At 55.6% G+C, this 54338-nt stretch carries 62 protein-coding genes and 6 pseudogenes (2 of these 68 only partly in view); 32 read left to right on the top strand and 36 right to left on the bottom strand.

The window, feature by feature from the left end; all coding sequences use genetic code 11:
- A protein-coding gene (locus ACA051_RS18550) for a transporter substrate-binding domain-containing protein (protein WP_497303792.1) crosses the window boundary here: on the top strand, positions 1–46 show its end. The gene continues 752 nt to the left of window position 1, outside the view; the window shows 46 of its 798 coding nt (coding positions 753–798); its start codon lies off the left edge, out of view; its stop codon occupies positions 44–46.
- Positions 47–83: 37 nt separating this feature from the next.
- Here the strand turns inward: ACA051_RS18550 and ACA051_RS18545 are convergent, their stop codons facing one another.
- The 4 genes from ACA051_RS18545 to ACA051_RS18530 form a co-directional block, all read right to left on the bottom strand.
- The gene (locus ACA051_RS18545; protein ID WP_497303790.1) at positions 84–659 is read right to left on the bottom strand and encodes an SCO family protein; all 576 of its coding nucleotides are present in this window, start codon (positions 657–659) and stop codon (positions 84–86) included.
- Positions 660–662: 3 nt separating this feature from the next.
- Positions 663–1799 (bottom strand): hypothetical protein, encoded by a 1137-nt coding sequence (locus tag ACA051_RS18540; protein ID WP_497371329.1) that lies wholly within the window; start codon positions 1797–1799, stop codon positions 663–665.
- 13 nt (positions 1800–1812) lie between these two features.
- Positions 1813–3345, bottom strand: coding sequence for a multicopper oxidase family protein (locus tag ACA051_RS18535; RefSeq protein WP_497371327.1), 1533 nt, complete (start codon positions 3343–3345; stop codon positions 1813–1815).
- Positions 3346–3569: 224 nt separating this feature from the next.
- Entirely contained in the window at positions 3570–3806 is a 237-nt protein-coding gene (locus tag ACA051_RS18530; RefSeq protein ID WP_497371325.1) for a hypothetical protein, read from the bottom strand.
- Between the two features lie 123 nt (positions 3807–3929).
- Between ACA051_RS18530 and ACA051_RS18525 the strand changes: the two genes are divergently transcribed.
- On the top strand, positions 3930–4322 hold the full coding sequence (locus tag ACA051_RS18525; protein ID WP_497371323.1) for a GFA family protein: 393 nt from the start codon (positions 3930–3932) through the stop codon (positions 4320–4322).
- Between the two features lie 18 nt (positions 4323–4340).
- Here the strand turns inward: ACA051_RS18525 and phnE are convergent, their stop codons facing one another.
- Genes phnE through ACA051_RS18505 form a run of 4 tightly spaced genes read right to left on the bottom strand, consistent with a single transcriptional unit; the run spans position 4341 to position 7571 of the window.
- Positions 4341–5108: a phosphonate ABC transporter, permease protein PhnE gene (gene phnE / locus ACA051_RS18520; RefSeq protein WP_497371321.1), complete on the bottom strand. Its 768-nt coding sequence runs from the start codon at positions 5106–5108 to the stop codon at positions 4341–4343.
- Entirely contained in the window at positions 5105–5932 is an 828-nt protein-coding gene (locus tag ACA051_RS18515) for a PhnE/PtxC family ABC transporter permease (RefSeq protein ID WP_497371319.1), read from the bottom strand. Before ACA051_RS18515 ends, phnE begins: the two co-directional genes overlap by 4 nt.
- Complete coding sequence (locus tag ACA051_RS18510; protein ID WP_497303777.1) at positions 5926–6723, bottom strand: phosphonate ABC transporter ATP-binding protein; 798 nt, start codon at positions 6721–6723, stop codon at positions 5926–5928. The genes ACA051_RS18515 and ACA051_RS18510 overlap by 7 nt, the downstream gene beginning before the upstream one ends.
- Positions 6720–7571 carry a putative selenate ABC transporter substrate-binding protein gene (locus ACA051_RS18505; RefSeq protein WP_497303776.1) on the bottom strand — a complete coding sequence of 284 codons (852 nt, stop codon included), beginning with the start codon at positions 7569–7571 and terminating at the stop codon, positions 6720–6722. The genes ACA051_RS18510 and ACA051_RS18505 overlap by 4 nt, the downstream gene beginning before the upstream one ends.
- Positions 7572–8211: 640 nt before the next feature.
- On the opposite strand from ACA051_RS18505, the gene ACA051_RS18500 reads away from it, so the two are divergent.
- Positions 8212–8574 carry a DUF6124 family protein gene (locus ACA051_RS18500; protein ID WP_497303774.1) on the top strand — a complete coding sequence of 121 codons (363 nt, stop codon included), beginning with the start codon at positions 8212–8214 and terminating at the stop codon, positions 8572–8574.
- A 304-nt stretch (positions 8575–8878) separates the two neighbouring features.
- On the opposite strand, the pseudogene ACA051_RS18495 reads toward ACA051_RS18500, so the two are convergent.
- The 4 genes and pseudogenes from ACA051_RS18495 to ACA051_RS18480 all read right to left on the bottom strand — a co-directional run.
- Positions 8879–8968 (bottom strand): annotated as a pseudogene (locus ACA051_RS18495) (transposase domain-containing protein); the annotation flags it as partial.
- On the bottom strand, positions 8969–9979 hold the full coding sequence (locus ACA051_RS18490; RefSeq protein WP_497303772.1) for a zinc-dependent alcohol dehydrogenase family protein: 1011 nt from the start codon (positions 9977–9979) through the stop codon (positions 8969–8971). It lies immediately after the preceding pseudogene.
- Positions 9980–10034: 55 nt separating this feature from the next.
- On the bottom strand, positions 10035–10331 hold the full coding sequence (locus tag ACA051_RS18485; RefSeq protein ID WP_072405141.1) for an ArsR/SmtB family transcription factor: 297 nt from the start codon (positions 10329–10331) through the stop codon (positions 10035–10037).
- Between the two features lie 475 nt (positions 10332–10806).
- Positions 10807–11607 carry a GNAT family N-acetyltransferase gene (locus ACA051_RS18480; RefSeq protein ID WP_497371317.1) on the bottom strand — a complete coding sequence of 267 codons (801 nt, stop codon included), beginning with the start codon at positions 11605–11607 and terminating at the stop codon, positions 10807–10809.
- A 551-nt stretch (positions 11608–12158) separates the two neighbouring features.
- Between ACA051_RS18480 and rimA the strand changes: the two genes are divergently transcribed.
- From rimA to ACA051_RS18455, 5 genes are all read left to right on the top strand, one after another.
- The gene (gene rimA, locus ACA051_RS18475; RefSeq protein ID WP_497303769.1) at positions 12159–12938 is read left to right on the top strand and encodes a S6 modification regulatory phosphodiesterase RimA; all 780 of its coding nucleotides are present in this window, start codon (positions 12159–12161) and stop codon (positions 12936–12938) included.
- Positions 12939–13326: 388 nt separating this feature from the next.
- Entirely contained in the window at positions 13327–13686 is a 360-nt protein-coding gene (locus ACA051_RS18470) for a hypothetical protein (protein ID WP_497371315.1), read from the top strand.
- Between the two features lie 2 nt (positions 13687–13688).
- The gene (locus ACA051_RS18465; protein WP_497371313.1) at positions 13689–14978 is read left to right on the top strand and encodes a sensor domain-containing diguanylate cyclase; all 1290 of its coding nucleotides are present in this window, start codon (positions 13689–13691) and stop codon (positions 14976–14978) included.
- A gap of 64 nt (positions 14979–15042) precedes the next feature.
- Complete coding sequence (locus tag ACA051_RS18460; protein ID WP_497371311.1) at positions 15043–15204, top strand: ATP-binding cassette domain-containing protein; 162 nt, start codon at positions 15043–15045, stop codon at positions 15202–15204.
- On the top strand, positions 15170–15391 hold the full coding sequence (locus ACA051_RS18455; RefSeq protein ID WP_497310689.1) for a hypothetical protein: 222 nt from the start codon (positions 15170–15172) through the stop codon (positions 15389–15391). The genes ACA051_RS18460 and ACA051_RS18455 overlap by 35 nt, the downstream gene beginning before the upstream one ends.
- A gap of 595 nt (positions 15392–15986) precedes the next feature.
- Here the strand turns inward: ACA051_RS18455 and ACA051_RS18450 are convergent.
- Positions 15987–16241 carry a response regulator gene (locus tag ACA051_RS18450; protein ID WP_497371309.1) on the bottom strand — a complete coding sequence of 85 codons (255 nt, stop codon included), beginning with the start codon at positions 16239–16241 and terminating at the stop codon, positions 15987–15989.
- A 653-nt stretch (positions 16242–16894) separates the two neighbouring features.
- On the opposite strand from ACA051_RS18450, the gene ACA051_RS18445 reads away from it, so the two are divergent.
- Positions 16895–17017, top strand: a complete 123-nt coding sequence (locus tag ACA051_RS18445; protein WP_497371307.1) for a hypothetical protein — start codon at positions 16895–16897, stop codon at positions 17015–17017.
- Positions 17018–17246: 229 nt separating this feature from the next.
- Here ACA051_RS18445 and ACA051_RS18440 read toward each other — a convergent pair whose 3' ends face one another.
- Positions 17247–17972 carry a Crp/Fnr family transcriptional regulator gene (locus tag ACA051_RS18440; RefSeq protein ID WP_497303762.1) on the bottom strand — a complete coding sequence of 242 codons (726 nt, stop codon included), beginning with the start codon at positions 17970–17972 and terminating at the stop codon, positions 17247–17249.
- A 75-nt stretch (positions 17973–18047) separates the two neighbouring features.
- Positions 18048–20276: pseudogene (locus tag ACA051_RS18435) on the bottom strand (glycoside hydrolase family 94 protein); the annotation flags it as partial.
- Here ACA051_RS18435 and ACA051_RS18430 point away from each other — a divergent pair.
- Positions 20226–20672 carry a phage baseplate assembly protein V gene (locus ACA051_RS18430; protein ID WP_497371305.1) on the top strand — a complete coding sequence of 149 codons (447 nt, stop codon included), beginning with the start codon at positions 20226–20228 and terminating at the stop codon, positions 20670–20672. The pseudogene ACA051_RS18435 and the gene ACA051_RS18430 sit on opposite strands and share 51 nt — an antisense overlap.
- 340 nt (positions 20673–21012) lie before the next feature.
- Here the strand turns inward: ACA051_RS18430 and ACA051_RS18425 are convergent, their stop codons facing one another.
- Positions 21013–21630: a DUF6338 family protein gene (locus ACA051_RS18425; RefSeq protein WP_497371303.1), complete on the bottom strand. Its 618-nt coding sequence runs from the start codon at positions 21628–21630 to the stop codon at positions 21013–21015.
- An 88-nt stretch (positions 21631–21718) separates the two neighbouring features.
- Between ACA051_RS18425 and ACA051_RS18420 the strand changes: the two genes are divergently transcribed.
- The 7 genes from ACA051_RS18420 to ACA051_RS18390 all read left to right on the top strand — a co-directional run bounded on the left by ACA051_RS18420 (position 21719) and on the right by ACA051_RS18390 (position 26274).
- Positions 21719–22096, top strand: coding sequence for a GPW/gp25 family protein (locus ACA051_RS18420; RefSeq protein ID WP_497371301.1), 378 nt, complete (start codon positions 21719–21721; stop codon positions 22094–22096).
- Positions 22080–23201 carry a baseplate assembly protein gene (locus ACA051_RS18415; protein WP_497371299.1) on the top strand — a complete coding sequence of 374 codons (1122 nt, stop codon included), beginning with the start codon at positions 22080–22082 and terminating at the stop codon, positions 23199–23201. Before ACA051_RS18420 ends, ACA051_RS18415 begins: the two co-directional genes overlap by 17 nt.
- Complete coding sequence (locus tag ACA051_RS18410; RefSeq protein ID WP_497371297.1) at positions 23194–23775, top strand: phage tail protein; 582 nt, start codon at positions 23194–23196, stop codon at positions 23773–23775. The genes ACA051_RS18415 and ACA051_RS18410 overlap by 8 nt, the downstream gene beginning before the upstream one ends.
- Positions 23775–24713 (top strand): gp53-like domain-containing protein, encoded by a 939-nt coding sequence (locus tag ACA051_RS18405; RefSeq protein WP_497371295.1) that lies wholly within the window; start codon positions 23775–23777, stop codon positions 24711–24713. Before ACA051_RS18410 ends, ACA051_RS18405 begins: the two co-directional genes overlap by 1 nt.
- Before the next feature lie 8 nt (positions 24714–24721).
- Positions 24722–25153: a phage tail assembly chaperone gene (locus ACA051_RS18400; protein WP_129442746.1), complete on the top strand. Its 432-nt coding sequence runs from the start codon at positions 24722–24724 to the stop codon at positions 25151–25153.
- Positions 25154–25315: 162 nt separating this feature from the next.
- The gene (locus tag ACA051_RS18395; protein WP_165353270.1) at positions 25316–25510 is read left to right on the top strand and encodes a Com family DNA-binding transcriptional regulator; all 195 of its coding nucleotides are present in this window, start codon (positions 25316–25318) and stop codon (positions 25508–25510) included.
- The gene (locus ACA051_RS18390) at positions 25480–26274 is read left to right on the top strand and encodes a DNA adenine methylase (protein ID WP_497371292.1); all 795 of its coding nucleotides are present in this window, start codon (positions 25480–25482) and stop codon (positions 26272–26274) included. Before ACA051_RS18395 ends, ACA051_RS18390 begins: the two co-directional genes overlap by 31 nt.
- A 76-nt stretch (positions 26275–26350) precedes the next feature.
- On the opposite strand, the gene ACA051_RS18385 is transcribed toward ACA051_RS18390, so the two are convergent.
- A complete protein-coding gene (locus tag ACA051_RS18385; protein WP_497371290.1) occupies positions 26351–30061 on the bottom strand; it encodes a glycosyltransferase family protein in 3711 nt (1236 codons plus the stop codon).
- 746 nt (positions 30062–30807) lie between these two features.
- On the opposite strand from ACA051_RS18385, the gene ACA051_RS18380 reads away from it, so the two are divergent.
- Positions 30808–31140 (top strand): hypothetical protein, encoded by a 333-nt coding sequence (locus tag ACA051_RS18380; protein WP_497371288.1) that lies wholly within the window; start codon positions 30808–30810, stop codon positions 31138–31140.
- Positions 31141–31452: 312 nt separating this feature from the next.
- On the opposite strand, the gene ACA051_RS18375 is transcribed toward ACA051_RS18380, so the two are convergent.
- The gene (locus ACA051_RS18375) at positions 31453–32364 is read right to left on the bottom strand and encodes a LysR family transcriptional regulator (protein ID WP_497303754.1); all 912 of its coding nucleotides are present in this window, start codon (positions 32362–32364) and stop codon (positions 31453–31455) included.
- A gap of 107 nt (positions 32365–32471) precedes the next feature.
- Here ACA051_RS18375 and ACA051_RS18370 point away from each other — a divergent pair, with 107 nt between their 5' ends.
- The 3 genes from ACA051_RS18370 (at position 32472) to ACA051_RS18360 (ending at position 36665) form a co-directional block, all read left to right on the top strand.
- Positions 32472–34211, top strand: a complete 1740-nt coding sequence (locus ACA051_RS18370; protein ID WP_497303752.1) for an amidohydrolase — start codon at positions 32472–32474, stop codon at positions 34209–34211.
- An 87-nt stretch (positions 34212–34298) separates the two neighbouring features.
- Complete coding sequence (locus ACA051_RS18365; protein ID WP_497303750.1) at positions 34299–35039, top strand: TorF family putative porin; 741 nt, start codon at positions 34299–34301, stop codon at positions 35037–35039.
- Between the two features lie 57 nt (positions 35040–35096).
- Positions 35097–36665 carry a long-chain-fatty-acid--CoA ligase gene (locus ACA051_RS18360; protein ID WP_497371286.1) on the top strand — a complete coding sequence of 523 codons (1569 nt, stop codon included), beginning with the start codon at positions 35097–35099 and terminating at the stop codon, positions 36663–36665.
- Positions 36666–37316: 651 nt separating this feature from the next.
- On the opposite strand, the gene ACA051_RS18355 is transcribed toward ACA051_RS18360, so the two are convergent.
- The 5 genes from ACA051_RS18355 to ACA051_RS18335 all read right to left on the bottom strand — a co-directional run bounded on the left by ACA051_RS18355 (position 37317) and on the right by ACA051_RS18335 (position 39850).
- Entirely contained in the window at positions 37317–37652 is a 336-nt protein-coding gene (locus ACA051_RS18355) for a hypothetical protein (RefSeq protein WP_497371284.1), read from the bottom strand.
- A 285-nt stretch (positions 37653–37937) separates the two neighbouring features.
- A complete protein-coding gene (locus ACA051_RS18350; RefSeq protein WP_497371282.1) occupies positions 37938–38339 on the bottom strand; it encodes a hypothetical protein in 402 nt (133 codons plus the stop codon).
- A gap of 389 nt (positions 38340–38728) precedes the next feature.
- Entirely contained in the window at positions 38729–38962 is a 234-nt protein-coding gene (locus ACA051_RS18345; RefSeq protein WP_497371280.1) for a hypothetical protein, read from the bottom strand.
- Between the two features lie 2 nt (positions 38963–38964).
- On the bottom strand, positions 38965–39360 hold the full coding sequence (locus tag ACA051_RS18340) for a hypothetical protein (RefSeq protein ID WP_497371278.1): 396 nt from the start codon (positions 39358–39360) through the stop codon (positions 38965–38967).
- Positions 39361–39538: 178 nt separating this feature from the next.
- Positions 39539–39850, bottom strand: a complete 312-nt coding sequence (locus tag ACA051_RS18335) for a hypothetical protein (protein ID WP_497371276.1) — start codon at positions 39848–39850, stop codon at positions 39539–39541.
- Between the two features lie 123 nt (positions 39851–39973).
- Here ACA051_RS18335 and ACA051_RS18330 point away from each other — a divergent pair, with 123 nt between their 5' ends.
- Complete coding sequence (locus tag ACA051_RS18330) at positions 39974–40183, top strand: hypothetical protein (RefSeq protein ID WP_497371274.1); 210 nt, start codon at positions 39974–39976, stop codon at positions 40181–40183.
- A 128-nt stretch (positions 40184–40311) separates the two neighbouring features.
- Here ACA051_RS18330 and tnpB read toward each other — a convergent pair whose 3' ends face one another.
- The 4 genes from tnpB to ACA051_RS18310 form a co-directional block, all read right to left on the bottom strand.
- Positions 40312–40419, bottom strand: coding sequence for an IS66 family insertion sequence element accessory protein TnpB (gene tnpB / locus ACA051_RS18325; protein ID WP_497294333.1), 108 nt, complete (start codon positions 40417–40419; stop codon positions 40312–40314).
- 63 nt (positions 40420–40482) lie between these two features.
- Complete coding sequence (locus ACA051_RS18320) at positions 40483–40794, bottom strand: hypothetical protein (protein ID WP_497294331.1); 312 nt, start codon at positions 40792–40794, stop codon at positions 40483–40485.
- The gene (locus tag ACA051_RS18315; RefSeq protein ID WP_497371272.1) at positions 40794–41198 is read right to left on the bottom strand and encodes a hypothetical protein; all 405 of its coding nucleotides are present in this window, start codon (positions 41196–41198) and stop codon (positions 40794–40796) included. Before ACA051_RS18315 ends, ACA051_RS18320 begins: the two co-directional genes overlap by 1 nt.
- Positions 41199–41861, bottom strand: a complete 663-nt coding sequence (locus ACA051_RS18310) for a hypothetical protein (protein ID WP_497371270.1) — start codon at positions 41859–41861, stop codon at positions 41199–41201.
- A 395-nt stretch (positions 41862–42256) separates the two neighbouring features.
- Here ACA051_RS18310 and ACA051_RS18305 point away from each other — a divergent pair, with 395 nt between their 5' ends.
- A complete protein-coding gene (locus ACA051_RS18305) occupies positions 42257–42589 on the top strand; it encodes a hypothetical protein (protein WP_497371268.1) in 333 nt (110 codons plus the stop codon).
- A gap of 284 nt (positions 42590–42873) precedes the next feature.
- Here ACA051_RS18305 and ACA051_RS18300 read toward each other — a convergent pair whose 3' ends face one another.
- From ACA051_RS18300 to ACA051_RS18285, 4 genes and pseudogenes are all read right to left on the bottom strand, one after another.
- On the bottom strand, positions 42874–43221 hold the full coding sequence (locus tag ACA051_RS18300) for a hypothetical protein (RefSeq protein ID WP_497371266.1): 348 nt from the start codon (positions 43219–43221) through the stop codon (positions 42874–42876).
- A 386-nt stretch (positions 43222–43607) separates the two neighbouring features.
- Positions 43608–44549 (bottom strand): annotated as a pseudogene (locus ACA051_RS18295) (RHS repeat domain-containing protein); the annotation flags it as partial.
- Positions 44543–45179: pseudogene (locus ACA051_RS18290) on the bottom strand (IS110 family RNA-guided transposase); the annotation flags it as partial. The pseudogenes ACA051_RS18295 and ACA051_RS18290, both read right to left, overlap by 7 nt.
- 173 nt (positions 45180–45352) lie before the next feature.
- Positions 45353–45835 (bottom strand): HIT family protein, encoded by a 483-nt coding sequence (locus tag ACA051_RS18285; RefSeq protein WP_497303740.1) that lies wholly within the window; start codon positions 45833–45835, stop codon positions 45353–45355.
- A 196-nt stretch (positions 45836–46031) separates the two neighbouring features.
- Between ACA051_RS18285 and ACA051_RS18280 the strand changes: the two genes are divergently transcribed.
- Positions 46032–46415 carry a VOC family protein gene (locus tag ACA051_RS18280; RefSeq protein ID WP_497294572.1) on the top strand — a complete coding sequence of 128 codons (384 nt, stop codon included), beginning with the start codon at positions 46032–46034 and terminating at the stop codon, positions 46413–46415.
- Between the two features lie 147 nt (positions 46416–46562).
- Here ACA051_RS18280 and ACA051_RS18275 read toward each other — a convergent pair.
- Positions 46563–46744, bottom strand: a pseudogene (locus ACA051_RS18275) (hypothetical protein); the annotation flags it as partial.
- Positions 46717–47001: a hypothetical protein gene (locus ACA051_RS18270; protein WP_497303738.1), complete on the bottom strand. Its 285-nt coding sequence runs from the start codon at positions 46999–47001 to the stop codon at positions 46717–46719. The pseudogene ACA051_RS18275 and the gene ACA051_RS18270, both read right to left, overlap by 28 nt.
- A gap of 207 nt (positions 47002–47208) precedes the next feature.
- Here ACA051_RS18270 and ACA051_RS18265 point away from each other — a divergent pair, with 207 nt between their 5' ends.
- The 6 genes from ACA051_RS18265 to ACA051_RS18240 all read left to right on the top strand — a co-directional run bounded on the left by ACA051_RS18265 (position 47209) and on the right by ACA051_RS18240 (position 50785).
- Positions 47209–47550, top strand: coding sequence for a hypothetical protein (locus tag ACA051_RS18265; protein WP_497371264.1), 342 nt, complete (start codon positions 47209–47211; stop codon positions 47548–47550).
- A 227-nt stretch (positions 47551–47777) separates the two neighbouring features.
- Positions 47778–48776: an acyltransferase family protein gene (locus tag ACA051_RS18260; protein WP_497371262.1), complete on the top strand. Its 999-nt coding sequence runs from the start codon at positions 47778–47780 to the stop codon at positions 48774–48776.
- A gap of 137 nt (positions 48777–48913) precedes the next feature.
- A complete protein-coding gene (locus ACA051_RS18255; protein ID WP_497371260.1) occupies positions 48914–49228 on the top strand; it encodes an oxidoreductase in 315 nt (104 codons plus the stop codon).
- Positions 49229–49405: 177 nt separating this feature from the next.
- Positions 49406–49570, top strand: coding sequence for a DUF2986 domain-containing protein (locus ACA051_RS18250; RefSeq protein ID WP_094467945.1), 165 nt, complete (start codon positions 49406–49408; stop codon positions 49568–49570).
- Between the two features lie 90 nt (positions 49571–49660).
- Complete coding sequence (locus ACA051_RS18245) at positions 49661–50269, top strand: eCIS core domain-containing protein (RefSeq protein WP_497371258.1); 609 nt, start codon at positions 49661–49663, stop codon at positions 50267–50269.
- Between the two features lie 57 nt (positions 50270–50326).
- Positions 50327–50785, top strand: coding sequence for a metallophosphoesterase family protein (locus ACA051_RS18240; protein WP_497303730.1), 459 nt, complete (start codon positions 50327–50329; stop codon positions 50783–50785).
- Between the two features lie 95 nt (positions 50786–50880).
- On the opposite strand, the gene ACA051_RS18235 is transcribed toward ACA051_RS18240, so the two are convergent.
- The 3 genes from ACA051_RS18235 to ACA051_RS18225 all read right to left on the bottom strand — a co-directional run bounded on the left by ACA051_RS18235 (position 50881) and on the right by ACA051_RS18225 (position 52990).
- Positions 50881–51945 (bottom strand): alpha/beta fold hydrolase, encoded by a 1065-nt coding sequence (locus ACA051_RS18235; protein WP_497371256.1) that lies wholly within the window; start codon positions 51943–51945, stop codon positions 50881–50883.
- Between the two features lie 227 nt (positions 51946–52172).
- The gene (locus tag ACA051_RS18230) at positions 52173–52541 is read right to left on the bottom strand and encodes a DoxX-like family protein (protein ID WP_497303726.1); all 369 of its coding nucleotides are present in this window, start codon (positions 52539–52541) and stop codon (positions 52173–52175) included.
- Positions 52538–52990, bottom strand: a complete 453-nt coding sequence (locus ACA051_RS18225; protein WP_497303724.1) for a thiol-disulfide oxidoreductase DCC family protein — start codon at positions 52988–52990, stop codon at positions 52538–52540. The genes ACA051_RS18230 and ACA051_RS18225 overlap by 4 nt, the downstream gene beginning before the upstream one ends.
- Before the next feature lie 217 nt (positions 52991–53207).
- Here ACA051_RS18225 and ACA051_RS18220 point away from each other — a divergent pair, with 217 nt between their 5' ends.
- On the top strand, positions 53208–54143 hold the full coding sequence (locus ACA051_RS18220; protein ID WP_497371254.1) for a Ppx/GppA phosphatase family protein: 936 nt from the start codon (positions 53208–53210) through the stop codon (positions 54141–54143).
- 120 nt (positions 54144–54263) lie between these two features.
- A pseudogene (locus ACA051_RS18215) lies at positions 54264–54338 on the top strand (DUF1801 domain-containing protein) (it continues 279 nt past the right edge of the window).

Below are 54338 nucleotides of genomic sequence, written 5' to 3'. Positions count from 1 at the left end.
GCAAATTTCGCAGAAGTACTTTCCGGTGGATCTCTGGCCACACTGAAACCTGATCAGCGGAAAGCAACTTGGGGGGATTTGATTCAACGTCCGGCCGCTGCATCGGCCAGTGCAGCGACCACCTGTTTCTCGATTTCCTGCTCATCCATCCCGCGACCGAAATGCTTGAGGTAGCGGCCCTGGCTGTCGAGCAGAAACAGGATTGTCGAGTGGTCCATCATGTACTGGTCCGGCTTATCCCCGGACGGCACTTTCTTGTAATACACGTGATAAGCGTCGGTGATGCGCACGATGTCTTGCGCCGAGCCGGTCAGGCCGACGAAGTCGCTGGCGAAGTAGCCCACGTACTCCTTGAGTTTTTTCGGCGTGTCACGTTCCGGGTCGATGGTGACGAAAACCGGTCGCACCGTGATGCCTTTGTCTTTTTGCAGTTGCCGACTGATACGGGCCATTTTCGCCAGGTCAGTAGGGCAAATGGCCGGGCAGGTCATGAACCCGAAGTACAGTAAAGCCGGTTGGCCAAAGCTGCGTTCGGTGACCCGCTGGCCATTCTGGTTGGTCAGTTGGAACGGCCCGCCGATGTCGGTACGGGTCGCCGCCGTGACGCCGCTCGCCAATCCCATCAGCAGCAGAAGGCCTGCCACGCGCAGCCTGTTCATCGCTCAATACCCTCCCGAATAGGTCAGCGCCAGACCAATCAGCTCCGACATTTGGCCGTCCTCTTTCTGGGTGCCGGCGGACAGCCCCAGCTTGATCTGGCCGGTGATGTTGTAGGTCAGGCTCAGTTCGTTGAGGTAATCCTGGTGATCCGCGCCCCCGGTCGATTCGCGATGCTTGTCGGTGCGGGTCGCGCCAAGGGCCCAGTCGCCGAAATCGAACGTCAGCGAGGTGGTCAGGTAACGGGTGTCATTGCCTTTGATGCCATCTTCATTGTCGACATCGGCGAATTCGATGAAGGGCACGATATCGAAGTAACGCCCCGCCAGCGTCGGCTCCAGGTCAGTGCTTGGCGCGTAGGCCCAGATATAGCGGGCGGAGGCGATCTTGATGGTTTCATCATCTTCACCAGGTGGATTGGCTTGCGTCTCGTCCTCGGCCTTTTTGTTGAACATGTAGCCGAACTGCGTTTCCAGATAAGGCACCGCCGGAATTGCCAGCCAGTTCACGGTCAGCGCATAGGAGTCGAGCTTCCCGGTGTTCGACGGACCGCCGTCGCTGCGCTGGAGCTTTTCGCCATGGCGCAGGTAAGGCCGGCCGAGAAACGAATTGTCGGCGGTGTAGAAACTGACGTTGGGTTCGATCATGCCCAGGCGCTGATCGAAAAACCGATACGCCACCGTGCCGCCGAGCATGCCGTCCAGGTCGTAGGTGCTGACGAAATCTTCGGTGTAGAGCCCGGGCGCCTGGTCCTGCGCACGACCGAACGGCACGTGGTACTTGCCGACACTGAAGGCCGAGTTGGCGTTGTTCTGGTAATAGTTGAGGTCGTTGATCACCAGTCCCACGTCTTCAAAAAAACGTTTCTGCCCAGGTTCCGGCCCCGCTATGGGGTTGATCTCGGTGGAAAACCGGATCTGCTGGTCGTGGGTGAAACGGAAGTAAAACGTGGTGTTGATGTCCGGGTAGGCATCCGTGCTGTTGCGATTGCCGCCCTGGGGCGAATCGGCATGCACGTGGTCATATTGAAAAGTCGCGTCGTAATCCATGCCGACGTTGGGGTATTGCCCGTCATCGGCCAGCGTCGCCTCAACGCCGCATACCGATCCCAGCAACAACATAGCCAAGCGATAGTTGCTCATGGCATCGCCCCTTTTACTTGATCAGCGGGCTGGACGCTTTCGGGTCCTGTCCGGTGTTGCGCAGGTAGGAGCACAACTGATTGTTTTCACCGTACAGCCCGCCCAGGGGTTCGAGCTTGACCGCCTGCTCGTAGTCCTCGGGCTTGACCACCTGGATCGCCTGCATCATGCCGCCGTCCTCGTGTTCGAGGATGTGGCAGTGATAAACGAACTTGCCAAGAATCACCGGATCGCGAAACGGAATTCGCACGGTGATCGAGCCCGTAGCGGGGATGAATACGTTGTCCCGATAGCCGCTGAACTGCACCGGTTTGCCATTGATCTCGGTGACCTGGAAGTCCACCTGGTGAATATGAAACTGGTGCAATTCCTGGGACGGGTTGAACAGGCGCCACTCTTCCACGTCGCCGAGCTTGACCGTGGTGTTGACCCGGTCCAGCTCGAAGCGGGTGCCGTTGATCAAGAACGCGTTGGGGTCGGTGTCCGAATCCTGGAAGGCGAACTGACGTGTCTTGTTCACCGCGATCTTGCTGAAGTCTTCTGCCGGCGGATAGGCGCTGGTGATCTGCCGGGTCGCGACCCGCTCACCGCTGGATCGCAACACCGCGAGTTTGGCCGCCGGGTAGTCATCGCCGGCCGGGCCGGTGTTGCCGGAGCCTGTTTCGATTTCGTAGGAGCCTGCCGGTGGCCCGACCACCAACACACTGAACCGCGCCGATGGCCCGATCAGCACCTGATCGGCGTCGACCCGGCGCGTAACGGTATTGCCATCGCGCGACAACACCTGCACCGACTGACCGTTGATGCGAATCCGGAAATACTGGTTCGCCGCAATATTGATGAAATGCCAGAGCTGGGTTTCGCCGGGCTTGATGTCGATAATCGGGACTTCCTGGCCGTTGACCGTGCGAATCGACGGCGCGCTGGTGATGATCTCGCTGGCGACTTTGCCCGTCAGGGTTTTCTGAAAGTTACGCAAGACCAGGACCTGTTCCTTGATGCCCTTGAGTTCGGGAAACGGATCGAGCATGCCGTCGACGAGGATCGGTCCGGCGATCCCGGCGGACACCTGACGCTGAGAGCCACCATGGAAATGGCTGTGATACCAGTAGGCCCCTGGGCTGTGATTGAGGGGCAACTTGACGGTGTATTCGCCGACCTGATGGGGTTGGGTCACGCGAAAAATATTGTCACCCTGATCCAGGGGCGATACCTGCATGCCGTGGAAATGCAGGTTGGTGATTTCGTCCATGCGGTTATCCAGGCGTATCGCCATGGTGCCGCCCGGTCGCGTGCGAATCAGCGGCGAATCGTAATCGCCGTTGAACACCAGCGAAACATAACGCTCGTTCCCTACGTTGACCTGCTGTTCGGCCGCCGTCAGCGTGGCGTGCGTCACGCCGCTGGCATCGTAGGTGAACTCGGGATTCTGGCGCAGCGGTTGTGACGCAGGCTCAGCGGACTGCTGTGTCGCACAACCGGTCAATGAAAGCGCCAATACGCTCGCGCAGAATGCAAAGGGGCGGACGCTGAAAGCTCTGGGCATGATCGCGACCTTCGGTGGCTTGGCGAGGAACTGCGTGGCGCAGTGCGCCTGTGCGTTGCCGAAGGGTGATCAGAAGACACCGCGAAAATGCTCAAGGCCACGTCCTGCATGGCGTTGAGAGGTTTGCGCGCAACTTTTCGCAGTTTAGAACAGTTCTCGTTACGCGCAAGTTTCGGGATCCAAGAAGCAGCCTCCAGATGATGAGCAGCACATTTCTATCAGCATCAAAGGTCTTTTTTCGCCTCCTCATCGAGATGATGACCATCCTTATGTCGTTCTTTATCCAGTTTCTTCGCTTCTTTATCGATGTCTTTTCCGTCTCGGTCGACATCTTTGTCCACATCACGAACATCTTCTCTGACGTCTTTCGCAACGTCGCCTTCGGCGGTCGCGATGCCCATATGAGCAATCAATCCCGTGGATAACAGGGCTATGATAAAAATCGCTTTGAGGGTTCGCATTGGATGGCTCCTTTTCTTCAACTTTGCTGAGTCGTCGGGAGTTGAAAAATTAGGTGGGATAGCCGGTTATTTCCAACCCGCTGGTCGAGACGTCCGACCGTTTGATATCAGAGGAGACGCAGCATGAAGCGATTCACCGGCGGCTGCCTGTGCGGCAATGTTCGAATCAAAGCGTCAGGACGGCCCTACCGGGTCGGCCTTTGTCACTGTCTCGACTGCCGCAAGCATCATGGGGCTCTTTTCAATGCCAGCGCGATCTTCCCTCAGGAGGCAGTGACGATCGAGGGCGAAACCCGCGACTACGCCGGGCGGCATTTTTGTCCGCGTTGCGGTTCGTCCGTTTTTGCACGTACTGCCGACGAAATCGAAGTGAACCTGGGGTCACTCGATGCCCCTGATCAACTGACGCCAACTTACGAGAGCTGGATCGTGCGTCGCGAGTTCTGGTTGCCGGCGTTTGCGCTCATCAGGCACTACGAACACGACCGTGAGGGGACAGGGCGTTTGGAGGAGTAGGGCGTTCTGCGAAAGCAGTCAGGCCTTGACCCAGCGTTGACGGCTCCAGCTGCTCAATGAATCGACGGCGAACACCAATAGCAACATGGCCAGGATCACCGTGCTGGCTTGAGCTTCCTGGAACAGGCTGAGGCTGACATAGAGCATTTGTCCCAGACCACCGGCGCCGACGAAGCCGAGCACACTGGCCATGCGGATATTGTTTTCCCAGCGGTACAGGATGTAGGCCAGCAGCTGCGGCAACAGGTTGGGCAGTGTGCCGTAACAGAATGCCCATACGGCATTGCCACCCTGCAGGCGGATGGCGTCTGCCGGTTCGGGCGGGGTGTTTTCCAAGGCTTCGGCAAACAGCCGGCCGAGTACGCCAGTGGTGTGCAGGGCCAAGGCGAGGGTGCCGGCATTGGGGCCGAGTCCGGCGGCCAGCACCATCAGCGCCGCCCATACCAGTTCCGGTACCGCGCGCAAGGCATTGAGGACCAGACGCGACGCACTCTGAAACGGCCATCCGAAACGCCCGGCCGCGGGCAATGCCAACAGCAGGCCGAATACCGCCGCGAGCAGGGTGCCCAGGGCAGACATGGCAATGGTTTCCAAGGCGCCATGAGCGATGGCTTGCAGATGGCTTGCGCTCAGGTCCGGGCTGAGGAAACGCTGAACATAGGCAGCCATCTGCTTCAGATTGCCGGCACCGCCGAGTTCGCCGAGGTCGATGCCCAGGTAGATGAACGAGGCGACTACCGCGGCGCCAATGCCCAGGACCAGCGCCAGGTTGATCAGACGATTCATGTCAGCCTCCAGCGCAGCAGGCGGCTGAGTTGATCGGCGAGCAGCACCAGAACGAGGAAGGTGAGTAACAAACTGGCCACTTCACCCCCGGCGAACATGCGTAACGACAGATCCATTTGCTGGCCCAGACCGCCGGCGCCGACGAAGCCCATCACCACCGAGGCGCGGATGGCGCACTCCCAACGGTACACCGTGTACGACATCAGCTCCGCCGCGACATTGGGCAGGATTCCGTAGCAAAACGCTGCGAGCCGCCCGCTGCCTGAACGCAGTAATGCATGGGCCGGGCGCTGGTCGACCGACTCGAAAATTTCCGCGTAGACCTTGCCCAACATGCCGCTGTAGGTAATCGCAATGGCCAGAACCCCCGCGGTCGGGCCGAGGCCGACGGCGCGCACGAACAGCAGGGCCCAGACGATTTCCGGCACACTGCGCAGGAAGATCAGCAAACCGCGTACCGGCCAACGCAGCAGCTGGCCGCCGAAGCTTGGGCGACCGGCACGGGAGGCCGCCGACAGCGACAGGGCGCGGCTGGCCAGCAGGCTGGCGGGGACGGCCAATAGCAACGCCAGGGCCATGCCGGCCGTGGCGATGGCCAGGGTCTGCAGAGTGGCCTGCAACAGCAGCTCGATGAACTCCGCGTCATGGGCCGGTGGCCAGAAGGCGGAGACAAACCGGCCCATCTCTCTCTGACTGTCACTCGATACTAAAACGCTGAGGTCCAACTCGCTGAAGTGGATGCCCGGCCAAAACAGGGCGATCGCCAGCAGGCTGAGGAGCAAGCGGGGCAGGGCGGCGGGATCGCGCGAGGCAGACGTCAGCATCGGGGAATCTGCACACTCAAGGACACGGGAGGCACCGGCGAGGCGTGCAACTGCTCATTGGCGTAGAGCTTGTCGAGCAGCTCGCGGTCGACGGCGCCGGCCGCAAGGTCGAACAGGATCTGCCCGTCACGCAGGCCGATGATCCGCGAAAAGTGCGCGAGGGCCAGCTCCACCGCATGCAGGCTGGCGACCAGGGTGACGTTGTGCTCCCGGGCGTGGCGGCAGAGCACCGAAAGCGTGTGTTCGGCCAGCACCGGGTCCATCGCTGAAACCGGCTCATCAGCCAGTAACACCTCGGGCGCTTGATACAACACGCGGGCAATGCCCACACGCTGGAGCTGGCCGCCGGACAGTTGCTGGCATTGCGCAAACAACTTGTCGCTCAGGTCCAGCCTGGCCAGCGCCGCACGTGCGCCCGGAACATCTAGCGGATGCACCAGGTTCAGCAGGCTCTTGCCCAGACCCCACTGTCCCAGCTTTCCGGCCAGCACCGCGGTGACCACACGCTGGCGCGGTGGCAGGGGCGGCGATTGATGGATCAGACCGATGCGTGCGCGTAAACGCTGGCGCTGACGGGCAGACAGCAGCCACGCTCGCTCGCCGAGCACCTGCAACTCGCCGTTGTCCGGTCGCAACGCGGTGGCCAGCACGTTGAGCAGGCTCGACTTGCCGGCCCCGGACGGGCCGATGATCGCAACCTGTTCGCCTGCACCGATGTGCAGGTTCACGTCACGCAACGCCTGAACACCGTTGGCGTGAGTCAGGCTGGTCTGGGTCAGGCGCAATGTCATTTCAGCAGTTCGGCGGCGCGTGCGGCTTCCTCGATGCCTTTGTAATTGTCAGGGCTGGTTTCGATGAACCGGCTGGCCGCCTGCAAATCGAGAATTTCCTTGTCCTTCGGGTTCGCTGGATCAAGCGCGAGGAAGGCTGCCTTGATCTTTGCCGCCAGCGCCGGGTCGAGGGTCCCGCGCACCGTCCAGTTGTAGTCGAAGTAGGCCGGGGTGGTCGCAAACACTTTGACTTTGGCAGTGTCGACCTTGCCGGCAGCCACGAGTTTTTCCCACACGCTGGCGTTCAGCACCCCGGCGTCCACCTTGCCGGCCTGGACCCAGGCGACGGTGGCGTCATGGGCGCCGGAGTAGCCGACGCGGCTGAAGTAGGTTTCAGGCTTGATGCCGTCCTTGAGCATGAAATAACGCGGCATGAGACTGCCCGATGTCGAGGACACCGAGCCGAACGCGAAGGTCTTGCCCTTGAGGTCGGCGAGGGATTTGACGTTCGGGTCAGCGGTGATGAATTTGCTGGTGAACTGGGCGTCCTGTTCGCGCTGCACCAGTGGAATGGCATTACCGGTTTTCAGGCGCGCCTGCACAAACGTGAAACCGCCCAGCCAGGCCAGATCGATACGGTCAGTAGCCAGCGCCTCGACCACCGCCGGATAGTCGCTCACGGGCACGAACTCGACCTTCATCCCGAGTTTTTGCTCCAGATAAGCGCCCAGCGGCTTGAACTTGCGCAGCAGTTCGGTAGGGGCTTCATCGGGAATCGCGCTGACTTTCAAGGTGTCGGCGGCCTGCGCCAACAGGCTGCCAAATGTCAGGGTCAGGCCGACGGCCAATGCCAGGGTACGCTTGAGCATGGAAGCTCTCCGGTGAATGAACAGAAAAATATCGATGCGCCAGGCACAAGCTGAATCGTCCTTGGCGCTTTGTGAGGGTAGACGAAGCGGGGGCATATTAACCGCTTTTGACCTCGTCAATAGGTGTCGCGAAGGACTGCACAACCATTGCTCGAACTGAACCTTGATCGCACTTTTGGCATTCAACCGGCATTTTAATCTCTCTCATTGTTTTCTGACGCAAACAGGCCGGCGTGTACGCTTTTGGGCGAGCGCTACGCGTCCCTGTTTTTTTAATGTCTTAAACATGTTTGAGGGCGCGCGTTTAAAGACACTCGGCGTTACGTCCTAACGGCTACAGTGCCTTGCGTCGTTACCTACGCGTGCGCCAGAATCCGCCGGCTTGTGCGTCTAGGGCATGGGTTCTATCGTGGTCTCGTCACTAAAAACAGTGATGGGTTTGGTAGACCCTCAGCATCGACGCATAGCGTCACCTTCAGCGGTCCTTTCTCAGGACTGCGATTTTATGGTGGCCATGCGTAGGGCTCCTTCGGGGGCGCCGGTTCCGATGCCCGGTCTACCAACCTCCGTATGGCCGCCACCCTCCGTTTGGTAGCGAGAGGGCGATGGCTCCTTTTTAAGCAGCATCGGAGTGTCATCTATGATCAAACCAACTCCCAACCCACCGGACACCGATCCGGCATCCCCGTACGAATCCCTCGATTCGAAAAAACTCAACGAAGCCGCCGAACGCGCCCTCGACCATTACCTCAATCCGGGCGCCCACATCATGGCCTGCAACCACGAACCCGAACCCATGTTCCTCGCCAACCCCAAGTACGACACCGAATCCCTGCTGGCCAACGCCAGCGAATCATTGGGCTCGGCCACCACCATGCTCAGCAATTTCGCGGCGTTGCTGGATAACTCGCATCGCAAGACGCTGTTGGGGATTACCCAAGTGGTGATGTTGGGGGAATTGGCGGTGAATCAGGCGTTGGATAAGGTTGAGGTGAAGGAGTAAGAGCGAACCCTCTGTGGCGGTGGGTTAACCCGTTGCCACAGAGGGGAGGTGACTGCATCAGAATCAAAGGTCCGAACCGGAGGGCATTCGGTTATGAAAGATTTGCACGAAGTAGCCCAGCCCATTGCTCAGGTGTGTTCGTCCCTCTTCCTGATAACCTTCCCGTTCGAAGAACCGTTGCACTGGCGGGATGAGCGGGGCTGCATCGCCCCCTGACGCGAGGCCCCTGCAAAAAAGTAACGACGAATTTACCTCGACACGCACCCTGCGCTTTGGGTCGACTACGGCTCTTCGTGACTGACTGCAGTCGGCCAATCTCTCTCGCCCGCTGCGTCGGCAGCCGTGTCAGCATCTCTTTGAGATAGGCATATGGATCATGCCCATTCATGCTGGCTTAAATATCCAGGCAAATTTTGCCGAAATGCTGGTTGGTTTCCTGATACTTGAACGCTTCGACAATCTCGCTCAAAGGGAAATGACGATCAATAATCGGGCGCATGCCATTAGCATTGATGGCTCGGATCATGTCTTGCTGCTGGCTGCGGCTACCCACCAACACACCCTGCAGACGCACTTGCTTGATCAGTGCCGGTACAAAATTCATTGCACCGCTTACGCCACTCAATATCCCGATAACGGAAATGTGACCAGCAACCCGAATTGCAATCATCGATTGCTCAAGCGTCGCAGGGCCGCCGACTTCGATGATGTGGTCAACACCACGGCCACCCGTTAGAGCGCGTGCAGTTTCGCCCCAGTTAAGGTCTTTGCGGTAATTGATTACATGATCAGCGCCTAGGGCTTTCAGACGTTCAAGTTTTTCGTCGCTTGAAGAGGTAGCAATGACGGTAGCACCGGCCATTTTAGCGAACTGCAGGGCGAAAATTGAAACGCCACCAGTGCCTTGGACGAGCACGATGTCGCCCGGCTTGAGTGAGTCATCGGCCATCAGGGCGCGCCATGCAGTAAGGCCTGCGGTGGTAAGCGTCGACGCTTCAGCATGGCTGTAGCCAGTAGGCGCGAGGGTAAACGATGTGGCTTTGGCCGTCACTTGCTCACGAGCGTAGCCGTCAATGCCATCACCTGGCACGCTGACAAAGCCTTCAACCAGTGGCACACCGTTGATCCACTCCGGGAAGAAGGTGCTGACGACCGAGTCACCCACCTTGAATTCAGTGACATCGGGGCCGACTGTAATGACTTCACCTGCACCATCGGCCATGGGGATGCGTTTTTCGCTAGGGCCCCACATACCGCTGACCACCGCGAAGTCGTGGTAGTTGAGCGAGTTGGCGTGAAGGCGTACGGTGATTTCGCCACGCGCAGCGGCTTGGACTTCGCTGCTGCCAACCACAACGTTTTCATAGCCGCCACCGGGTTGGACGAAGATAGTTTTGCTGCTCATAGGGAGTTCCTTATGTTTTCTAATTACGCGAAATAACGAAATGAAAGCTTAAAAATTACAATTCGATGATCAACCTAGCCGCAAAGTCGTCAATCGCCTGCTCATTGCGTCGGTAGTAGGTCCACTTTCCGATGCGGGTGGTTAGCACGAAGCCTGCGCGCTGCAAGATAGCTAAGTGTGCAGACGCGGTAGAAGGTGAAAGCCCTGCCTTGTGCTGCAAATGGGTTACGCACACTCCTATCGCAGGATCGCCATGATCCTGAGGTGGGAAATTACTAAGTGGGTCTTTGAGCCACTCCATCATTTGCATGCGAGTGTCATTGCCCAGGGCTTTGAGCTGTTCGAGTATCATGGTCGGCAATGCTACGCTTTTTTCCGAAATGTTCAATAAGTAATCTATTACCCTTCGCAAGGGTTTGAAATCAAAAAAACTCATCCAGCCGATTCGGCCCTACTTTTGTAGATGCATTGAATGACTGCTTGGACTAACCCTCTCTGGTAGACATCCCCGGTCTATGTTTGAACGTCCTGGCCCCCCATCAACATCTTGCAACCCTTTCCTCTTTCCGGAGGAAACATCATGCCAAACTCAAATCTTCAATGATGATGGCTCTGGAGTGCCTGCAACCGGCCCAGAGTGTGTAAAAACGCTTCGCCAAATTTGAAGTGTGCGCGTCTACGTTAAATCTGAAATTTATCGGCACGTCAGCAGATGTGGATTTCGCGTAGAAGCGCGATTTTCAGTCCGGTTTTGAGTACCTGTCGCGCTCAAAAACGTTTTTACACAGCCTCGGCCAGAAGCGGACGATCGTGTTCAGCCATTTATCTTAGTTATCTGCGAGGCGGTACAGTGCTTGGGCATGAGATGTCGTCAACCCGGCACGTTGCAGATTTCGCCGACTTTGGGAGCTGGCAAGCGCGGTAGCGGCGATCAAGTGGCAGCCATGCGTCTTGGCTTGCTCAATTCGATGAGATATCAGTGCCCCATGGTAGCCAAGGCCCCGGGCATGCTTTCGGGTGGCAGCCGTTCCAAGGTAGGCAATGCCATTACTGGCCAAATACATTGAGGCTCCTGCCACGACTTTCCCATCAGCTTTCAGGACGCAGATTTTCAAACGTCCGCTCGACGTCTGCTCTGCGAAGGATGCTTGATTCAGCAATCGGTACTCTGGTTTGGTATGAAAACCGCCAGCATGCACATCTGCGAACTGAGCAAGAGTTTTTGACGTGACTTCCTCGATTTCGAATGAGTGACGACTCAAGACCACTTTCTCGATGGCACATGCGAATTGCAAGTGAGTCCAGCCCCTCAAACGCTCAAGCTGCGCGTCGCCTACGAGTGAGTACTGCCCCAACGCGGAAAGTTTCCCGATAAGGGGAGTTACGGCCGAATGTTCCGCTGAATCTTTGAGCAACTTCAATACTGCCTGGGGATCACGGGCGCTGTCGCCGTAGATGCGGTTGAGCATTGGGCTAGGTGTTGCGCTCACCTGAAAACACGGAAAGTCTCCGTTGGAAAAAACACGTGCGCCATAAGGATTTCCGCTTACCCCTGCCAAGTTATGGACACGCGAACGCAAATACTCGCTTTCTGCGGCCTCAATCTGATGGGCCAGTTCAACATCCATGTAAGTCGTCCTTTTTTGAAGATTTCCAAGGGAGGTAAATTGCATCGAACAATACGCTTGCGTCCAAGTACGTGCCAGTAACTCGCTCTGCTTCACCGTCAGCTTTGGGTCGATTACTGCCTGTCGTGAAGGGCCGTATTCGCCTCATAGCTATCCGCTGAAGAGTCCAAGCCGCTGGGAGCGACTCACACAGCACGTTACTCAAAATCCCTTCATCTGAAGCTCTCCGTCTGATTATTTTAGTCTTTAATTTTGCCGCATAGCCCTGCAATCAGCGAATGACAGTTCCCTATGTCAAAAAAGTCCAGCTGTGTGAAATTAGGTTAAGTGTCTAAGCTATAACCGTTTTTGACCTCGTCGTGTTATTTCGAAGGCTAAAAATCGTTCATTTCTCAGTCGGCGAGAAGTAATATAAGAATAAACTGCTACAATCAAAACGCCCACCCCAGTCATTAAAGTCCTTCCAAAGTTGATTTGTTGTTTATTCAGATGCTCAGGCATTAATTGGAATGGCTATCATATAAATAGTAATTGATTTTTTGGAGTGCGACGTGACAGTTTTTCCAAGCTCATTGACTTCGTCCAATGGTTGCCAAGGTTGCAAAAACACTCTTGAGCTGGATATAGATTTTACATTCGCTTTTCAACCAATTGTGGACGTGCGTGATCAATCAATTTTTGCACATGAGGCGCTGGTGAGAGGCATTAATGGTGACGGGGCGCTGTCAGTGCTGGAAAAAGTAACCGATCAGAACCGTTATCGATTCGATCAGCTCTGCCGCGTGCGTGCTATTTCCACTGCTGCGCAACTTGGAATGACTCAACACCTATCAATTAACTTTCTACCCAACGCCGTTTACCGTCCAGAGTTGTGCATTAGAAGCACGTTGGAAGCCGCCCGAGTTCATAACTTTCCGCTAGATCGGTTGATTTTCGAAACAGTCGAAAGCGAATGCGTTGATAATAATCACCACCTGACCAACATTCTGCGTGAATACCGGGAATTCGGCTTCAAAACAGCAATTGATGACTTTGGGGCAGGATATTCAGGGTTGACACTGTTGGCAGACTTTCAACCGGATCTTATAAAACTTGATATAGCGCTAGTGCGTAATATCCATCGTGATCGCTCCCGTCAGGCTATCGTTCGTGGTGTTGTCATAATATGTGCAGAGCTGGGTATTAAAATCATTGCAGAAGGAGTCGAACACGCCGAGGAACGGGATTTTCTTACCGACTGCGGAGTTTATCTGATGCAGGGGTTTTGGTTCGCCAAGCCTGCGTTTGAAGCAATGGCTCTGGTCGCACCCAACGCGTGGAATAAAGCATAGATTGCCTTAAATGCGCCATGGCCAAGGCGCTAATGATAAAGCTCTTGCCCTGCATCTGAGTATCAATATCAAAATATCCTCCGTAAGGGATCGATAGCTATCCAGGGTGACAGATCAGGGGGCTGCTAAAATACAGTTAGAGGACGGCGCAATAAAAAAATGAGTAGCTATGCTTGGTTTGATACTAGACTCTTTTCGCAACGTTCCGAAGGTAGGCGCTTGAGATGCGAGACATTGGAACAGGGGATAAGGTTAAATTGGCAGGTAGCCATCCGCTCTTCATATTGAATGCTGAAAGGGTAGAGAACTTATTGCTATATGGTAGGGTGAATACAGCCCGACTGGGGTGTTTAAAAATTAATATTGTACTTTGCGAGTGAGTAGGGAAATGAATCTTACGTTCGAAGAAGCATCGATACAAGCATTGTTGGGCGCGCTAGATCAGCTGGATACTCTCGACTTCGGAATAATTGGCTTTAATGACGCTTCAGAAGTGGTAATCTACAATATTTTTGAAGCTAAAAGTGCAGCCTTGCGACAGGCACGTGTTTTAGGTAAGAATTTATTTTTGGAAATTGCTCCCTGCATGAATAACGCCATGGTCGCCCACAGATTTGAGAATGAACCTGAGTTAGACGTGATCATTTCTTACGTTCTGGCGCTTAGAATGCGGCCAATCCCCGTCAGATTAAGACTACTTAAAAAAATTGATAGTAATACCCGCTTCCTACTGGTTGAATGGGCATAAAAATGAGTAGCATTGAGCAGGACAATGACTCAATCGAGTCAGAGTACGAAGCATTACTTTCATTCATGTATCTATCGCCAGTAGGACTGGTAAGAACCGACCCCCGCGGAAAAATTGATATGCTTAACCCCATGGCAACACAATTGTTGATGCCATTGGTTAAGTCTATCGGCCTTGAAAATCTGTTTGAAACACTTTCTTCCGTGGCACCTGAATTACGTAACCTTGTAACGAGTTTTAGAGAATCTTGCGGGTCAATATGTGTAAATCATAGAGTTCACGTGTCGTCCGCAGCCGACGGAGGTATTGTTCTCGCATGTACAATTGTAAAGGTCAACGACGAGGTTCTGATAACTGTTCTGACTGATGTCTCTTGCCAAGTTGCAACTGAAAGGAGACTAAGGCAGACAGACTCATGGCTGGACGCCATCTATACGATTGTTAACGATTTCGCAGTCCTCGGTTTGACTAAACAGGGAATAATTAATAGCTGGAGCCCTTCGGCAGAGCGTTTAACTGGTTACACGGAATCCGAGGCTATTGGTGAGACGTTGCGCCGGTTCTGTAATTTATCCGCCTTGGAAGTTGATGTTTTGGATGAGCATCTCACATTCGCACGTGAAGAAGGTTGGCATTCACGAGACTATCTTTGCCAACACAAATCAGGACAGAATTTTTTTGCTCAAACAATGATTGCCGTTCTGCGTGAAGAAGATGACGAGTTTTCTGGCTATACCGTTGTGTTTCGAGATATCACCGAGCGAAAGGTGTCGAGTGATAATCTGGCCAATTTGCTCACTAAAGACCACCTCACAGGCGCAGTTAATCGCGCTCACTTTTTTAACTTGGCAGAGAAAGAGTTTGCTCGGGCAAATCGATACGAGCACTCAATATCGATAATCATGCTAGATGCCGATCACTTCAAGCATGTTAATGATAGCTGGGGGCATCCCATTGGCGACGAAGTTCTTAAGTCTATAGTGAAAATTGCTGAGGGAGTTCTTCGTCCCGGAGATACTATAGCTAGGTTTGGGGGCGAAGAGTTTGTCGTTATGTTGCCTAAGATCAACAGCCTCGAAGCGTCAGTTATTGCGGAGCGACTCAGGAGCAGCATTGAGGCATCTAGTGTCGATGCTGGTGGTGAGGAAATAAAAATCACAGTCAGTATTGGGTGTGCCTCGATGAATGAATCGCGATCCACTCTCAAACAGTTGTTAATCTCCGCAGACAGTGCGCTCTATCACGCAAAATCCAAGGGTAGGAACTGTATAGTTGATATTGATGACTTCTAATTGACGGTACCTCGTCGGTTAACAGGAGATAGGTCGCAAAGCCATTACTGAAGATATCGAGGATATGTATCAGCTATTCCCGGAGCTGAAGGAAAGACGCAAGCAGCAAACGGGCACCATGTCCGGCGGCGAGCAGCAAATTGTGTCCATTGCCCGGGCGATTATGTCCCGTCCGGAGTTGTTTATTTTGGATGATCCGCCAATGGACTTTCACCGAAAATGTTGAGGTTTTGCTGGATACCCTTCGAGAGATCCGCTCGCGTAAAACGCCAATCCTGCTAGTCGAACAGAAAATAGTGGAAGCCATCCAGATGGCGACCCGGGTGTATGCGATTTGCGTCGGGGAGATCGTTTCCGTGTTGGCGGGGAAAAGCGTGACCGAAGAATCTTTGAAAGGCATCTATCTAAGCTAGTTCAGGAGTTTCGAAAGGCACGGATCTCTTTACGCTTCACCGGGCTTTGAGTTTTCTCCTGTCCAAGTAGGGGCGGGCCGCTCATCAGGAGGCCCCGTTGCCTTACTGGCCACCTTCAATCCAAGCCGCAAGTTCGAGCTGTTTGTCGATGTAAGTCTTTCATGTATGAATCTAATTTTGGTAATTTGAATGGCTGCTTCTGGCCGCAAGCGGAGTGAGATCGAGCTAGCACAAACGATCAGATTCCACGAAAAATCTGTTGAAAAAGCACTTACCCCCATCCCGCCGACGGGCTTTGTGTCCGTTTTTTATGCAAATCCAGATGTTGTGCAAAAGATCCTGTAGCCCAGGCGGGCCATGGGACTCCGCTGGCGATCGGTCGTTTCATTTTTGTGCAAAGTTTGGCAACGAAATGCGGCGTGATTGCACGGCGCTCTATGAGTAGTCAGCGTGGATAGGAGCGCTAGAGCCGGGGTTTAGAGGGGCGCGCCTTGGAAACGTCCATGGCCCAAGGCTTCTGTAGATAGATTGTTGAACAAGGCACCGTAGCGGGTTCAAGCTCAAGGCTAGATGTCAGAATCGCAGAGGTCGACGGTCATCTGGCCTTTACCATCTCGATGAACTCCCCACCTTGAAGTCGGCCTGGCGACCCTTGGTCCACGATCACCAGCGGACAACCACCGTGCGTCTGCAGTAGAAAAATAAAAGCAGCATCAGCCGTTCCGAAGTCCAAGGACTGAAGGCCGATTTCTGCCAAGATTTCCACCGTCAACATGTGCAGGGTTGGGTCGTCATCAACAAAAATTACCCACCCCGTAAGCGATGGTAGATTGCATCTTTTAACTTCCACGCTCGTTCCTTAATTAGCTCAATTCCACCACAAGGCAGAGAAGTTCAATGTAGGCGCCTGCTTGCTAATCCGCGAAAGTGACAGTGCCATTTTCAGCTGGTCGAGCTCCCAGAATGAAAAAGGCCTTAAAGCGTTAGATATATAAATAGGTACGCTACCATGCTTTTTCCTCGCCCTCGACTATACTAGTCTTCGCCATTAGGAGGACTTACATGAAGTGTTTGATATGCAACGCTGAGGCGCCCTCGCAACTTAGGCCTGGGCTCTGGATTGAAACTCGCTGCGTGGCCGGGTGTGGTCATTTTCGGATATCAGCCGAATTAATGGGCAGGCTGTTCTCATCGAAATCTGGTTTTGATATCTCGCGCACTCGAGCCTGGCTTGAACAGGCTCGCGTGAACTACTCGGTGCCGCAAATATCTGGTTATGACTACAGTGTTTCATTACTTGGAAACAGCTAGCGTTAAATCTCTTCTTTGAACTCTGATGCTGCGCCAGATAGAAGCGTGCAATCTCAAGCGGCTGAGGTGATGGATGCTGTCACGGGCTTGCGTAACTTATCCAGTCGAGACCATTCGTCGAGGCTTTCACGATAGAAGCGCCAGAGATCGAACAAGCCGTAAATTGCAGATGCACTTGAGCGCTGGAATGTTATGCGTTTCGCAAACATCCACCACCTTGTTGCAGCCTTTCGCTTGCATCGCATGCCAGAGCTTGAGATGAGCGTCGACGGAGAGGGCCGTGCCGAAGAGCTGCCGCGCGCGCATATCTACTAAAGCGGGGGGGGGGGGGGGCGCCGGAAAGGTGGTCTGTCGCTGCCTGCGACATCTTGGTGGCGCGGAGTTGGGGGACTTCGCATAAAGCTATACGGGTCATCGATCAATTGTGGCCCACTGTTCGCGTTGCATCCGTCCCTGGAGCGCTTACTCGCCCTAGTCTTATGCGAGGTTAGCGGGAGCAATATCCGCTCGCTGACAGGTTTAAGGGACAGCAGGTATTGCCGCATCACTCGTCCTGACGACGGGTGTAATGCAACAGCCGATCGGTTTCGGTCTTGACCACCAGGTAGCACTCGCAGCTGAGCCGTTCAAGGCGCGCTCTGTCCAGAACCGTGATTTGGCCCCGGCTGTACTCGATGACGCCTTGACGCTGCAGTTTTCCCGCCGCTTCCGTGACGCCTTCGCGGCGCACGCCCAGCATGTTGGCGATTAGCTCCTGGGTCATGTTTAGGCGATTGCCGTGCAGGCGATCCAGCGACAACAGCAGCCATCGACACAATTGCTGATCGATCGAATGGTGGCGATTGCACAAGGCGGTCTGTGACATCTGCGTGATCAGCGCCTGGGTGTAACGCAGCATCAGCAGGAGCAGATCGCCATGACGGTTGAACTCTTTCTTGAGTTTTTGCCCCGGCAGGCGAAATGCACCACCGGCACTTTGCACCACAGCCCGACTGGAGGTGCTTTCGCCGCCCATGAACAGTGCAATGCCGATCAAACCCTCGTTACCGACCACGGCGATTTCTGCTGACGAGCCGTTTTCCGTGACATGCAGCAGGGAAACGATGGCGTCGGTCGGGAAGTAAACGTGCCGCAAGGTGTCCCCCGGTTCATACAGCACATCTCCCAGCGCCAGACTGACCTGCTCCAGGTGAGGAACAAGGCGCTGAAGGTCGACGGCCGGTAGCGCCGCCAGTAAATGATTGGGGCTTGGATCGGGGGAGGCATGCATGACAGAGCATCCGTGGCGGAACAGGGCGTGCCCGCTCAGGGTACTCCCATGCATGCCATGGCTGGTGATCAATGTCTATTCATCGGCGGCATGCTCGAATTCCAGCGCTTGGGGCCTAGGTGACCGCGCGCGACAATCTACCCGGACCCAATGCTCCAGTCCGCCGTCATCCAGTGGCAGCGCAGCGTCATTCAATGGCTGGCCGTCGAGGGTCATCGAGGTGAAGGTCGAACTGCCCTGACGCACATCAAAGTGGTAGAGGGTTTTGCCGAAGCGGTAGTGCAAGACAAAGCCCGGCCAGTCGACGGGTATCAGTGGTTCGATCCTGAGCGTGCGGCCACTGCGTTGTACGCCCAACAACGACTCGACAATCAGCCGGTACATCCAGCCCGCAGAACCGGTGTACCAAGTCCAGCCCCCTCGGCCGGCATGGGGCGCGGCGCCGTAGACATCCGCGGCCATGACATAGGGCTCAACTTTATAGGTGTCGATTTGAGCGTTGTTGGAAGGCGCGGCGGGATTGATCAGATTCAGCAGTTCCCATGCTTTGCTGGCTTCACCCAACTGCGCAAACGCCATACCCGCCCAAACGGCAGCATGCGTGTACTGACCTCCGTTCTCGCGCACGCCAGGCACGTAGCCCTTGATATAGCCGGGGTCCAGGGTGCCCTTGTCAAACGGTGGATCCAGCAGCAGCACGGCGCGGATGTCACGTTTGATCAGATGCTCATCCAATGCCTGCATGGCCTTGATCTGGCGGACGGCAGAGCCGGCCCCCGACAACACTGACCAGCTTTGAGCAATGGAATCGATACGACATTCTTCATTGCTCGCCGAGCCGAGCATTTGTCCGTCGTCGAACCAGGCGCGGCGATACCAGGCGCCGTCCCAGGCCGTTTGATCGAGGTTGCGTTGCAGTGTCACCGCGCTGTCGCTGCAGCGTTTGGCAAATGCGTGATCACCGTGCTGGCGAGCGGTCACCGCAAATTGCTCCAGCACCTGATAGCTGAAGAAGCCCAGCCAGACACTTTCACCTGCACCCAGGTGGCCGACGCGATTCATGCCGTCGTTCCAGTCCCCGGAGCCCATCAGCGGCAACCCGTGATGACCGCGGCGCAGGCTGTGTTCGATGGCGCGCACGCAGTGTTGATAGAGGGACTCTCGCAGGGGCGATTCACCGGGGAGGTCATAGTAGGACTCTTCTCCAGCCGCCAGTAAGCGTCCTTCCAGGTACCCGACGGGCTCTTCCAGTACACCCACATCGGCGGTCATTTCGACATAGCGGTTGGTGGCGGCCACCAGCCACAAAAAATCGTCGGAGCAGGCGGTGCGGACCCCTCGATTCATCGGCGGGTGCCACCAGTGTTGCACGTCGCCTTCCGCATACTGATGGCCGGCGCACAGCAACAGGTGCGCGCGCACGGCTGCCGGATCGGCATGGATCATCGCCATGCTGTCCTGCAACTGATCGCGAAAACCGATGGCGCCACCTGACTGGTAGTAGCCGCTTCGGGCCTGGAAACGGCACGCGATGACCTGATACATCAACCAGCCGTTGACCATGACGTCGACCGCAGGCACGCCCGTTTCAATACGAATCGCCCCGAGCAATGAGCGCCAGTGTTCCCGTACTTTATGCAATTCCTCGGCGGCCACCAGGCTGCCTCGATAACGCTGCACCAGCTGGGTGGCGGCGTTACTGGAAGACGCCGCCCCTAGACGCAGGATGACTTCCCGGGTATCGCCCTCGCCGAGTTCGATCGACACTTGCAGGGCGGCACAAGGGTCCAGACCGCCGCCCATGCGCCCGGACAGACCGGCGTGCTGCATCGCTGCCGGTGAGGCGAGGGTGCCACTGCGGCCAATGAATTCAGTACGGTCACCGCTGACACCGTGATCGATCGTGTCGGTGTCGAAGAACGCCACCCGCTCGGAAAACTCCACCGAGTAGGCGTTGCGGGCGAAGAAGGCCCCGCTGGCGGGATCCGATTGGGTGACCACATGCATCGCCGATTTGCTGCGCAGATCGCCCAGCACCCATTCCACATACCCTGTGACCGACAATGACCGGCGGCGTCCCGAGCGGTTGCTCAACACTAGCCGCGAGAATTTGATCGGCGCATCCAGCGCCACGTAGATCCATAGTTCGCTGTAAATGCCGTCTTCTTCATGTTCGAACACGCTGTAACCGAAACCGTGACGGGTCTGGTACGGGCCTTGTCCGGGGCAGGGTTGAGGCGCTGCAGACCAGAAGTGTCCGGTCTCTTCATCACGCAGGTAAATGGCTTCGCCGCTGCGATCGGTGAACTGAACGAGCAGGTCGCGGTGCTACTCGATGCCGATGGCGTGGGTGGCGTGTACCTGGGCGGGATCTACTCATCGGCCGAACCGCCGCCAGTTGTCGATGAAGACACGGACTATGTGCGCTTCAGCGATGGGACGGTCTCGACGTACGACCGAGCAGCTGGGTTGATGACACTGGATTGTGTGGGGGCACTGCGGTTGAAATGTGGTCGGAACATCACCGTTGAGGCGGGTGAACCTGTCGTGGTGAAGGCTCCGTCAGCAACGTTGAACGTACCGGAGGTCTCCTTGAATGGAAACCTGAAGATGAAAGGTAATTTGCTGGTCGACGGCAATGTCGAAGCCACTGGAACCGTCATGGACAGTGGCGGGAACTCGAACCATCACAGCCATTAAAAACGGCCCCGATTGGGGCCATTTGTTAGGGTTTCTTAGGCGGTGGCGAAACAGGTTTGCTCTCGCTTGTAGGTTTCGGAGAGTAACCATCTCGGAACTCCTGCTTTGGACCTTGACCACTGGCCCTTCCTTTATTCTGATTATCCGTCATGATTTTTCTCTTCCTTCCTTTCTGTCTGGGTTCAATCAAAAAACCGCTAGCGGAGTGATTGCTTACGGGTTTTTGGGTGGCGGAGCCGGTGCCCTTTCGCTGGTTGGCGGCGGTGCATAGCCATCTTTTGTTGGATGAGAGTCGCCCTTGCTTGGTTGGTAACCATACTTCTCGGAACCACCACTTTTATTACTCGACATTGTCATTTTCCTGTGAGGCTTTGAGGTGAAACAGCTCAAGTGTAGCGATTTCTTTTGCAAGGATGATTATGCCTGCTGAATCATTTCTTGCCCTTTCAAATCCACCGCCCTCATTCAACACCCAAGCTTCCTGAAGGTAAATTTGCTCCTGCGCTGGACTACTTGAGGCAAAGGATTTCGAGTCGTAAAGTCCGGCGACCTGGCGGCCATCAGTCAATGTAGCAATCACCCAGTAGGGGACTCGTTGGTTGAAGACAAAATCCCATGGTTTGCCTGTCGGATGTGCAATTGAACGCTGCAGAAGCTGTGTTTTTCTTAACCATAAGAACGCCCAAGCCCACGCTATGGGGGCAAGCAGCAGTACTACGACATAAAAAAGGACATATAGCGTTGGGTAGCTTGACCGGAGGTTGATGTGTTCAACCGCGTAAATGGGGCCGATTAGTAAGGCGTAATTGACAGAGCTGTACGCAACGGCGTCGATCAATTGCTGCGATGTGTCTTTGAATTGAGTCGGTTGGAGCAGTGCATACGTCTTTAAACTGATAAAGCCGGGCACCACAAAAGCGATGAATAAAAAGAGCTGTTTTACTTCCCAAATGTTCATACGAATTCCTAAGGTGCGTTTTGCTGATGTTGCCCGTCTTTAAACTCGATTAAAAGCTAGCTCTTACTAGTCATCTCATCATTGGCGCATGACGACGCCCATTCCCTATACCAGCATCACCGCCGCCCACTGGCAGCCTGCCCTCGGAACATCCGGCGAGGTGGTCGAGGGCTTGCGCGACATAGACCAAGCCATCCGCATCATCCTGACCACACCCAAAGGCAGTGACGCCCAACGTCCAGAGTTTGGCAGCGACATCAATCTGTACATCGACTGGCCCGTCAACCGTGTGACCCCGCACCTGGTGCGTGAAGCAGTCGACGCTATCCGTCGTTGGGAAACCCGAGTTTCAGTCGTCCAGGTACTGGTGCTCATTGAGGACTCACGCGTCATCTTGCGCGTGCAGTGGCGGGTTGCGGATGGTGTCGTCCAGATGACAGAGGTGCCCTATGCGCGAGCTGCCTAAGCCAATATTCATCCAGATAGATCCGGCTGCAACTGAGGCGGATCTGATCGCAAGGTACGAGGCGAAGGCGAACAAAACACTTTATCCAGCCCAAGTTGAGCGGCTGTATATCGACCAAATCGCCTACGCCGTGACCCGTCTGCAGATGGGTATTCAGAATGCGGGTGAGCAACTGCTGGTTCGGTTTGCGAAAGGACCAATCCTTGACTACCTCGGTGAGTTGGTCGCCACACCTAGACTGTTGGCGGTGCCTGCGCGTTGTGCGCTTCGATTCAGCATGCCAGCGGCAGTGCAGCAGCCCTTACTCATTCGGGCCGGAACTCGCGTCAGTACCCAGGACGCCAAGCTCGCCTTTCTCACTGACCAAGACGTCATCATCCCGGCTGGCCAGGCCCAGATCAGCGTGACGGCAACCTGTCTGACCGCTGGTGAGCTTGGCAATGGCTGGGCTGTGGGCCAAATCAGCAGTATTGGTAATCCGCCTGCATCTGGACTGACTGCGACAAACACCATTGTCACGGCGGATGGTGCCGAGGACGAAGAAGACGACCGCTATCGCGAGCGGATCATCCTGGCACCCGAAGCCTTCAGCAATGCCGGTAGCCGTGGAGCTTATCGTTATCACGCCCTGGCTGTGCATCAGTCGATCATTGATGTTGCCGTCCATGGACCGGACGAAGGGCAACCGGATGGTCATGTTGCTTTGTTCCCTCTGACCGAAACGGGCTTGCCCTCGGCGGACCTGCTGCAACGGGTCAAAGACCAGGTCAGTGGCGAAAAGCTGCGCCCTTTGTGCGATACGGTTCACGCCTATTCACCAACCGAAGTTACCTACGAGATCAAGGCTCGCATCACCTTCTACAACACGGCAGATCGAACTGAGGCCATGAAGGCAGCCAAAGCTGCGGCTGAAGTTTATGCCGTTGAACGACGTGCAGGGCTCGGTCGCGATATTGTCCAGGAACAACTGACCGCGCTGCTGCAGGTGAATGGCGTCTATCGGGCTGATCTGGAGTTCCCGAGCGCCCTGCGTGAATTGATCGGTAATGAGTGGGCTAACTGCACCTCGATCCAGCTGGTAGATGCAGGTGTGGCGTATGGCTGACCAGCAGCTACCACCAGCCTTGGCGAGTGACGAACGTTTTGCTCTGCTTTGCAAGATGCTCAATGAGACGCTGGACAGCCTCGATATTGACGCAATGTTGGTTTACCTGGTCGACCTGGTGAAACCCCAGTTGCTACCAACCTTGGCAGAGCAGTTCTCTCTCCTCGATGAGGCCGCCTGGATGCTGGCCGAGTCGGAGGACGCTAAACGCAGCCTGATCAAGAACTCTGCTCAGCTGCATCGCTACAAAGGCACGCCCTGGGCAATCCGCGAAGTCATACGTCTGCTCGGCTTCGGCGAGGTGACGCTTCAGGAAGGCTTGGGGAACCAGGTGCGTGATGGTTCCATCACCAGGGATGGAAGCCATGTCCACGGAGATCCTTCTGCATGGCCGCTTTATAGGGTCTTCCTTGAGCGAGCCATCACCAATGACCAAGCTGCGCTTTTGCGCCGCCTTCTTCTTTCCGTCGCTCCAGCTCGCTGCCGGCTGGTGTCGCTCGACTATCAGTCGGTCGCTATCAGGCATAACGGCTTCGCTCGCCGCGACGGCCAATACAACCATGGGAGCAGCTAATGGCCGATCTACCTGAAATAGCCGAATGGACAACGGGCATTTACCAGCTTGAAACATCCGACCCCGTATTGGGCGGCCCGGAAGGTATCGACAACCTACAAGGCAAACAGCTGGCCAACCGAACCGCTTACCTCAAACAGCATATAGGCGCTCTGGAGTCTGGCGATACGGCCTCGGGCAAGGCCAGTGTTCTGGCGACTGCCCGCACGATTTCGTTGACCGGTGATGGGACTTGGTCGGTTTCTTTTGATGGCAGCGGTAATGTGTCCGCAGGGTTCACCCTATCCAATATCGGCGTCGTTGCGGGTACCTACGGCAAAGTCACTGTCAACGCCAAGGGATTGGTTACGGCTGGGTCCAGTCTCGCGGCAGGTGACATACCCGTGTTGGACTGGTCGAAAATCACCACTGGACGGCCAACCACTCTTGACGGCTATGGGATTGGTCTGCCGTCCCAGCTGCAGGCAGAAACCGGAACTGATAACACCTTGCCCATGACTCCGTTGCGTGTTTTTCAAGCCATCGCAAAGGTCATCACCCAGGCTACAGAGGGAGCGTTTGGATGGTTAAAGATTGCTACGCAGAGCCAGGTTGTCGCGGGTACCGATGATACTGCCGCCGTTACCTCAAAAAAGCTCAGAGCAGGATTCGTTCTCTATTGGTCAGCTCCGACGGGTGCGGGGTACATCGCCCTTCCAACCTGGTTAGGGGGATACATCATTCAAACTGGCCAAGTGAACTCGGCAGTAGATGACGTCATTACCATTCTTCCAACCGCCTTCCCCAACACCTTCATGCAGGTGATGGTCTGTAACGGATACACGGCAGGGTCGGGATCCATTGGGTATCTGGCAGCTTCAGCTAGGGATGCGTCCTCAATAGTGTCAAGAGGATCAAGCGCATCACTTGGGGCTCGATACATTGCAATCGGAAAATGAGGTTCTAAATGAAGATTTATTGGAGTTCTGAAACGGGTGGTTTCTATGACTCAAGAATCAACAGCGCTTTGCCCGCTGGATCGATAGAAATTACTAGCGAGTATCGCGAATTGCTCATTAAAGGCATGCAGGAAAAGCGTGTGGTGGTAGCAACCGCTGACGGTTATCCGGTTCTACAAGCCCCTCCACCCCCAACTGCTGAACAAGTCGCGATGGTCGAGCGCGCATGGCGAGATGAAGCGTTGGATGGCATTAAATGGCTCCGAGATCGTCATCGTGACGAGCAGGACATGGGCTTGCCCACGACTCTTGGAGTAACCCAATTCTCTGAGCTTCTAAGCTATATGCAAGCACTACGTAGCTGGCCGCAATCGCCTGAGTTTCCCAACGTAGAGGGCCGACCTGTGCCCCAGCAATGGATTGTCGACCAAGCGTCCTAGCGACCTGTGAGAAGCGATTAGCTCTAGAAAGAGGGCGGTCAGCTCAAGTGTTCGAGCACTTGAGCTGACCGCCAACCAGCAGACGAATCCTGCAAGCCAGCCAAGGCCCTCTGCTCACGCGCGAGCGGCAGGGAGCCTACCAGAAGCGCAAAAGGTTTGCAGATGATGCAAGAAATACGTTGTGGGCACTGCGGTCGGAAGTTGGCCGCAGTGCATGGTTTTATTGAATTACAAATCAAGTGTCCGCGTTGTCGAACACTCAATCACCTGAAGGCCGAGAGCCTCCTGACACCGCCGTTGAGCGCACCAAGCCATCAGGAGGCACCATGTACGCACAACCGATCATCCCTTGGATAGGCGGCAAACGCCGCCTCGCCGACCGGATTTTCCCACTGTTTCCAGCTCATAGCTGCTACGTCGAACCGTTTGCCGGAGGTGCTGCGCTGTTCTTCCTCCGGCCAGTGCCGGCCGAGGTGGAGGTGCTCAATGACGTCAACGGTGACCTGATCAATCTTTACCGTGTCGTTCAGAACCACCTGGAGGAGTTCGTCAGGCAGTTTAAATGGGCTTTATCGAGCCGCCAGGTGTTCAAGTGGCTGCAGATGACCCGACCGGAGACACTCACCGATATACAGCGGGCAGCTAGGTTCTATTACCTGCAGCAGTCGGCCTTCGGTGCCCATGTAAACGGCCAAAGCTACGGCACCGCCACGACCACACCACCAGGCCTCAACTTGCTGCGACTGGAAGAAACCCTATCAGCTGCTCACCTTCGGTTGAGCAGCACCTATATAGAACACCTGAGCTGGTACGAGGTGATGAAGAAGTACGACCGCGAACACACGCTGTTCTATTGCGACCCGCCGTACTGGCAGACCGAGGGCTACGGTGTACCGTTCGAATTTGATCAGTACGAGTTGATGGCCAAGCTCCTGGGCGAGATCAAAGGCAAGGCCATCATCAGCCTCAACGATCACCCAGATATTCGCAGAGTCTTTGCCGGCTATCACATGGACACAACCGACATTAAGTACACCGTTGGCGGTGGGAAAGGGAGCGAGGCGAAGGAGGTACTGATATTCAGCTGGGACATTCAGGCCGAACCGGCCGGCCTGTTTTGAAATTCTATTGCAAAGGGTGCAAATGAACCTGAAGCTATTTATCTCGCATCAGGGCGCGTATTTTTCGCGCCCGGCATCATTCTGTCCAGTCGATGCATTGACGGGTAAACGCTTCTCGCCAGTAGAGGCTTTCCTCGTCGGTGTCCGCTTGCTTGTCCGTGACCATGATGCGAACCGTGTGCAGCAGGTCTGCCAGCGCTTCAGGGGTCGCAGCTTGCGAGACCGGTTCAAGGCCTTTTCTCAGTTGCAGGGCGAATTCATCCGACCCCGAGGCGCGTTGGGAATCTGCAAGGATATCCAGGGTATCGCGCAGGCCCTTGATCACGGCAGGGCCGAACATCGGGGCGTCTGCAAGCTGCGCAATGCCGGTGCTCAAGGTCAGCAGCAGGCCCGCCAGGTTACCGCTGTCGACGGTGGAGACGTAATGCGGACGCAGCGGCTGGAGGGTCTGTGTGTCGTACCAGTTATAGAAGTGCTGCCGATAACGCTCCAGCCCGTCCATGCTGTCCAGCGACGCCGCAAGCCGGGACAGCAGCCGTTCGGTGCTCAAGTAACCGAAATCGTGAGCGGCCAGGTGGGCGAGCAGTGACATGCCCATATTGGTCGGCGAGGTGCGATGGGCAATGGCAGGCCTGGGTTCTTCCTGCACGTTGTCCGGTGGCAGCCAGTGATCCTGAGGCCCGACGTATTGATCGAAGAACGCCCAGGTTTTGCGCGCCAACAACCGCAAGAAGCGCAAGTCGTCCGTCGACGGTGCGAACACCGACTGCTTGGGTGCCGAACTGAGCCACCAAGCGATCCAGGGGCCCACTAACCACGACAGCAGCAGCGGACTGGCGATGGCCAGCGTCTGCGGATCCTTCACCAGCAGGGCCAGTGAGATCAGGGCCGACACCGGCGCGATCCACATCTGGCGATAAAGGCCGGACAGTCGGTTTTCGGTGGTGCGCTCCACCTCGCGCGAAGGCTGCCATTGCAACAGCCGGCGTCTGCTGAAGCCGATTCGCCAGAGCGAGCGCAGGATGGCGTCGGCGCTGTAGAACATCTCGAAGGGCAGCCAGGCGAGCGTCAGACCAGCCCGGGCGAGGTCTTGTGCCAGATCATCCAGCAGCGCCCTGAGGTATTGTCCATAGGGCACATTTGCGGGGGGCTGCATCAGATCGGTCACCGCTCGCAGCAACGGTTGAATCACCATCAACCCGATGACTGTCAGGGTCCAGTTCATTGGCTGACTGCTGGCAAACCAGCCCCATGCGAACATCAGCAATAGCGCCAGCGGTTCCAAGCTGCGTCGCAGATTGTCCAGAATCTTCCAGCGTGCCATGACGCTCAGCCTATTGCGTACCCACTTGCCGTCGGCGTTACGCGCCCAGGGCAATGTCCACGGCAGCAGTTGCCAGTCGCCGCGAACCCAGCGATGCCGTCGTTTGACATCGGCACCGTAGCGCGAGGGGTATTGCTCGTAGACTTGCACGTCGCTGAGCAGGCCGGATCGTGCATAACACCCTTCGATCAGGTCGTGGCTGAGGATCTGGTTATCCGGCAAGCAACCTTCCAGGGCGCAGGTGAACGCGTCCACGTCGTAGATGCCCTTGCCGATGAAGGAACCTTGCTGGAACAGGTCCTGGTAAACGTCCGATACCGTCCGGGTGTAGGGATCGACGCCGGCATCACTGCCAAACAGCCGGGCGTAGATCGAGCGCGTGGCGCTGGTCAGGCTGATGCCCACTCGCGGCTGCAACACCGCGTAGCCGGAAATGATCTGCTCGCCGTCACTGTCGAACAACGGACGATTCAACGGGTGCATCATGGCCGCCACGCATTGGCGAGCGACATCGCGCGGCAGCAGGGTGTCGGTGTCCAGCGTGATCACGTAACGCACCCCGCGCAATGGCGTGATGTCGCCGACGATGGCGTTGAAGCGTTCCTCTCCACGGCCACGCAAAAGGGCGTTGAGTTCAATCAGCTTGCCGCGTTTGCGCTCGTGGCCCATCCACACGCGTTCGCTCGCGTTCCAGCGACGCGGCCGATGCAGCAGAAAGAATCGGTCGCTGAGTCCGTCCGCGTATTTTCGGTTGAGCAGGGTGATTGCATGGGAGGCCTGTGTGAGCAGCTCGGCGTCTTGCGGTTGAGACTCTTCAGGCGCATCCAGAAAATCGCTGAGCAACGCGAAATACAGGTTGCTGTCGCGGTTGGCGAGAAACCGCACTTCAAGACCTTCCGCCAGTTCGTCCACATCGGCCAGGCTGGCGATCAGCGTCGGAATCACCACCAGGCTTCGCGCGCCATCGGGAATACCGTTGGCAAAATCCATTTTCGGCAGCGTCGTCGGCAACAGACTGAACGTCACCAACCAATTGATCAGGCTGATCGCTAGTCGGCTGGTCATGATCAGGCAAGGAATCGCCATCAGCAGAAGCGCCACATCGGGCATCCCGTCGCGCTGCGCGGAGGATAGTAAAGGCCAGGCGAAGATGAGCGTCAGAACAGCCACCGGCGCCAGATAAAACATCAGCGGTGACTGCTGCAACAACCGTTTCCAGCGCTCATGAAGCGGCACCCTGGCATTGAGTCGTCGCTCCAGCGTCGGCAGCCCTGCGCTGATCAGGTAATACCCGACATGGCGGGCCAGCAGTTCGCAGGGGACTGAAGCGGCTCCTGCTGCGGCGAGATTGATCGCGGCGCGGGCGACCTGGATTTCCGAGTGCTGGGGGCTTCTGCGGGCAAGGCGTTCTATGACATGCCGATAGCTGTCGCGGGTGCTGAAATCCATCGCCCGGTAAATTTCTGCCGGATCCTCATTGAGAATCTGCTCGACATGACTCATCGACTCGACGAACGAGCGCCAGTCCGTAGCGGACAGGAGGCGCAAGCTGCCGATGCTGTTGCCAATCGACACCTGATCCGCTGCCTGTTGTTGCGCATCGAGCTGTACCTGGCGTTCGATGCTGGAGCCGGTCTCACCGAGCATTTGCTCGATCCAGTTCAGCGCCAGGGCCAGCGCCGCGCTCTGGCCCTGCAGGCGGCGGGTGAATTCGGCGACAAAGGCGGCGCTCATCGGCGGAGCGGAGCGGGCCATGTCGGCAACCGTCAGTACCACGCTTTTAATGTCTCGTTCTGAGGTTTCGATCAGGTGTTCGGCCCAGTCATCGGCCAGATTGCGCTCGTCGGCGTTGGCCATAACCCTCGAGGCCACACGCCGCAGGTTTTCGATCAACGCCAGACGCAGCATGATCGGTATCGCCCACAGTTCGCCCAGCGCAAGCGGCATCACGGTCTGATAGGAAAAAATGAAGCGGCTCAGGCTTTCCTCATCGACTCGACCGTCGCCGTGGGAGATGGTCTCCAGCGCGATGTCATAGACGCGAGGCAGCCCCGCCGACGGGCCGTTGATCAGGCGTGGCAACTCACGGCTATAGCCTTTGGGCAGGTGCGTTCTGGCGGTGCGAATGTTTTCATCGATCAGATAGTAATTGTCCAGCAGCCATTCCGCTGCCGGCGTCACTCGCCGGCTGGAAATTTGCGCGTTGGCCAGCGCCGTGCTGCTGCGTTTGAGCAACTCCTCGTTGTCATCGAGCCTGAGCAGCATCGAGTCTCGTGCGGACAGCGTGGTCAGGCGATGCTGCCCGGCCAAGGCGATGCCGTGACTGGCCATCTGATCGGCGCTGAAAAGCTCCGAGCGCAATATGGGCTCGTATTTGAATCGAGGTGGAGGAAACAGACGGGTTCGCCAAAAACCGGACGAACGAGAAAATACCTTCTGTAGGCGTGTCCATATGCTGTTCATAAGGTCCTGAGCCTGAAACGCATCATACAATTGCGTGCATTTTTATAGGTGCGCCAACGCATTGCGCCAGTACCGAGCAGCGCTTGGTGGACGTAACTTCTCAACTTGAGTGTGGAGACTTGGAGGGCTGTTCGTCTGTTCGCTGGCGAACATAGCCAGCGCTCCTTGGATGCGGTCCACATTCCAGGCGGCATCGCTCGGACGCGGGGCGTGATTTATCCACTCTCTCCGCGTTTTGTCGGCCCCGCATTGGAGGCTAGTCAACCGCAGGGCGCATTTTTGGCTTTGCCGGCCTGATACGGCTATCAGCGCAGACGAGTAATTCATCCGTAACGGTGTTCGATAGAGATGAACTACCTCCTGCATCCGCACTCAACCGCCCGCCGGACAACTGTTCTTCGATGGCGGTGACGCCCGCCTATGGCAAAAACATGGCATCTATCGACAGCTTTAGAATTGGATCACCCAAGCATTTATTGGAACTGGACGCTACGACAGTGGGAATGTTGACGCTAGTATCATTTAAATGTGTGTCAGGATCCGATGGGAGATTGCGACCAAAAGACGGCATGTTTCCCCCGACAGCTGCCCGCCATGATAGGCAGCAGATGGACTGACGCTGACGCTCGCCGGTATCTGCGGGCCCTCTACCACTTCAGGTCTGACCCCAGCGACGCTTTACTACAGAGTCCGGCCATCCTGATAGAATCGATCAGGTTATAGATAACTCTCTTCTGAGAAATGGTATGAATACAAAATTGATGGAAGATGAGATGCGCCGGGCGCTATTCGGTGATTCTGAGCCCTCTGCTCCGGCAATTAACTCAGACGTGCAGGACACAGTCCCGGATGTTGTGATTGTGCAACCGGTGAAGGCAGCGAAGAAAAAGACAGTCTCAAAAGGCTTCACACCTAGGTTGAGAGTTACGCTCCGTGTGGGAAATGAATTTGAAGGCGAGATGCACGAGATGGTACATGAGGCCGATACGCTGAGTTCCCTAGTTGCAGAACAAGAAGCTACTAAGACGGCCAGAAAAAAATTCAAGTTTGTGGAAGTGGTCTCGGTCAAGTCGATGTAGTGGGTACTCTCAGTTAGCTCGCTTGCCTGGCATTGAACCGCATTCGGTTACCGCGGGTCACCCAATAGGTTCGTGTCGATTGAAGTCTCAACCATAAGGGGGAGGAGTCGATCCCAGATTGGCTTTAATACCATCACTCCATCCTGACTCTCAATGTTTAACTGGTCGCCAGCCCCAAGCCCCAAAGCTGAGGGTGGCGACAGGCAGAAATCGACCCATAACAGCCGGTCATTTAGGGGGGGGGCTATCCACTGATGTCCGGCATAAAAATCCTTCTCCATAAGCACGTTTGTTCAGTGCCGCGCTGCCCCTTTAATGCAGCGCCTCTTCTTCTAGGTAGTTACCAAGACATTCAACAAAAGCCAGGAGTTTGCGTGTGTGGCGTCTGTGTGCCGGATAGATCACATGGACTGTAGAACCGAATTGCTCCGGGTCCGGGTCTGTATCGGGGAGCAGTTGCACAAGTTCGCCACGCCGCAGATAGGGAGCTGCACTCCACTGTGGACAAAATTGCAATCCCTGCCCATCCAGCAGCGCATTAAACAGAAGATCATAGTTATCGCTAGATAGGCGTGGCACAGGCTGCAATATTCGCCGGCGCTCGCCTTCATGGGTCAACCACCAGTAATGCGGGTTCAGTGCAGGGTGTCGATAGATCAACCAGTCATGTTGATCGAACGTTTGCGGTAGGACTTCTAGAGGCTTGCGCTCTAGATAGCGTGGGCTAGCGCAAAGTCGGATACGGTTGACGGTCAGTGGTCGGGCAATCAGATCCGGCCCCACAGGTCCGTCACGCACAGCAAGATCGTAGCTGCCCTCAAGCAGGTCCACGAACTCTTCGGTGAGAATTACCTCCAGACGCATCTGTGGGTATCTATCAAGAAAGCGACAGCACACCGCATTCAGAAACGCTGGAGCGTAGGACGGTGGCGCCGCCACGCGCAAGGTGCCACACATCTCCTGCTGGAGTTGGGCAAGATCTTCCCGAGCTTGCTGTAGCTGAATCAGAACCTGTCGAGCGCTTGCCAAATAGATCTGTCCGGCCTCGGTTAGGGCAATTCGGCGGGTAGAGCGCTCAAAAAGACGTGTGCCCAATTCCGTCTCAAGGTGGGTTACCGCCCGGGTCAGAGCCGACGTGGTTTTGCCCAGGTAGGAGGCCGCGCGCGTAAAACTGCCTTGATCTGCCGTGGCCACGAACATAGTGATAGCGCCGAGCTGGTCCATTCGCTTTTACCTTTCTGGAAAGTATGTTGTTCGGGAGGTAGGTATTCTTAACATCGCCTCCTTTGGATAGTCTCCCGAGCACTCTAATAAAAAAAGGTGTTCAGGCGATGAAGAAGTTTCTTGGGACGACACTGGCAATTGCTGTCGCTTTTGCATCAATGGAAAGCATGGCGGCTGTCGACTTGCTCTTTTACAACGCCAAGGTGTTCACGGCCGAGCCGGGTCAGCCGCTGCAACAAGCGGTCGCGGTCGCCGATGGCCGTATCCTCAAGGTCGGGAGTGATGTCGAGATTCTTTCGCTCAAAGATGCCATGACCCAAGTGGTGGATTTGAAGGGTAAGGTCGTCATGCCAGGCTTCATAGACAGCCACAGCCATGCCATTTTTGGCGGCATGAAACTCAAGGCAGCCGACCTTGAAGGACAAATGCTGCCCTTCGACGAACTGGAACAGCGCTTGCGCGCCTGGCGAGATAATGGCAAGGCAAAACACGGCGATATGCTCAGTATCAATGGTTTCCCCTCCACCTACTGGAGTGAAGTCGCTCAATTTGAGAAACACTTCAATCACGGTGAATGGGCTGAAACCCCTATTGCGTTTATCGGCTGGGATTATCACACCGGCTGGGCCAACAAGGCGATGCTCAAGCGCGCCGGTATCGATGCCGAACGGGTCAAGTCGCTGAAAGGCGAAGCCGTGGCGACCATCGGCCATCATGAGGACGGCACCCCCAATGGCTTCGTGGCAGATGCGGGTTTGGCGGCAGTGATGTCTCAACTGCCGTCACCGACCTTTGATCAGTTGATGTCAGCCGGACGTGCCGCGCGTGATCTGAACCACAGCCTTGGGATCACCGCGCTGATGGACCCCGCGGCCAATGCCATGCCAGCCGATGGGCTGTTCGACTTCAAGCCCACAGCACAGACGTTGGGGGTTTTGCCTATCTACAAAGCGTTATCGGAAAAAGGTGAGCTTCAATTGCGGGTAGCCGCGCTGATGGTTGCCAATCCGAAAAGCGCGCCTGCGGATCTGGACGTTCTGGATCAGGTCAGGAAGCAGTTCCTTGGCGTCGAAAATCTCAGCCTGCCGGGCATCAAGATCTTTGCCGATGGCGTTGCTGAGTTTCCTGCACAAACCGCATCGTTGCTCACCCCCTACAAGAATTCAAAGAAAGGCGGGGAGTTGTTGATCGATTCGGCTCATTTCGGTGAGCTGGTCAGCGCCGCGGATGCCCGTGGCTGGCTGGTGCATGTCCATGCGATCGGCGACCGGGCGGTACGCGAAGCGCTCAATGGGATCGAGCAGGCACGGCGTGACAGGCAGAGTGGCGTGACGCATTCGATCACCCATTTGCAGATGGTCAATCCCAAGGAGTTCGCCCGTTTCAAGCCCTTGAATGTCATTGCTTCCATGCAGCTGTACTGGGCCTCAGCGGATGAGACGAGCATCGATTTGCTCAAACCCTACATCAGCGCCATGCAGTTCCAGTTCATGTACCCGGCGCGCTCATTGCTGAAAAACGGTGCGACCATTGCCGGTGCGAGCGACTGGCCGGTCAGCACGCCGAATCCGTGGAAAGCCATCGGCCAGGCGATCAGCCGCAAAGGCCCAAAAGGCATTCTTAATAAAGAAGAGGACATTGATCGGGAAACGATGTTCTACGCCTACACCCGCAACGCCGCTCGGGCGATTGGCCTGGAGAAAGAGATTGGCTCTCTCACCGCGGGCAAACAGGCTGACCTGATCATCCTCGACCGCGATGTGTTCAGCGTGCCCGATGAGCAATTGGCTGACACGCAAGTGCTCAAGACCTACTTTTCCGGGCGCGAAGTCTACAGCCACCCGTAACCGCCCAACGTATGCCTGACCTGTGCCCTTCGGGGCACGGGAAGAACGAAGTCTTGCCTGCCAATAATAATAAACAGGATTCGACCTATGCATCGCCTTGCCCTTACGACCGTTGTCTGCTGCACGCTTATGCCTTTTGCTGCCTGGGCTGTGCCGCTGACTGACGACCTGCAACTGGAGCTCAAGCCGCAGGTGGTCAGCGATTACCGCAGCCGCGGATTGTCCATGACACTCGGAGACCCCGCTGCGCAGTTGGAGGCCACCTTGATACACAGCAGCGGTGCCTATGCGGGCGTATGGACTTCAAACGTCGACTTTGGGATGAACCTGAAAACGCGGCTGGAACAAGATTACTACGCAGGCTTTTTCATTCCATTCAATGACGATGTCAGCCTTGATGTGGGGTATCTCAAGTACACCTATGCCAAGGAAGCACAGTTCAACATGAGTGAGGTCTACGCCATTCTCAAAGCCTATGGCTTCAAGTTCGGCAGTTATTACTCCAACGATTTGAAGAGCTACGTAGGGAAGGACCAGGACACGCTCTACACCTACTTGGGGTACAGCCATGAAATTGTCGATCAGGTCGGTCTGGAGGTGCGCTACGGTCGTTTCGACTTCAAGGATGATGTGTTTTTGTCAAACAGTGGCAAGGCTCGGGGTGATTATCACGAATGGGAAGCCAAGCTGACTCGCAGCGCTTTTGGCGTCGACTGGGGGGTGAGTTACGTCGACACGGACCTTTCCAAGAGCGAGTGCGCGAGTTACTACGGTTACACCGATGTGTGCTCGGCGACTGTAGTGGTCAGTGCCAGCAAGACGTTCTGATCAAACCATCAGTTAAGAAATTTGCAACTCTTTAAAAAAACAAGGCAGGAGATTTCGATGTACTTGACCCAAGGGTTGCATCGCCATATGCAACAGCGTCCCCAAACACCAGCTATTCGTTACCAAGGTCGTAGTCTGAGCTTTGCCCAGTTGGGCGAACGAGTCGCCCGTCTGGCCGGCGCACTAAAAGGCCTGGGCGTGACCCGCGGCGAGCGGGTGGCGATGCTTTCGCTAAATTCGCAGCGTTACATCGAATACTATCTGGCGGTCCCTTGGGCAGATGCAGTGCTCAACCCGGTGAACATCCGTTGGAGCGCTGCGGAGATCGTCTATTCATTGGACGATTCTGAAACCTGTGTACTGATCGTCGACGATAGTTTCCTGGATCTGGCAGGAAAAATCAGCGCTGCTGCGAAAACCCTGCGCCTGATGATTTATGCCGGCGACGGCGAAACACCGCCGGGCATGCTCAACTACGAAATGCTGATCACCCAGTATGAGCCGGTCGAAGATGCCCTTCGTGGTGGCGATTCTCTGCTGGGCGTCTTTTATACCGGTGGAACCACAGGCTTCCCCAAAGGGGTAATGCTCAGTCATAACAATCTCGTTTTATCAGCCCTGGCCACTTTCAACCAGACCGGGATCAGACCTCAGACTATCTTCTTGCATGCCATGCCGATGTTCCATATAGCCGATCTGTCGGCAATGGTCTCACTGTTTATTAGCGGCGGTACGCATGTGGTGTTATCGACCTTCAAACCGCAGGAGGTACTTGAATGCATCGGCCTGGAAAGGATCAGCAATACCATGCTGGCGCCGACCATGCTGCAGATGCTCCTCGATTGGCGCGAAGTCAATCCCGCTGCGGCCAAACTTGATCTGAGCGCGCTAAGGAAAATCACTTATGGCGCTTCGGCAATCTCCCCGGCGCTGCTCGACCAAGCCCGCCAGTCCTTTTCGGCAGCCGACTTCATCCAGGGCTACGGCATGACCGAACTGTCTCCCTTCGCATGCATCCTCAATGCCGAGTATCACTGCGAGGAGCATCAGCGCAGCGGCAAGATGTACTCGGCGGGGGTGCCGGTCAACTGCGTTGAAATCCGTATCGTTGATGCCGAAGATCGGGAGGTGCCGCGTGGCACCGTGGGGGAGATCGTCGCACGCGGGCCGAATGTCATGCTCGGTTACTGGAACAACGTGCAAGCCACTGCCGAAGCGCTGCGAAACGGCTGGATGCACACTGGCGATGGCGGCTACATGGACGAAGATGGCTTCGTCTATATCTGCGACCGGCTGAAGGACATGATTGTGAGCGGCGGGGAGAACATCTATACCGCCGAGGTCGAAAACGCCATCGTCAGACTTCCGGCCGTTACCCAAGTTGCAGTAATAGGCATCCCCAGCGACAAGTGGGGCGAGACGGTTCACGCAATGATCGTTTGCAAACCTGGAGCACGCATCTCCGAGCAGGAGGTTATCGCCCACTGCCGTGAATGTATCGCCGGTTACAAGGTTCCGCGTAGTGTCGAGTTCCGGGAATCGTTGCCATTGTCCAGTGTCGGGAAAGTGTTGAAAACCGAACTGCGCAAGCCGTTCTGGGAGAACCGCGCTCGTCAAATTGCCTAGAACGCCGGTGCGCAATGCAGCAATTGGCTACTTGAACCGCGATAAATCGCATCGGCAGTAACACTGACGAAGTGCTGATTCAGAAGACTGGTTCGACTTGGCATTGTCTGCACCCTGGATACGGTGCCGATCATCAGGCGACACGCAGCCATAGCTAGCGAAGGCTCTCCTATGGCTTTTTCGCTTGGCTGCAATTGCAGTGGGAAAAGTGCTTTAGGTCGTGAAAAATTTTGGTATTTGACGTGCAACAACGACAGCATCCCTGGAAGGCATCAGTTACTTCGGGGCACGCCCTGAACCTGGTATCCGAAAATAGTCAGGCAGAATTGTTATTGTCGACAGACTGCTTTTGGTTTATCGGGGATCTGTGAAATGCACCTTCGGCGTACCATCTGACAAGGTTCGTGAGTGACTGCTTCTGGCCGAGGCTGTGTAAAAACGTTTTTGAGCGCGACAGGTACTCAAAACCGGACTGAAAATCGCGTTTCTACGCGAAATCCACATCTGCTGACGTGCCGATAAATTTCAGATTTAACGTAGACGCGCACACTTCAAATTTGGCGAAGCGTTTTTACACACTCTGGGCCGTTTACTGCCTGATGCCATAGGCAAAAAAGCCCGCTCAATGGCGGGCTTCGTGATCGGCTTTTCCTATGGCGCGTGGCCAAAACTCTTGCGGAATTCGTCCTCCAGCTTTCGGCAAGCTTCTGTGATTACGTTTTTCCCGACTGCCGGGCCGGAGTAGCTGTTTACTTCCTGACGGCATAGTTCGGCGGCATCTCGGGCCTGCATTCTTTCCTTGTCTTGCGACGTGTTACTGACGTAAAAGCCGTAAGCCAAGTACAAGGTGATGGCGATAATGATTCCGACGAGGATCTTGCTGAAAGGGCCCATTCTCTTTTCTGACGGTACTGGCCCCCCAGGCGGGATTCGTATTTTCTGTCTGAGGTCGCATCGGCAGTGTTTGCATAAAATGGCTTCAGCCATGATGACTTCCGCGCAATATGGGCAACTCTTTTTTCCAGCCTCCACAGATGAAACTCCTTTTTCAAAACAGGATTCTACCATTGGGCTTGAGGGGCGTTGAGGGACGCGTCTCTGTTTTCCACTAAAAGATCTTGTGGAGTCGCAATTTCACGTCAACTGAAATCGCCCGCTGAACGATTTAGCCAATCTGTTGCGTCGACCGGTTGAATCCACAACCCATAGGAGACGTTCAAATCAGAGATGACAGATCCGTCTCCGCCGGGTAATTGCTCGTGAATCTAAGCGTCAGATTCTTTTTTTTGCCAGCCTTATGGCTGTAGTCATATGCGGTACAGCGTAGGCCTTGTACCAATGATTCATTCCTGCAATAGCTTTTTGAGCTGGTGCCGTGTCAGCTGCTCCGACCAATTCCGCACAAGCCTGCGCCATTGAGACAAGAATGCGGGCTGCTTCGGGAACGTAGGGAAGGTTATTTCCGGCATCATGACGCTCACGAATGATCTGGTAGCGAATGTTTTCCGGGAGCGTCCAGGCACTAATTAAAAACTCCTGAACGGAGTAATCGACGCCTTTGATTTTCACCGTCGCGGAGCGATGTCCTTCATTGAATCCTGCCGTTTCGATCTGCTCACAGCTATCGATGACAGTGTTCATCATTTCTCGAATTTGTTGCCAATCAGTTTTCATTCGAACTCCTTTTCAATGTTGTCTTTCAACAAGATACGTTGAGTGTGTTTCTGTGGACAGGTGAAAGGCAGCTTCTGGCCGAGGCTGTGTAAAAACGTTTTTCAGCGCGACAGGTACTCAAAACCGGACTGGAAATCGCGCTTCTACGTAAAATCCACATCTGCTGACGTGCCGATAAATTTCAGATTTAACGTAGACGCGCAAACTGCAATTTTGGCGAAGCGTTTTTACACACTCTGGGCCGATTGATGCCTGTCACAAGGGGCAGCAATCGACCCTTTGCTGCCCTTCATTGGGGCACCTGAATCAGTACGAAAGGAACGTTTGCGTCCCTTGGTTTCAAAAGGTAAAGCCTTTACTCAATAACCGGTGAAGCCTCGACCGAACCCTCATTGGCGGTGTATGAGCCGGGCCAGGCTTCGACAGCAGGAAGAATCTTTGCGGGCTTGGCAGCTCAATTCCGTCAACGCAATCAATTGTCCATTCAATGCATCAAGAGCGTGAATCGCCGGATTCCAGAGTGCGATGCCCAATCCTGAGCGGGCGGCTTCGATTGCTTGGGCGTAGTCGCCCATCACCTTGTCGATAGGCTTCGAAGTCAGGCGTTTGCCGTGATGGCTCACTTCTATCCCAAAAGAGCTTTATACTTCTCTAAAACTGAACTATAGGAAAGAACAGCGTCGTCTACGTCATGCAAAATACAAGGCCAAGCTTTGGCAAAGCTCAAAAAAACCTTCAAGTACATTAATTTCGCATGTTCAGTATGATCAAGATTAACCTCAACCATCACCTGCGGCACGTACCCCAAGACATCCTGCCATTCTTGAAGGTCTTCAGCATCGTAAAACTCGTCAAGAACATCCTTTGAATGCAAAGCTAACCAAATATCTGAATCACCCTCACTGATGCTACCCCGAAAAGGCTTGCCGGAACTTACATGCCCGCCATTGGCCAATATGACTTCTTTAAAGTCTCCAACGGCCAATTGCTCTGATGAAAATATTATTGCCGATAAGGACATGATTCCTCTCCCCAAAAAAATAAATCAGTCCCACTTTCTCTCCTTCTTGCTAACAATGCCTGATTCATCTCAACCCCTGACTTGGTTATCCGACTGTCTGCTTATGGCCGATTGATGCCTGTCACAAGGGGCTGGAAACGACCCGAAGCTGCCTCTTAGAGAGCTAAAACTGAGGTTGTCACTCGTCAAACAGAAGCCAGCCATGGCAAATGTCGTCAAAGTCTTTTGCCATAAAAAACAATTCAAGTTCCTCTGGGTCAAATTTTTTGTAAAGCCAATGCCCAGGAATAGGGCCTCTCGTTATCACGTATTCCAAGCGGTACTTTTGAACAGCTACAGAACTGAAGGAGGCTGAATTCAACTCAACTCTGTCACCTTGGTTGAGCGCCCATAGCTTTCCAACGAGGCTATCATCAAGTATCACCTCTTCAGCTGTCTCCATCAGATGCCGTGTATGAAGTTTTTTTTGAAGCCTAACGCTTCTGGCCATGGATCAACCTACCTATAAACAGTCCGAGCATCGGCATAATAATACTGGAACGCAGAGATGACCGCTTTGGGTTGATTTCAGGCGATTCCGACAGGCAGCTATTGGCCGAAAGCAGTTCGACAGATGGTGGTTCTGACAGACTTCGAGGCCGTGAGGCTGCCCCCTGCCCTGGATAATGAAGCCTCGCGCCGACAGCTTCGCGTTGCCTCGGAGACCCTTCGACTGGGAGTCGACGTGCTGTTGGCCGCCACTGAGCGTACGGTATCCGGCAGCGCTGCGAAGACGCTCTTCTTGCAGAACGTGCTCGATGAAGCGGCCTTGATCGCGCGCTAAGTGCGTCCAATCTTGACCCACTCGCTGCGGCAATCATGAACTTAATACAGTCGACGCGGATAAATGGGCCTTTCGACTTCTGGGCCATGCCGAATGCTTGGCCGTTGAAACTTCCCTTGATGTAAGCGTTATGCAGTCAGCCAAATCCCTACACCGTCATGCACCAGTACTTTCCTCCGGTCGGCGCGGCGGTTGGCGAACAGATAAGCGCAGCGCGTCTTCGCTGCACCGAACACTGCCACCACCTGGGCTCACGCGGTCTCGGTGCCGGCGCGTAAAAAATCTATCTACTTTATGGTTTAAAACTCTATAGTTTCCGGTTGGCCGATTAGTTTTGTTATCCTGTCGATGAAGTCGTGCTCATCAATGAAGTTCGTATTGTCAATTAGGTCTATGAACCATAGCATGTCTAGGGCTATAAATAATTCAAGCCACTCCGGTCTTTTAGCTTTGGTTTCAGGCATATCGTTTGCGGCGAATCCATGGCCTTTGCCTTCGGCCAGGTAAAAGTAGTTATCTTTATATGAGTAGCCTATTATTTTTGGCCATTCAGAACTATGGGGTAAAGTTGGCTCCATGTCTTTTTTGGCGATTACATAAAAAATTCTCATTACTTCTCCGGAAGTATGTCGACTTGGTCGAAGTTTACCTTCTGACCGTCTAAATGGAGCTGCTGAGCTCCTCCGTCACCATATTTTTCATAAGCTTCGGCCAATGGCTCTAACTTACTTTTGTCAGTGTCGCCTTTCCAATATGGAACTCTGGCTTTGGGTTTTCCATCAATATAAAGCTGTAACGTGTCAAATTCTGCTCTTATCCTGGCATCACTCCAAGAGCCAGGCCCGTTTTCATCCGGTCCGTGCTCCGGGCCCTTGACTTGAAATGCATCGCGCGCGCCTTTACCCGTTTTCTGCCCGTCGCCAGAGGCAGAAAACGACCCATTGCGGCCATTCACGGCAGTCATTTTATTGGCCGAAACTTGCCATTTTTTAGGCCCCGAGCACGAAATGGACAATTAGCGCATCCAGGCACGAAGAGCTTCGAACTCAATTGGGTTCGGATGGCGCAGTCGGGCGGCTAAAGATTCCTCTTCTTCTTGAGAAATGAAAGCTTTGACAATTTTCGGGATACTTCGAGGCCCAGCCTTGTAGTTCATGGCAACACACTGTCGACTGAAAATAGCCTCAAGAAGTGCATAATCTGCGGGTAGTAGAGCCGATTGGATCAATGCCACTTCACTTTTCAGTGCAACACTGAAGTCTGCTTTATGAGGTAGCCAAGATAGATCTCTAGCGACGCGCACGTATTCCCTTGTCACGAACGAAGAGATATCGGCATGGGCAAGTGGGGATGGCTGTCCAAAATGAAGTACCTGAGCAATCCCCGAAGCGCCGTTTTCCAATCGAACCACGCAATAAGGCTCACCACCGCCTGTAGCCGCAAAGGGAAGAAAGGTTCGACCTTGCTGGTCATCAGGATTAAGCCACTCATTGATTTCTCGCTCGGCCTGTTCGGCATCAAGCCATATAAAATCTTCAAGGCTACTCAGTGCTGCCGTTGCTGGATGCGTATGTGCTATTCCCATGAGAGTCGCGAGGCGTTCAGGAAACTCAATGTCAATATTGCGCGCAAGCCTTTGAAAGGCCTCTACAACCGCAACGTCTTTTCCATAATTCAAAGTGACAGGCTCTCCGCATCGGTAGCAGGGCGTTTGAAGTTTCGGAATTTATCTCAGCTTTCCGGCCGTTTTCAAAACGCATCTTAGGCTGTTTATGCGAGTCCCAAAAGGCGAGAGGTTGCGGACTGGCGGTGCCAATCACTCTGAATAGAATGTCCGCTGCTGGCCGACTGCCGCCTGACGCGAAGGACTTCTTTGGGTCGATATCAGCCCTCTGTGAACGTCTGCTTATCATCCGCCAGCCCTATGGGCGCACAAGCGAACCAAATAGGCCGGTCCTATCGCCATCGGTTCAGGGCTGATTCAGGGTTTTGTCCCAGAGATTCACAGCTGTAGAGACCGGTCATGCTGATAGAATCAGGACGTTTGGAGATAGCACCCTTCTGAGAAATTGCATGAACGAAGAACTGACTGAAGAAGAGATGCGCCGAGCGCTGTTCGGCGGTGCAGAGCACCTTACGCAGACCACTGCCTTACCTGTGCAAGACACCCTCTCGGGTATCGCGATCATACCGCCGACAAAGGCAGTGGAGAAAAAGAAGGTCGTCAAAGCATTCACTCCCAGGTTGAGGGTAACGCTACGAGTGGGCAATGAATTTGAGGGCAAGACGCACGAAATGTTCCATGAGGCGAATACGCTGAGCACCCTTCTAGCAGAGCAAGAAGCTACCAAGGCGGCCAAGAAGAAATTCAGGTTTGTGGAAGTGGTTTCGGTAAAGCCGATGTAGGGGGACTTCACAAGACTAGTGGGTCAGACATTGAATCGCCTCTGATTTCACAACTAACCTGCGCGCCCAAGCTGACGCTTGTGGATGGTAACTCCGGAAGTAGCTGTAGAGGAGTGCCATTACACTTAAACTCAACTAGGTCAACCCAACGGCTAGTGCCTACTCGCCAGCGATACGTGAGCGGCTGACCTCAGTGAGGCCGTAGTTTGTTCGAACGAGTGATTCACTTTTGATTCAAACTATAACGTTTGCCCAACACATCACCAATATAATATCGAGATATTTTACACCGTCTCTTCTTCTGCTAAGAATAAACTTTGCAAATCACCAGAGAGTGATTTTTTATCGTCACCATACGTGAGCGAGAATTCATCACTTTCATCATTCATTATGCTGACTCCGTCGATAACCCCTAGGATATTTGAGGTCGTATCCACCATTGTCTGCCTAATCACCTCAAAGAAAACTTCTCGTTGTTCGGCAGGCAATGAGTTGAATAGGGTTAATGCCCGCTTCCAGTACTCGTCGGTCACATCCTTGATAGAGGTGCTAGAAAATAAATCTTTGTAAATAGAAAGATTCTCTTCTACAACTGTCGTTTTGAGTCCAATTACAAAGTCTTTCGGGTTCATTTGATAGCTACTCACTTGGAAAACGCGCTAGGGTAGGAGTCTTTGTTCATTTTTATCAGCGTTTGTAGTTGTTTATTCGGAACATCTTTATAAACTCGTCGAAGTTCAAGAATATCACGTGCAAGAACCTGTCGTGGGTTTGCCAGTCCTGCAGTGCTCCGAGAGACAATACCATTTGGACCTTTGATTGTATGGCCTACCTTAGGAACGAGAATTGACGGTGCTGTAGCTGGATCATATCCAGAAATCATCTCTTTCATTAGCGCTTTCTGCCCGACGTGATGAGCATCCAGACCCGGTACGGTGCCCTTAATTTCGTTATAAGGACCAACCGTGTATTTACCTGGTACCTCTGGCGTCCCTTCATCCACTTTGGCTTTAGACGCCGGATCCTCCGCCGAACTTGTGGGCTTGCAGTTAGGGCCTCCTGGGCAGTTGTCCAGCCCCAACGGATCCACCCACCCCGTAGGGTTAGGCACGTATTGATAGTTGTTCAACCCCCCAGCCAACTTGATCGGATCAGGTGTCAAAAACCGCCCAGTCCCCGGATTGTAGTAGCGATGCCGGTTGTAATGTAAGCCCGTTTCCGCATCGAAGTACTGGCCCTGAAAGCGCAGATGGTTGTCGATTTCTGCAACGTCGAGCGTGGCGAGGTTGCCATAGGCGCGGTACTTCGCCGACCACATGATCTCGCCGCTGTAATCGGTGAGTTCCTGCGGCGTGCCGAGGTGGTCGAGTTGGTAGTAGAACGGCTCAGCTTTGAGCGGTCCTTCACCGTCGAGCATCGCCAAAGGCCGGAAGGAGCCCGGCTCGTAGATGTAGCTGCGATAGCGGTTATTGGCGCTTTCTGCGATGAGGCGTTCGCCTTGCCACAGGAACTCTGTGGTTTGGCCGTTGACGGTTTTGGCGATACGGCGGCCGAAGGCGTCGTACTTGTAGCTTGCGATGCTGCCGCTGGGGAGGCTGACACCGATGAGGCGGTGTTGGCAGTCGTAGCGGTATTCGGTGACGAGCTTTTGCCCGGTGCCGCGGCGCTCACGGCTCAAATTGCCATAGGCGTCGTAGTCGTAATGTCGATCACCCTGCATCAGCAGGCGGTTACCTTTGACGTTGGCCAGGCTTGCAGCCTGCTGATCACCTTGGCCGAGCAGGTTGCCTGCCGGGTCATGGGCGAAACTTTCCGGCGTGGTGCCACGAACGTTGATCAGCCGGTCGAGCGGGTCGTAATGAAAGCTACGATTGCCTTTTCGGCTGTCATCGATGCCGGCGAGGTTACCGTTGGCATCGTAAGCGTAGCGACGCTGGAACAGGTTGCGATCCTGCTGGTTGGCTCGCTTGCCGCGATCACAGATATCTCACCATCGAGCTCGCTCACGCGCTCATCCAGTGCGCGGAGGTCATCCCACAAGCCATTTAGCAGACGACGAAAGCGTGCCGTCAAACCGTCATCTGCATCTTCTAGCCAGCACGGTATTGCGCGACGCAGCATCAGTAATTCCTTCGGTGCAACAAGGCCGTACTCGGCGATCAACCCACGAATCTGATTGGCTTTGGCCGTCCGCTGTTCGATTAAGCCGGCCCGGATGCGATGCGTCGCCTGGATATCCTGCTGTTCGATGGTCTTGACGGCGACGAAGCGCATGCTGGGGCGGCTCATTGCCTCACAGATTGCCTCGGCATCGTTGGCGTCGTTCTTGTTGCTCTTGACGTACGGCTTGACGAATTGAGGCGCGATCAGCCGCACCCGAAATCCGCGTGCCTGTAGCTGCCGCGCCCAATGGTACGCACCGCCACAACTTTCCATGCCGATCTCACAGCCGGGTTCGATCTTTTCCAGCACCGTTTGCAGCCAGCGATCGCGGTAAACGCTGCCGCCAGACGGGCTGTTCATGACGATCCATGCCGTGAATCTGAAACACGTTCTTGGCCAAGTCGACCCCAATGCGCATAAGCTTCATGTGTAGACTCCTTCTCACTATTGACTGTGGTTTGCACTTTCAGTCTGGCACTCAAGATGCCGAGGTGAGGAGGAGTCCATCCCATTGCTTCTGGCCGATGGTAGCCCTTCGTGACCGACCAATAACTACCGTTCACGAAAGACATCGACCCGGAACGAACAAACCCGCTCCCCCTATCTGAATGCTATGCGTAGATCATCAATAACCTGGTTGATTGACGGCCCTTGAACTTCCGGCGGCTCTGGACTCTCCCCAAATTCACGCCAGATGAACAGCGTGAGTTCCGCTCCGTCAGTCAGTGACTGGGCGTTTTCGTCGCTGGCGAATGTCTGCAAAAGCCTGTACCGGGCATCTTTCCAGAAAAGCGCCTCGACCCAGGGGTACACCGGAATGAAGTGAAAGTGGATGGGATAGCCAGGGTCGTGACCGAATCGGCTGATGTAGAGCCATTTCGGCTTAAGCTGCCATTCAAGGGTTTTCTGGATGTTGGCCATCAGCCCACCCAACTCCGCCAGTGCACCGTCGGGAAGTTCAGCCAGCGAGTTGACGTGGGTCTTCGACCCCAGCATCAGATAGCCGGGAAGCGCCGACGTCATGTGATGATTGAGAAGCCAATGGGTGGTTTCAAGAATGATGAAGTGTGGTGCTACTTCCATGTGCTGATGTCCATGGTCATGGGGCACACAGAGTATCAAGGCATCGACTGTTGTGAAGGCCACCTCTGTGTCTATGCGCTGCTCACATCGGATTAATGCCGATTCATCACTGTTCTTTCAAATGTTCGGGGCACATTCTTGGCCAAATCCCGACGCCGTACTGCGCGTCATTCTCCACCTGACGAAGAGCTAAAAAATGAGCGTATTCACTCACGTTACAGTCGGCACCAATGATTTGAACAACGCCCGCAGTTTCTACGACAACGTCCTGGGCGAACTGGGCCAGAAGCGCATTGCCGACCTCGGCGACAACGGTTCTATCTGGGGCGAAAACGCACCGTCTTTCTTCGTTCTGAAACCGGCGAACGGCGCACCTGCCAGCGTCGGCAATGGGGTGACCATCAGTTTCGAAGCACCGACCCGTGCCGCCATCGACGCGTTTCATGCCGCCGCATTGGCCGCTGGCGGTACCTGTGAAGGCCTGCCGGGACCGCGTGGCTGGGCACCGAACGCCTATGCGGCCTATGCCCGTGATCTGGACGGCAACAAACTGGCGGCCTATTGCTTCAGTCCCGATTAAAACCTGGTACGAGGCGGATGCTGTTCGCTTGAGACAATCTTCGGCCGAGCAAGAAACTGTGGCGAGGGAACTTGTCGGAGCGCCGCACCGTCCCGCTGGGCCGCGCGGCGGTCCCAAAAAAGGCACCGCTGTACGGCCTGACATCCGTTACCCATTCACCACGGCAGACCGCACCTGCTTGGGTGGATCAATCTTGTCCAGCACTCGGTTCGTCGTGATCTCCGCCACCATGATGCTGTTGGAAATGCCCGGCAGGGCGTAGCGCGATTCCCCACTTGATGATCCGCCAACGGGTGGACCGTCACATCGACCGAGGCCTGTGTCTGGACCCGCTGTCATTGGTCAGGCACTGAAGCCACGTATTGACCACCCGCCGATCCAGCTCCTCCCACTCCGCCATGCCCAACACCCGCGTGGTGTTCAACCCGCGCAAATAACCGCGCAGCTGGTTGGCGGTGGCACGGACCAGCTCCGGGTCGAGCGGGTTTTCGCACAGCAGTACGGTTTCGTACTCGATCAAGTACTCGGCCACCCGGTCACGGAAATCGGGCAGGACGGCGTCGCGGATCAGGTCAAACGTTCTCAAGGAGAGGCCTCATCAATCTTTTTCGGTTGTGATTGAGTGTGTACGAGTCTGCATGGTGCGCAACTATTGCTGGAGGCAATAGTGACAATCAAGAAACACAAGTTCTGCTTTGTCGCAATTAACCGGAAAATCGCCCCCATCGAACACCGCCCGTGATGCTGTTCCGTCGCGTGATGAACCGGACTTTTTATTTTCAGGATGACATCCATGCGCCCTTTATTTGTGCTTGCCATGGCGTTTGCCTCTTTGTTGCTCGGCGGTTGCGCCTCTGCGCCGAACGACCCGACGCTGACCTTGCAGACCCGCAAGACACCCGCCCAGTACGCCGACTGCGTCGTACCGAAATTGCAGGGCAGTGCGTTGAACCCGACCGTCTCGCAGACCCAGCGCAGCTACCGGATCGTGGTGCCGAGCAAAGTCTCTGCGAACAACGTGCTGGAAGCCTACAAGGTCGGCAGTGGCGGCAAGGTGTTCATCTACGAACGGCATTTGCTGGCCTCGAACTTCCTGCCTTCGAGTTTTGAACGCGCCGCCCAGGATTGCATCTGACCCCGGCCCGTAAACGTTTTTCAAGCGCTCCTTTGGTTGGCCGCAACCAACCAATTTTCTGCCCCGCACCGCATTTCGGTTGCGGGGCTTTTTTTTGGTTCCTCACGGATCGCGTGGTCGATATCGCGCAGATGAAGGCAAGTTTTTGCAGCACGAAATAATCCTGTCCTCTGGACGAAAAGCATCGTAGTTTACGCGCCATAAATACAAGGACGTCTGGGGTGTAAATGGGCGCTTATCGTTTGCTGTTGGCTATTCTTGTGGCCGTTTCTCATATGGGCAAGACGTTCGCGGGGCTTAACCCCGGCGTGGTTGCCGTTATTTCCTTTCTGATCATCAGCGGCTTCGTAATGACCTCGCTCATCGAGCGCAATTACAAGGCGCCGCAGAAAATCGGTCTGTTCTACCTCGACCGGGCTTTGCGGCTTTACCCGCAGTTCCTGTTCTACTTCCTGGCATCCTGCGCCGTGATCTATTGCCTGCTGCCCGGCACGCCTCAAGCCGCCGAGCTGACGCTCGGGAACATCGCGGCGAGCCTTACTATGGTGCCCCTCGGCTTCTACATGTTCGGGGTTGCTGGGTCGCTGATTTTGCCGCCGGCCTGGTCACTGGGGCTCGAGATGTGTTTCTACCTGGTGATTCCTTTCCTGATGATCTACAAGGCGAGGGACGTTGCGTTTGCCGTGTCAGTCGCCGTATTTATGGTCGCGTGTTTTGGTTTCATAAACACCGATGTGTACGGCTATCGCCTGTTGCCGGGTGTCTTGTTCATGTTCTTGTGCGGCAGCTACCTGTACAAACCGCAGGCGAAGGGATTAGCGATCGCTGCCAGCACTGCCGTGGTGGCTGCCTTGATGTTTGCGACAATCGAAGCGGGGCTGATTGAGCGCCGGCCGTTTAACGCGGAGGTGACAGCGGGCATAGCGTTAGGCATCCCGGCCGTGTACGTGCTGACGAAACTCAGGTTTCATCGGGTTGACGAGTTCCTCGGGGACATCAGCTATGGCGTGTTTTTGAATCACTTTGTGGTGATGTACTTCCTGCGTGCTTTCTGGCCCGTTGCCTACGACGCGCACATCGTTGCAGCCGTTCTGATCCTGTCGTTCGGGTTGAGTTGCGTTTCGTACTACTGCATCGAACGGCCGGCCCTGAAACTCCGTCATGCGCTTCGGGCTGGCGTGAGGTATGGCGCGGTTAAACCGCAAGGAGGCGAAACAGCGGCTTAGTGCAGGTGAGGGTGGAGTAGCCGTCGGCGTCCATGACGGGGCCCCTTATGTAGCGATCAGCCTCGGTTCACCGAATTTTCCTACCCGAGCGTCTGGGCCGTCTCGGCGTAGCCTACCTGCACTTGGTCTACTAGCTGATGCCTGCGCAGAACATGGAGGTTGCTGAGTTCAACGCTCACCACCTCGACCACACGCTGCTGGCCAGGGATCGGGCCGCGTTCCCTGGCGCAATCATCTGGTGCGGTGGCTTCACTGATCGCAACAGCGCGCAGGCTGCGCTCGGCACCGGGTTGGTGGGCTTGATCGCCTTTGGCAGACCCTTTATCGCCAACCCGGATCTTGCGGAGCGTCTCAAGCACGGCTGGCCGTTAGCCGAAGCGGACCGATCAACGTATTACACCCGTTACGGCGAGGTGGGTTACACGTACTTCCCTGCACATTCCCTCGGGTAATGCTCCACGCAGCCTTCGCCGGATAGCGGGTGGCAGGCGTTCGGTGTCAGGCGGTTCTGCCAACGCCCGCGATTCACCGTCTATTTTCTGGGTTGTGCAGTCTGTGTGCACCCCAGGGATCTGGTCCGGCAATTTAAGCTGATATCATTCGACCGCTGACAAACCGAGTGGAACACCATGAATCGTCAAAAAAAAATAAAGCAGTTATTAAAGGCGCACGCCAAAAAGGCCAGTGCCAAACTGGCACCGGCAAGCAAGTCTAAATACATCAGCAAGGCTGACCGATTGAAGCTCGCTGCTGAATCCAGTCTTGACCCCATCACTTCCTCTGAGAGCGAGTGAGTTACAGGAAACCGTGGTCTGCCGTGTCCAGCGATTTTTTTGCGGCGCGCAGACTCACTGTTCGCGCTGCATCCGTCCCTGGAGCGCCCAATGCCGCCCATCATCACGCGCCTGGTGGCGCTGTTTGTTTTTTGCCTGACGCTTGAAGTGCCAGCCCAGACCAACGCCTGCCCGGCCGGCGAGAAACAAATTTGCCTGGACGGCTGCATCTGCCTGCCAGACATGGGACTGACGGATGACCTCTACCAGATCGCCGCGCCGGCTTTGGCGTTATGGCTGACCCAAGCCCGCGCTGAAGCCGCCACCACTGGCCTGCAACCCATTCCACCGCACATCCGGGAGCAATTGCTGCGCTGGTACGAGCCGAGCGTCCTCGATGCCGCGCGCTATAAAGTCAGCGACAACGGCCAGTTCAACGCCGCCACGGCCATGCTGCAAAACCCGGATGTGGGTGCGGTGACGCTGATCGACATCATCCTCTTCCGGGACGCTGAAACCGCAGAACAGAACATCGTGCTCTGGGCTCATGAGCTCAAGCATGTGCAGCAGTTTCAGGAATGGGGGGTAGGCGGGTTTGCCCAGCGCTATACACAAGATTTCAATGCTGTGGAGGCGCCGGCTTATGCCATACAGGCTGAGGTCAGGCGGTCGGTGCGGGACGGAGCTGTAACGGGATCAGTCTTGGAGCCTGTTCCGTAGCACTGCTCACAGCCGCGTTACACTGCGCTCATCTTTCAACCTGATCTGGAGCGGCGCATGAAAGTTGGTGTGATTTCCGATACCCACGGTTTGCTCCGCGCCGAAGCCCTGGCTGCCTTGGCGGGTTGTGAACGGATCATTCACGCGGGCGACATCGGCAACGCCGACATTCTCGATCAACTCAAAGCTATCGCCCCGCTGTACGTCGTCCGCGGGAACAATGACCTGGACGCCCCATGGGCAGAAAAAATCCCCGACCTTCTTCGTTTTGATCTCGACGGATGGGAAACGCTCCTGGTGCATGATATCGCCGACGTCCCGGTCGGACTCGACTCCGCTACTAAGCTGGTGATCACCGGCCATTCGCACAAGCCACGGATAGAGTGGCGCGGCGAGCAGCTTTACCTCAACCCCGGCAGCGCGGGACGGCGGCGCTTCAAATTGCCGGTGACGCTGGCTCTGTTGGAAGTGCTCGAAACCTCCCTGGAGCCGCGCCTGATCTCGCTGCTCGAATAATGTCTGCGGGCTGGGTCAACGGGATTTTTTTCCAACAAAAAACGGCTCGTTGATAAAACGAGCCGTCGTTGTGAAAGGGCTATTTCAGATCGTCCTCAAAGGTGATCCGCGTCGATCACCGCCTTGGCGAACGCCTGTGGATCTTCCTGCGGCAGGTTGTGACCGATGCCGCCGCTGATCAGCCGGAACTCATATTTGCCGGTGAAGCGCTTGGCGTAATCCTCGGGGGCAGGGTGCGGCGCGCCGTTGGCATCGCCTTCAAGGGTGATGGTCGGCACGCTGATGGACGGCGCCGTGGCCAGTTTCTGTTCGAGCGCCTCGTATTGAGGCTCGCCCTGGACCATGCCCAGGCGCCAGCGGTAGTTGAAGACGGTGATCTCGACATGGTCGGGGTTGTCCAGCGCCTTTGCGCTGCGGTCAAAGGTGGCGTCATCGAACGCCCATTTTGGCGAGGCCAGTTGCCAGATCAACTTGGCAAAGTCATGGGTGTTTTTCTCGTACCCGGCGCGACCGCGGTCGGTGGCGAAGTAAAACTGATACCACCACTGCAATTCGGCCTTGGGCGGCAGCGGGTTCTTGCCGGCCGCCTGATTACCGATCAGGTAGCCGCTGACCGAAACCAGCGCCTTGACCCGTTCTGGCCACAGCGCCGAGACGATGCCGGCGGAGCGCGCGCCCCAGTCGTAGCCACCGAGAACGGCTTGTTTGATCTTCAATGCATCCATGAAGTCGATGACGTCACTGGCCAGCGCGGCCGGTTGGCCGTTGCGAAGGGTTTTGTCAGACAGGAAATGCGTATCACCGTAGCCACGGGCATACGGCATCAATACGCGATAACCCTTCGCCGCAAGCAGCGGGGCGACTTCGTCATAGCTGTGAATGTCGTACGGCCAGCCATGCAGAAGAATCACCACCGGCCCGTCGGCCGGGCCAGTTTCGGCGTAGGCCACGTTAAGCAGTCCCGCCTTGATGTGCTTCAGCGGGCCGAACGGGGAGGGTGTTGCCTGAGTGGCGTCGGCTTTGATCGCGGCAGGCTGCGCGGTGGCGGGCGTTTGTGCGTGGGCCGCGCCGAGCGCGCCGAACAGGGCAAACGCCAGGATCGACGAGCCGACCAGGTGGCGGCGAGTCATGCCGGTTTTGTTCTGCATTGCCATCTTCATGGTGATGTCTCCGTTGCAGGGCGTTGGCCAAGGGTTCTGGCTGAGCCCCTTGAAACCTTGAATGCATTTCAACGCGGTGACGTATCTGGCCTGTGTCGAAACGCAGGCCCGGTGAAAACGGATGTATCAAGAGGATAGCCAGACACACTGTGATACATGGCGATGCAGGGAAATTCCGGTTTTGGCCGAGAGACGTCCCGCGCGCGGATTGGTTCACACTTGTTTGCTCAAGCCTTGCTATTCCAGGCCACCGCACACAGCGCCAGTCCGGCCACATTGAGGGTGACGGGATTGAAGGCATCCTTGAGCATGGACGAATTGAAAATCGCGACATCCAGCAGCAGCCCAGCCAGTGCTGTCGAGGTAATAATCAACGGCCAGGTGATGCGTGGCGCGAGCAATATCCATAAGGCCAGGGCAATCTCAGCGACCCCGGTGGCATAGGCAAACAACTCCACCTGATCAATGCCATGGGCTTGAATCATGGTTCGCTCGCCAGGACTCAACCACAACAGCTTGGGTACCAGACCATGGTAGCCAAACATGAACGCCAGGCTTCCCCGGGCGATCCAGTGGATGCGTTTCAAGGCGCTCACGTTGGCGTTTTCAAGAATCGACGCTCATGGTCGGGCGTGGGCAACAGGCACGTGTCGTATTTTCCGAAGAGCCGATATCGATTCAGCGCAATGCGGTCGTAGGCCCAATCCCGCAGTCTGCGCGGGCAGGCGCGCAACAGTCTCAATGGGCGCCAGGCACCGGGTAATTGGGCGATGACTTCAAAGACGGCATCCGAACGCACCCAGTAGTGCCGGTCGCGAATCACGGCCATGGTATCGAATTGATCCAGGGGCAAACCTGCCCACGCCAACAGTGCCTGCCCCTCGGGCGATTGCACTGCCGCCAGCCGCACGCGCCGGTGGTGGTCGTGGCGGATCAGGAACCTTGCCCAGCCGTTGCACAGCTTGCACACGCCGTCGAACAAGACGACGGTTTCGCCTGGCTGGAGTAATGGCGCGGGAGAGGGGCGGAGGGTGGACGCTGGCATAGAGAGGGGTCCATGGGAGGTATCCCGGATCATACCCGCGTGCCAGCGCGAAAGTCTTCACGGGAAGCGGCAGCCTCTATCGAGACTGCCGTTGTACGGTCAATAAAGGGCCTTGTCATCTTGGTGTCACCTAAGGCGTGGCAGGATCATCACAAACCGTCTTGAACACCCAGCGCAACCCGTCCGCGGGCAGATGAATTTGCCAGGAATCTTCACCATGAAAGGAGATGCCCCTCTGTTTGCGGCCATTGATCTGGGCTCCAACGCGTTTCGCCTGATGATTGGCCAGTCGATCAAACGCAACCAGCAGATCGTGATCCAGGAAGTCAAAACCCTGCGCGAGCCCGTCCGTTTGTCTGAGGGATTCCAGGGCGGTGCGCTGGATGAGTTGGCGTTGGATCGGGGGTGGCAGGCGCTCGCGCGATTTGGCAAAAAACTGCGCGGCTTTGAGGCCGGACGGGTGCGGGCCGTGGCGACCAGCGCGGTGCGCGAAGCGGACAATGCCCAACTGTTTTTGACCAGTGCCGAGCGCCATCTCGGTTTTCGGATTGACGTGATCTCCGGGCACGAAGAAGCCCGGCTGGTGTATGCCGGGGTTGCCCACACGATACCGAGTGCCGCGAGTATGCGGCTCGTGGTGGATATTGGCGGCGGCTCCACCGAGTTGATTCTAGGGAAGGGCACTCAGCCGCTGTTGACCGAAAGCATTGCTATTGGCAGCGGCGCCTTTGGCACGCGGTACTTTCAGGGCGGGTGCATTACGGCTCAGGCCCTGCTGGAAGCCGAGCGGGTGGCTACCGTGCAGTTTGAAAAGGTCGCACGTCGTTACCGTGCGCTGGGTTGGCAGCAGGCCATCGGTTCTTCAGGCACCGCGCGGATGCTCGCCAAAGTCCTCAAGGCAAACGGTTTGAATGACGATGGCCAAGACGGAATCAATTACGGCGGCCTTCTGCGCTTGTCGTTGCGTCTGCTTGAAGCGGGGCATGTCAATCAGCTCGGGTTGGCGGGCTTGCAACCCCATCGCCTGAGCAGTTTGCCGGGTGGGCTGGTGGTCATGCTGGCTGCGTTCAAGGTTTTTGGCATCTCGCACATGACACCTTCCGAAGCGGGTCTAAGGGTCGGGGTGCTCCATGGATTGATGGCCAGGCACTGATGGGGTGCTGAGCCCCGGGATTTCTCTGGACGCAAACCGTCAGTCAGCGAGGCCCAAGCGGCGGGCAAACGGCAACTATCCTGAAGCGGGCAAACACCATCCTGAAGGAGCGGCAACCCGATGAAAAAGGAAACGATCGGCGCGAAGGACGGACAGGGTGAAGAGGCCTCTTCGCTGATAGACGCGAGGATCAAG

The organism is Pseudomonas sp. LBUM1669 (assembly GCF_059695705.1).
The sequence above is the reverse complement of the archived record's forward strand: the minus strand, read 5'-3'. Positions and strand labels throughout refer to the sequence as shown.

Excerpts from the sequence above, each read along its gene's own strand:
- ACA051_RS18545 (WP_497303790.1), bottom strand. The coding sequence starts at position 659 with ATGAACAGGCTGCGCGTGGCAGGCCTTCTGCTGCTGATGGGATTGGCG.
- ACA051_RS18540 (WP_497371329.1), bottom strand. The coding sequence starts at position 1,799 with ATGAGCAACTATCGCTTGGCTATGTTGTTGCTGGGATCGGTATGCGGC.
- ACA051_RS18535 (WP_497371327.1), bottom strand. The coding sequence starts at position 3,345 with ATGCCCAGAGCTTTCAGCGTCCGCCCCTTTGCATTCTGCGCGAGCGTA.
- ACA051_RS18530 (WP_497371325.1), bottom strand. The coding sequence starts at position 3,806 with ATGCGAACCCTCAAAGCGATTTTTATCATAGCCCTGTTATCCACGGGA.
- ACA051_RS18525 (WP_497371323.1), top strand. The coding sequence starts at position 3,930 with ATGAAGCGATTCACCGGCGGCTGCCTGTGCGGCAATGTTCGAATCAAA.
- phnE (WP_497371321.1), bottom strand. The coding sequence starts at position 5,108 with ATGAATCGTCTGATCAACCTGGCGCTGGTCCTGGGCATTGGCGCCGCG.
- ACA051_RS18515 (WP_497371319.1), bottom strand. The coding sequence starts at position 5,932 with ATGCTGACGTCTGCCTCGCGCGATCCCGCCGCCCTGCCCCGCTTGCTC.
- ACA051_RS18510 (WP_497303777.1), bottom strand. The coding sequence starts at position 6,723 with ATGACATTGCGCCTGACCCAGACCAGCCTGACTCACGCCAACGGTGTT.
- ACA051_RS18505 (WP_497303776.1), bottom strand. The coding sequence starts at position 7,571 with ATGCTCAAGCGTACCCTGGCATTGGCCGTCGGCCTGACCCTGACATTT.
- ACA051_RS18500 (WP_497303774.1), top strand. The coding sequence starts at position 8,212 with ATGATCAAACCAACTCCCAACCCACCGGACACCGATCCGGCATCCCCG.
- ACA051_RS18490 (WP_497303772.1), bottom strand. The coding sequence starts at position 9,979 with ATGAGCAGCAAAACTATCTTCGTCCAACCCGGTGGCGGCTATGAAAAC.
- ACA051_RS18485 (WP_072405141.1), bottom strand. The coding sequence starts at position 10,331 with ATGATACTCGAACAGCTCAAAGCCCTGGGCAATGACACTCGCATGCAA.
- ACA051_RS18480 (WP_497371317.1), bottom strand. The coding sequence starts at position 11,607 with ATGGATGTTGAACTGGCCCATCAGATTGAGGCCGCAGAAAGCGAGTAT.
- ACA051_RS18470 (WP_497371315.1), top strand. The coding sequence starts at position 13,327 with ATGAATCTTACGTTCGAAGAAGCATCGATACAAGCATTGTTGGGCGCG.
- ACA051_RS18465 (WP_497371313.1), top strand. The coding sequence starts at position 13,689 with ATGAGTAGCATTGAGCAGGACAATGACTCAATCGAGTCAGAGTACGAA.
- ACA051_RS18460 (WP_497371311.1), top strand. The coding sequence starts at position 15,043 with ATGTATCAGCTATTCCCGGAGCTGAAGGAAAGACGCAAGCAGCAAACG.
- ACA051_RS18455 (WP_497310689.1), top strand. The coding sequence starts at position 15,170 with ATGATCCGCCAATGGACTTTCACCGAAAATGTTGAGGTTTTGCTGGAT.
- ACA051_RS18445 (WP_497371307.1), top strand. The coding sequence starts at position 16,895 with ATGCGTTTCGCAAACATCCACCACCTTGTTGCAGCCTTTCGCTTGCAT.
- ACA051_RS18440 (WP_497303762.1), bottom strand. The coding sequence starts at position 17,972 with ATGCATGCCTCCCCCGATCCAAGCCCCAATCATTTACTGGCGGCGCTA.
- ACA051_RS18425 (WP_497371303.1), bottom strand. The coding sequence starts at position 21,630 with ATGAACATTTGGGAAGTAAAACAGCTCTTTTTATTCATCGCTTTTGTG.
- ACA051_RS18420 (WP_497371301.1), top strand. The coding sequence starts at position 21,719 with ATGACGACGCCCATTCCCTATACCAGCATCACCGCCGCCCACTGGCAG.
- ACA051_RS18415 (WP_497371299.1), top strand. The coding sequence starts at position 22,080 with ATGCGCGAGCTGCCTAAGCCAATATTCATCCAGATAGATCCGGCTGCA.
- ACA051_RS18410 (WP_497371297.1), top strand. The coding sequence starts at position 23,194 with ATGGCTGACCAGCAGCTACCACCAGCCTTGGCGAGTGACGAACGTTTT.
- ACA051_RS18405 (WP_497371295.1), top strand. The coding sequence starts at position 23,775 with ATGGCCGATCTACCTGAAATAGCCGAATGGACAACGGGCATTTACCAG.
- ACA051_RS18400 (WP_129442746.1), top strand. The coding sequence starts at position 24,722 with ATGAAGATTTATTGGAGTTCTGAAACGGGTGGTTTCTATGACTCAAGA.
- ACA051_RS18395 (WP_165353270.1), top strand. The coding sequence starts at position 25,316 with ATGATGCAAGAAATACGTTGTGGGCACTGCGGTCGGAAGTTGGCCGCA.
- ACA051_RS18390 (WP_497371292.1), top strand. The coding sequence starts at position 25,480 with ATGTACGCACAACCGATCATCCCTTGGATAGGCGGCAAACGCCGCCTC.
- ACA051_RS18385 (WP_497371290.1), bottom strand. The coding sequence starts at position 30,061 with ATGAACAGCATATGGACACGCCTACAGAAGGTATTTTCTCGTTCGTCC.
- ACA051_RS18380 (WP_497371288.1), top strand. The coding sequence starts at position 30,808 with ATGAATACAAAATTGATGGAAGATGAGATGCGCCGGGCGCTATTCGGT.
- ACA051_RS18375 (WP_497303754.1), bottom strand. The coding sequence starts at position 32,364 with ATGGACCAGCTCGGCGCTATCACTATGTTCGTGGCCACGGCAGATCAA.
- ACA051_RS18370 (WP_497303752.1), top strand. The coding sequence starts at position 32,472 with ATGAAGAAGTTTCTTGGGACGACACTGGCAATTGCTGTCGCTTTTGCA.
- ACA051_RS18365 (WP_497303750.1), top strand. The coding sequence starts at position 34,299 with ATGCATCGCCTTGCCCTTACGACCGTTGTCTGCTGCACGCTTATGCCT.
- ACA051_RS18360 (WP_497371286.1), top strand. The coding sequence starts at position 35,097 with ATGTACTTGACCCAAGGGTTGCATCGCCATATGCAACAGCGTCCCCAA.
- ACA051_RS18355 (WP_497371284.1), bottom strand. The coding sequence starts at position 37,652 with ATGGCTGAAGCCATTTTATGCAAACACTGCCGATGCGACCTCAGACAG.
- ACA051_RS18350 (WP_497371282.1), bottom strand. The coding sequence starts at position 38,339 with ATGAAAACTGATTGGCAACAAATTCGAGAAATGATGAACACTGTCATC.
- ACA051_RS18340 (WP_497371278.1), bottom strand. The coding sequence starts at position 39,360 with ATGTCCTTATCGGCAATAATATTTTCATCAGAGCAATTGGCCGTTGGA.
- ACA051_RS18335 (WP_497371276.1), bottom strand. The coding sequence starts at position 39,850 with ATGGCCAGAAGCGTTAGGCTTCAAAAAAAACTTCATACACGGCATCTG.
- ACA051_RS18330 (WP_497371274.1), top strand. The coding sequence starts at position 39,974 with ATGGTGGTTCTGACAGACTTCGAGGCCGTGAGGCTGCCCCCTGCCCTG.
- ACA051_RS18320 (WP_497294331.1), bottom strand. The coding sequence starts at position 40,794 with ATGAGAATTTTTTATGTAATCGCCAAAAAAGACATGGAGCCAACTTTA.
- ACA051_RS18305 (WP_497371268.1), top strand. The coding sequence starts at position 42,257 with ATGAACGAAGAACTGACTGAAGAAGAGATGCGCCGAGCGCTGTTCGGC.
- ACA051_RS18300 (WP_497371266.1), bottom strand. The coding sequence starts at position 43,221 with ATGAACCCGAAAGACTTTGTAATTGGACTCAAAACGACAGTTGTAGAA.
- ACA051_RS18285 (WP_497303740.1), bottom strand. The coding sequence starts at position 45,835 with ATGGAAGTAGCACCACACTTCATCATTCTTGAAACCACCCATTGGCTT.
- ACA051_RS18280 (WP_497294572.1), top strand. The coding sequence starts at position 46,032 with ATGAGCGTATTCACTCACGTTACAGTCGGCACCAATGATTTGAACAAC.
- ACA051_RS18265 (WP_497371264.1), top strand. The coding sequence starts at position 47,209 with ATGCGCCCTTTATTTGTGCTTGCCATGGCGTTTGCCTCTTTGTTGCTC.
- ACA051_RS18260 (WP_497371262.1), top strand. The coding sequence starts at position 47,778 with ATGGGCGCTTATCGTTTGCTGTTGGCTATTCTTGTGGCCGTTTCTCAT.
- ACA051_RS18255 (WP_497371260.1), top strand. The coding sequence starts at position 48,914 with ATGCCTGCGCAGAACATGGAGGTTGCTGAGTTCAACGCTCACCACCTC.
- ACA051_RS18250 (WP_094467945.1), top strand. The coding sequence starts at position 49,406 with ATGAATCGTCAAAAAAAAATAAAGCAGTTATTAAAGGCGCACGCCAAA.
- ACA051_RS18245 (WP_497371258.1), top strand. The coding sequence starts at position 49,661 with ATGCCGCCCATCATCACGCGCCTGGTGGCGCTGTTTGTTTTTTGCCTG.
- ACA051_RS18240 (WP_497303730.1), top strand. The coding sequence starts at position 50,327 with ATGAAAGTTGGTGTGATTTCCGATACCCACGGTTTGCTCCGCGCCGAA.
- ACA051_RS18235 (WP_497371256.1), bottom strand. The coding sequence starts at position 51,945 with ATGAAGATGGCAATGCAGAACAAAACCGGCATGACTCGCCGCCACCTG.
- ACA051_RS18225 (WP_497303724.1), bottom strand. The coding sequence starts at position 52,990 with ATGCCAGCGTCCACCCTCCGCCCCTCTCCCGCGCCATTACTCCAGCCA.
- ACA051_RS18220 (WP_497371254.1), top strand. The coding sequence starts at position 53,208 with ATGAAAGGAGATGCCCCTCTGTTTGCGGCCATTGATCTGGGCTCCAAC.